This is a genomic window from Castellaniella sp. GW247-6E4, from assembly GCF_040276065.1.
GTDB lineage: Bacteria > Pseudomonadota > Gammaproteobacteria > Burkholderiales > Burkholderiaceae_B > Castellaniella.
Genome location: NZ_JBELOI010000007.1, coordinates 1 through 52371 on the forward strand (window position 1 = coordinate 1; position 52371 = coordinate 52371).

Here is a 52371-nt window from a genome sequence, read left to right on the forward strand (position 1 = left end):
GAGGACAAGGAGATGGTGTTGCCGGGCGACAACGTGTCGATGAAGGTGAGCCTGATTGCGCCGATCGCCATGGAGGAAGGGCTGCGCTTTGCCATCCGCGAGGGCGGCCGCACCGTGGGCGCCGGCGTCGTCGCCAAAATCATCAAGTAATTTTGATGACCCGGCGGGGGCGCGGCCCCCGCCAGAATTCGTTCTTTAGGGATTTCCCATGAAAAACCAGAAAATCCGCATCCGCCTCAAGGCGTTTGACTACAAGCTGATCGACCAGTCGGCTGCCGAGATCGTCGACACTGCCAAGCGCACGGGCGCCGTGGTGCGGGGCCCGGTGCCGCTACCCACGCGCATTCGCCGCTATGACGTGCTGCGCTCGCCGCACGTCAACAAGACTTCGCGCGACCAGTTCGAAATGCGCACGCACCAGCGCCTCATGGACATTGTCGATCCCACCGACAAGACCGTCGATGCGCTGATGCGCCTGGATCTGCCCGCCGGGGTGGATGTGGAAATCGCGCTGCAGTAATTGCCGCCATCGGCGCCGTCGGGCGCCGTGCCGGAACGAACGCCATACCCTTTGGGTATGGCGTTTTGCGTTGGATCAGCCTCCAGGGGCCGGAGAATATTAGTGCCTGGATGGCGTGGTGTCTTGGCGGAGATTGGCCGTTTGATGGGGACCATGAGCCGCAGAAGGTTCGTCCGCGCGCGAAACCGGTGAGGTCTGTTCGCCGCCGCCGGCTGTCCCGTGGCTCCAGACCCCTCGAGCAGATGTGTTGCCAACCAGATTTCGAGGTGTGATACACCCCGGGGAAACCATTGCTTTATTTATAATTAAGTTAGCGCTATCATAGCGGCCAGGTCTCTACTTGGATATTGCGGCGAACGCCGAGGGAAGAAAAATATGAAGGAAAAGTCCGCGCTCATCACAGGCTCGACGAGCGGGTTGGGGTTCGCGATAGCGAACGCTCTGGCGGGCGCAGGTTGCAATATCCTATTGCACGGACTCGAAGCGCCCTCGGAGATGGAATCTTGTCGGAAGGCCATCGAGGATGCACATGGCGTGTCCGCCCATTATCTGCGGGCGGACTTGAGGGACGCCGAAGCGATTGAGGACCTGATGGCCAAGGTGCAGACGCTGACTGGCGGTGCCGATATCCTCGTCAACAATGCAGTGGTCAGGCACTTCGCAAGCATCGAGGATTTTCCCACGAGTAAATGGGAGGAGGCACTGGCCATCAACCTCAGCGCGGCGTTCCATACCATACGCCTGGCCCTGCCCGGGATGCGCGCTCGCCAATGGGGCCGCATTTTCAACATGACTTCTGTCTATAGCCTGCGAGGGACTCCGAATCGCATCGACTATGTCACCACGAAATCCGCCCTGCTAGGCATGACGCGTTGCGTGGCGGCTGAAACCATTAACCAGGGCATTACCTGCAATACCGTGTGCCCTGGCACCGTCCACACGCCGTCGATCGAAAACCGTCTCGTCGCCTTGATGAGCAAAGAGGGCCTCGATCGCGATGCTGCCTTGAGGCGTTTTCTCGATCGCAAACAACCCACGGCCAGGTTCATCGATGCGTCGCAGGTCGGCTCTCTGATCGTGTTTCTATGCAGCCCGGCCGCATCGAGCATCAACGGCGCGATGCTGCCGATCGATGATGGCTGGCTGGCGGCTGGGTAGCCCGTCCAGCCCTTTACCTCATCTTCCAATCCTCAGGAGCAAACGATGCATTCGAATGAAATGCTGGGCTTTGTCGGTGTCGGTGTCATGGGGCGTCCGATGGCGGAACGATTGATGGCGCGCGGCCACGCGCTCATGGTCTATGACGCCAGCGCGCGCGCGCGTGAGCAGCTTTCGGCTGTCGGTGCCCAGGTGGCCGCGAGTGCCCAGGAGGTGGCGGACAATGCCAGCGTCCTGTTCACCAGTCTGCCGAGCCCCGCGATATTTCAGGACGTCGCGCTGGGCGAGCATGGGATCTCGCGGGGAAAGGCTGTGAAGATCCTGGTGGACCTGTCTACCGTGGGATCGCGCGCAACGAGAGCGGTCGCAGCCGGATTGGGTCGACATGATATCGAGGTGGTGGACGCGCCTGTGAGCGGTGGGGCGGCTGGGGCCAAGGCCGGGACATTGTCGGTGATGGCGGCGGGCAAGCCCGAGGCCATCGCGGCGGTACGCACCCTGCTGGAGATTTTTGGGAAGATCATCGTGGTCGGAGAGCAGCCGGGCCAGGGCCAGTTGATCAAGCTGCTCAACAACATGCTTTCGTCGACCGCGTTCGCCATCACGTCGGAAGCCTTCGTCGCCGGCGTGCGCGGCGGCCTGGATCCCGAGACCATGATGTCCGTCTTTAATGCTGGCAGCGGCAAAAACGGCGCGACTATGGACAAATTCCCTAAGTACGTCCTGCCCCGAAGCTTCGATTTCGGCTTTCCCATCAGCAGCGTGTGCAAGGACATCGGGCTCGCGGTGGACGAATGCCAGGCCATGGGCGTGCCGCTGTGGGTTGGGAATACAGTGCGCCAGCTCTGGCAATTCGCGGCACTGCAGGATGGCCGTGGCTGCGACATGACCGAGCTGGTGAAATATGTCGAACAGTGGTCCGATGCCGCGGATCAGGCCTAGCCGTCCGCAGATGTAGCATCCGTTGGGATACAAGGAGAAATACGATGAATGACGTAACCTTCGAGAAGGGATTCAACAACCGCAAGGCTGTCCTCGGAGACGCTCATGTCGAGAAATCGTGGGCGGCGGCCGATGATTTCAATCGCCCTATGCAGCGGCTCGTCACGGAATATTGCTGGGGCGAAATCTGGGGGGACGAGACTTTGCCTTTCAAGACGCGCAGTCTCGTCAACCTTGCCATGCTAACCGCAATGAGTCAGCACCACGAGTTGTCGGTGCATGTCAGGGGCGCCCTCAGGAATGGGGTCACCAAGGAAGAAATCAGGGCCGTGTTGATGCAGGCCGCCATCTACTGTGGCGTACCGGCGGCCTTGGCCGCCTTCCGTGTTGCTTCGGACGCCATCAAGGCGTATGAGGCGGGCCCGGCTTAGCGCGGCTGGCCGTCCAGCCGCACGATCCAGCCCTCGGTCTCTTTGCGATGGGCTGGGAATCGGCGCAGGACCTCAGGGTCGTGGCCAGGGATGACGTGCAAGGGCGAGTCCGCCAACTGGTATGCGCGGGCGTATCCATCGAGCATGTCGCCGATGTTGTACACCGCGGGAAACGGTCGTCCTTGCTCCATGTTGGCATAGAGATGCGAGGCGTCCGAGGCCAGTACCACCCAGCCGCGTGCGGTATGCACTCGTACGATCTGCAGGCCGTTCGTGTGCCCGCCGACCAGGTGCAGGCTTAGCCCAGGTGTGAGTTCCGCGGTGCCGTCATGGAAGCAGACCCGACCTTGGTAAACCTTGCGGACAAGCTCGGTGACGTCGTCGGGTTCGTAGGGGTGGTTGAGCGCGCCGTGGCACATGCACCGGCCGGTGCAGTAGCTCATCTCGCGTTCCTGGACGTGATAGCGAGCTCGCGGAAACAGTGTGCGGTTCCCGGCGTGATCGAAATGCATGTGCGTCAATATGATATCCTCGATCGCGTCCGGGTCAATGCCTATGGCCCCGAGACCCTCCTGGATCGGGCGCGTGATGGATCTACCTCGTTTTTCACCCATTGGTGCATCGAATCCAGTATCGACGAGGAATGTGCGGGATTGCCCCACGACAGCCCAGACGAAGTAGTCCAGCGGCATTTCCGTATCATGAATATCGCCTCCGATGAAGTTCGCGGATGAGCGTCGATTGTGGTGGGCATACTTGATGGCGTAGATCTTGTATTCTTCCGGCTGGGCTTGCTTCATAATATTCCTTTCAACGCGCGATGAGAGCGCTATCACCGTGAGCATGGTAGCAGATCAATTACCTGCCGGATAGGGGGCTTTCGCTCAGGGTTTTCCTTTGCCGGGCCACTGCCGAGGTCGCTCGGATATCACGCTGGGATACAATTTCAACATGAGCGTTCTGCAGTCGACGCGGCACGGGGCAGCGGGCGAAGGGCGCCAGGGAGCGATCCATTGAGCACCACCAGGGGCCGCACTGGCGGCAATGCAGTTCGAATGATTGATGTTGCGCGAGCGGCGAATGTTTCGCTCATGACAGTGTCTCGAGCGCTGCGCTGCCCCGACAAGGTGTCGCCAGAGACCCGCAAGCTGGTGCTCGATACTGTGTTGAAGGTGGGCTATGTGCCAAACCACATTGCCGCAAACCTCGCCTCCAATCGTTCGAATGTGGTGGGCCAGATTGTGCCCAGCATCAACAATTCGCTGTATTCGCATACCATCAAAGGCACTGCAGATGTGTTGCGTGCCGCTGGATTGCACTTGCTGCTGGCAGACAGCAGATACTCGATGGCTGAGGAGGAAGCATTGATCGATGCTTTCATCGCGCAGCGGGTTTGCGGTTTGCTGCTGCACAACACCTCTCACACCGCGCGCGTGCGACAGGTGATTCGCCGTGCGGGCATCCCGGTCATCGAGACCGGCGATCTGGTCCGGAATCCGCTCGATACGGTGATCAGTTATTCCAACTTCAACGCATCCCGTGAAATGACGCTATACCTCGCGGGCCGAGGGTATCAGCAGATTGGATTCGTTAGCCTCAATGTCAAGACCAATTTGCGTGCGCGCGAGCGCCTAAAGGGATACCGTGCTGCGATGCAATCCCTAGGCCGTCCCCACGATCCGCTGCTTTGCAGCGAGGTCGAGCCGGGCTTGACCTCGGGTGCGCACGCCATGATTGACATGATCATGCGGGCCCCCGCCGTCGATGCCATTTTCTTTGCCGGCGATGTGCTCGCGATTGGCGCGCTGTTCGAGGCTCAGCGTCGCGGCTGGAAAATCCCGCAGCGCATCGCGATCGCCGGATTTGATGACCTTGAACTGCTCGAGCATACCGTGCCTCGACTGACCTGCCTGAAGCTGCCTCGCCTGGAAATCGGCCGTCGGAGCGCTGAGCGTTTGCTAGCGCGGATTCGCGAGACCGATGCCGGTCTTTCCAGGCGGATCGACTTGGGTTTTGAGATTATCCAGCGAGAAAGCACTTGACGTTCCTTGCCTGTTGACAGCGCTTTCGAAAGTCCATAAAGTGCGTATGTTAGCGTTAACTTTTTGAGGCGATGGCCTGGGAGGGAATCTTGGAGGACTTGCGATTCGATGGCCAGCATGCGGTCGTCACGGGAGGCGGGCGCGGCATGGGGCGGGAAGTCGCTCTGGGCTTGGCACAGAGGGGGGCGCATGTCATCGTCGCCGACCTCAATGGGGACAACGCCCGGGCGGTCCGTCAGGAGATCCAGGATCTGGGTGGGACGGCCGAGGCCGCCCGGCTCGATGTTGGCGATGTTGCTGCCGTGCGTTCGTTCTTCCGCGGATTACGGCACCCTCTCGACATCGTCGTATGTGCAGCGGGTGTCATCCGGGTCAAGCCATTCTTTGACCACGAGGAGGAGGACTGGGACGCCTTGTGCCGCGTCAATCTCAAGGGCACGTTTTTTTCGATTCAGGAAGCAGGACGATCCATGGCGGCTCGCAACAAAGGCGTCATCGTCACGTTTGCATCGACCTCGGCCTATGTCGCTTCGCGAGTCCCCGAAATTGCGTATGACGTCACCAAGGGCGGCATACGCCAGTTGACTATTTCCGCCGCGATCGAGCTCGCGCCCCTCGGGGTGCGCGTCAATGGTGTGGCGCCGGGCACGATCCTGACTGATTTCAATCGAGCCACGCTGGACACTCCTGAAAAGCTGAAGACGGTCGAGAACAGCCTACCGATGGGGCGTGTCGGAACGCCAAACGATGTGGCCGGCGCGGTCCTGTTTCTGTGCTCGCCTTTGGCTGGTTACATCACCGGCCAGTTCATCGTAGTGGATGGTGGGCGTCTGGGGCGGGCTGGCTGAGCAATTCCCGCCAGGCTCGGGCAGGATCCGCCAGCAGTTCGGGGGCGATACGTCGCCTGCTTTGTATGGCGCGGCGCGCGGCCGAAATATCACGCCCGCTGTTGAAAGACACCACGCCGACGATGCGTTGTTCCCGGTCTAGGGCAAACCAGGAGTGGGCGGCGTCTTTAGGGCCTCGTAGGACCCAGTGGGCGTTTGCGGGCGTATGACCCAGCATCTGTATGTTCAGGTCCGACTGGTCGGACCAGAACCATGGCAAGGACTCGTAGGTCTTTGGCGCGCCGGCGGCCGTAGCGCCCGCCGCCTCGGCCTGGAGTTCGGCCACCTGCCAGGATTCGATGCGGTGCCTGCCTGCGCGCCCCGCGACGGGGTGGGCGGTGACCTCGCCCCCGGCCAGCACGTCTGGATCCGACGTGCGTCCACACGCATCGACCAGGATCCCATCGCCCACTTCTAGGCCTGCTTCCTGCGCCAGTTCCACGTTCGGAACGACGCCGATTCCGACCACTAGGATGTCAGCCTGCAGCGTGAGCGGCCGCTCATCGGCCTGGGTCAGAGTGATGCATAGCCCGCCGGTCGCATTGCGTGAGATCCGGTCCAATGCCGCGCCCAAATGCAGTCCGACCCCAGCGGTGCGATGGAAGGCCTGGACGGCCTGGCTCGCATGGGCTGGCAGAATGCGCGACAGGACGTGAGGCGCCCGATCGATGACGTCGACCTGACATTCGAGTGAACGGGCCGCGGCCGCGACTTCCAGGCCGATGAAACCAGCGCCCACCACGACGACGCGGGCGCCGGCGCGCAGCCGTGCGCCCAGGCGAACGGCATCGTCCTTCGTCCTCAGATAGAACACGTCGTGAGAAATCTCGTCGGGCAGTGGCAGGCGCCTGGGGCGCGAGCCGGTCGCCAGCACCAGCCTGTCATAATGGTACTGGTCGCCTGCACGCGTATGAACCAGATGCTGGTCGCGTTGCACACGGACGACCGCGTCTCCCAGCAGGAGGCGGATATTCGCCTGCGCATATGTGCCGGAATCGATAATCGTGCACGCCTCGATGCCATCGGCGCGCAGTAACGCCTGCTTCGACAGTGGAGGTCGGTCGTAAGGCGGATGCGGTTCTTCACCCAGGATGCCAATCGTTCCGTGCACAAGCGCGGTGTGGGCGGCGAACGCGGCGCGGCGGGCTGCCTGGCCGCCGCCGACGATCAGGATATTGAAGTGAGAGGCCATGAGTACCTGAATGGCAATAGTGGTGTATCGGGTTTATACGCATTTCGTCAATCTTAGTTAGCGCTATCATAGCACCTTACAAAAACTTGTAAGGAGACTATCATGAAGGCTCTATCGAACACCTTTTCCGGAACGGCCATCGCGGCGCTTCTCTTATCGGCGGCTCTTCCCGCATCTGCGCAGATCACAGGCGACACTGTCAAGCTCGGCTTCTTAACGGATATCACCGGCACGTATGCCGATAATGATGGACAGGGGGGTGTCGAAGCCATCAAGATGGCGATCGAGGACTTCGGCGGGAGCATCAACGGCAAGAAAGTCGAACTCTTGTATGCCGATCACTTGAACAAGGTGGACGTTGCGGTCGCCAAAGCCCATGAATGGTTTGACCGCGAAGGGCTGGACATGCTGATCGGCGGCGCGAACTCGAGTGTCGGGTTGGCCTTGTCCAAGCTTTCCGCCGACAAGAAAAAGCCATTCATCGCCGTGACGGCTGCGACGCCGCGGTTGACCAATGAGGAGTGCACGCCCTACACCATCGCGTACGCCTATGACACTGTGTCGGTTTCGCGCGGCACCGCTTCGGCCATCGTCGACGAAGGCGGGGATACTTGGTTCTTCATCACGGCGGATTACGCGTTCGGCACGTCTTTGCAAGAAGAAGCCACCAAAGTGCTGGAAGCGCACGGCGGCAAGGTGGTGGGGAGCGCGAGGCATCCGGTTGGCGCTTCGCCCGACTTTTCGTCACTCGTGCTGCAGGCGGCCGCCTCCAAGGCCAAGATTCTTGCCTTGGCCACCAGCGGATCGGATCTTCTCAATGTGATCAAGACGGCCAATCAGTTCGGCGTCAACAAGACCATGAAGCTCGCCGCCATCCTGACCCACATTACGGAGATCAATTCGATCGGGCTGGAGCAAGCCCAGGGCATGTACCTGACGGATGGTTGGTATTGGGATCAGAACGAGGCGTCGCGCGCTTGGTCCAAGCGCTTCTTCGAGAAGATGAAACGCATGCCCACCGCCATGCAGGCGGCCGACTATTCGGCTGCGTTGACTTACCTGAAGGCTGTCAAGGCCATCGACAGCGACGATGGGGACAAGGTCATGGCTCAGCTGAAATCGACCACGATCAGCGATATGCTGACACAGCATGGGGTGATTCGCCCGGACGGACGGATGGTATACGACATGTACCTGCGTCAAGTCAAAACGCCAGCCGAATCCAAGTATCCCTGGGACTACTACAAGACGCTCAAGACCATTCCTGGCGACGAAGCCTATACCAGGAAGTCGGAAACCAAGTGCGTGTTGTGGAAATAAGGCGACTCGCATCCTCAGGCTGACAACGCTATGGAAATCCTCGGCTACCCATTACCCGCCATTCTCGCACAGCTCGTCGTGGGTCTCGTCAATGGTTCGTTCTACGCCATGCTTTCGCTCGGCCTGGCCATCATTTTCGGCCTGCTGAACGTCATCAACATGTCTCATGGGGCCATGTACATGCTGGGCGCCTTCGCGACATGGATGGGGCTGGCGTACTTCGACATCAACTACTGGATCATGCTGTTGATCGCCCCTGTGATCATTGGGCTGATCGGCGTCGCGATCGAGAAGACGATGCTGCGGTGGCTGTACAAGCTGGATCATTTATATGGCCTGCTGCTGACCATCGGGGTCGCCAGTTTCCTCGAGGGGTTGATGCTGTCCTTCTTTGGTGTGTCCGGAGTCTCCTATTCGCCGCCGAGTGTCCTGGGCGGGGCGCTAGACCTCGGGTTCATGATGCTGCCGGCCTATCGAGCGTTCGTGGTGCTTGTGAGTGTGGTGGTCTGTCTGGGCACCTGGCTGGCGATCGAGAAGACCAAGCTGGGTGCATACCTGCGCGCCGGTACGGAAAACCCAGAGCTTGTTGGTGCTTTCGGTGTCAATGTGCCGCTATTGGTGACCTTGACCTATGGTTTCGGTGTCGGCCTGGCCGGGCTAGCGGGTGTCCTGGCCGCGCCCACCGTGCAGGTGTCTCCCCTGATGGGTGCGAATCTCATCGTGGTGGTGTTTGCCGTGGTCGTCATCGGTGGCTTGAACTCCATCCTGGGATCCATCGTCACCGGCCTGGCATTGGGGGTGGCGGAGGCTGTGGTCAGCATGTTCTATCCGGATGCCTCTGCCACCGTCGTCTTCGTCATCATGGCGATCGTCTTGGTCCTGCGGCCGGCAGGCTTGTTCGGGAAAGAAAAATGAAGGGGAGCATCATGTTGGACAAGCGGCTTGGGTATGGCTTAGCGCTCGTTTTCCTGCTTGTCGCGCCGCACTTCGCCTATCCTTTGTTCCTGATGACCGTGCTGTGCTTCGCTCTGTTTGCCTGCGCATTGAACCTGATCATGGGTTTTGCCGGGATGGTGTCGTTCGGCCATGCCGCTTTTTTCGGTGGCTCGGCCTACATCGCGGGCTATGTGCTGGCCAGCTACGGATGGCCTTTCGAAGTCGGGATGCTCGCGGGGACGGCCGCGGGGGCCCTGATGGGGATGATTGTGGGGGTGCTTGCGGCCCGCCGCACCGGCATCTATTTTGCAATGATCACGCTGGCGCTCGCACAGATGATGTATTTTATTTACCTCAAGGCGCCCTTCACCGGCGGCGAGGACGGGTTGCAGGCTATCCCCCGCGGGAAGCTGCTTGGCATATGGTCCCTGAAGGACGACATCACCTATTACTACGTCCTCTTGACGTATTGCCTGCTGGGCTGGGCGCTGATCGTGCGCACCGTCCACTCTCACTATGGACAGGTGCTGCGCGCCATCAAGGAAAACGAAGCCCGGGCGTTATCGCTCGGCTACGACGTGACCCGCTACAAGCTGCTGGCATTCGTGATTTCAGCCGCGCTTAGCGGACTGGCCGGGTCGTTGAAAGCCGTGGCCATTGGTGTCGCTACCTTGACGGACGTGCAGTGGACCATGTCGGGCCTCGTGCTCCTGATGGTCATGGTGGGTGGCATGAAAACCTTTGTCGGTCCTGCGGTAGGCGCTCTGGTGATCATCACCTTGCAGATTGAGCTGGACAACTTCGGCCATTACCTGGCAGACGTGACCCAGATCGACTGGTTTAGCCGAATCGGCGTTTCGATTCCCATGGTCACAGGGCTGATCTTCATCGCCAGCGTACTGCTGTTCAGGGAGGGTATCGTGGGCAGCCTCAAGGCGTCACGGCATCGGCTCCAACGGAAGGGGGCCCGGCATCATGGCTGATCTGATTCTGGAAACTCGGGGCCTATGCAAGGATTTCAAGGGGTTCAGGGCGGTTGACAACGTAGACCTGCGCATCGAGCGGGGATCCATTCACGCGATCATCGGCCCCAATGGTGCGGGCAAGACCACCTGCTTCAACCTGTTGACAAAATTCCTCATTCCTACCGCGGGGCAAATCTATTTCGATGGACGCGATATCACCACCGACAGGCCGGCCGAAGTGGCGCGCCGGGGCATCATCCGTTCCTTCCAAATTTCGGCGGTATTCCCCTACATGACGGTACTCGAGAACGTGCGTGTCGGCTTGCAGCGGCAATTGAGCACGACGTTCGATTTCTGGCGCAGCGAGCGCAGCCTGGCGTCTCTCAATGATCGAGCCATGGCCTTGCTCGAGGAGGTCGATCTGGCCTCGTTCGCCGATGCGATCACCGTCGGCCTGCCATACGGTCGGAAGCGAGCCCTCGAGATTGCGACCACGCTCGCTATGGAACCAGTGCTGTTGCTGCTGGACGAGCCGACGTCCGGCATGGGTCACGAGGACGTCGACCGGGTGGCTGCTTTGATTAAGAAGGTGGCCGCCGGGCGCACAGTCCTGATGGTCGAACACAATATGGCGATGGTGGCCGGCATTTCCGATCGCATCACCGTGCTGCAGCGGGGCGCTGTCCTCGCCGAAGGCCGATATGCAGAAGTATCCAGCAATCCACTTGTGGTGGAAGCCTACATGGGCAGTCAGGCGAACAGGGTGAACACATGAGTATGCAAGCCATCGAGGTGGATCAGTTGCACGCTTGGTATGGCGAATCCCATGTGCTTCATGGCGTCAGCTTATACGTCAAAGAGGGGGAGCTCGTCAGTCTGCTCGGGCGCAATGGCGCCGGACGTACCACTACCTTGCGCGCCATGCTAGGCCTGACGGGCCAGCGGCGGGGCTCCATCCGCATCGGCGGCACGGAAGTCATCGCGTTGCCGAGTCACAAGATCGCGCACCTGGGGGTAGGATATTGTCCGGAGGAGCGTGGCATCTTTTCCTCGCTGACGGTCGAAGAGAATCTGACCCTGCCGCCGGTGGTTTCGCGCACGGCGGAAAGCATGTCGGTCGCGGAGCTCTACGCACTGTTCCCGAATCTAAAGGAACGTCGCCATAGCCAAGGCACCCGGCTATCGGGCGGGGAACAGCAGATGCTCGCCATTGCGCGGATACTGCGCACGGGTGCGCGGATACTCTTGCTGGATGAGATTTCCGAAGGGCTCGCGCCGGTCATTGTGCAAGCGCTGGCGGACACCGCAAGAATGTTGAAATCGAAAGGCTACACCATCATTATGGTCGAGCAGAATTTCCACTTTGCGGCAGAGCTGGCGGATCGTTTCTATGTCATGGAGCACGGGGGAATCGTGGAATCCTTCAGCGCGTCCGAGCTGGAAAGCAAAACACCGCTGCTCAATCGGCTGTTGGGCGTATGAGCGCGGCGCAGCAAGCCAGGATGTCTTCTTGACAGCCCCGATGTTGTTCCATAAACTAACCTTAAGTTAGCGCTATCATTTGATAGGTGAAGGACGTTCCGGTTCTTGGGACATCCGTCAGGCGCTTCTTGGGGCGGACCCTTGGGTCCTCTATTCGGAGACGTTGAAATCATGGGCACACGCAGCGGCGCTCAAATACTGGTCGAACAACTCGCCGCGAGGAAGGTGAGGCGGATTTTTGGTGTTCCGGGGGGGGACTGCAGCCTGGACATCATCCAGGCCGCCAGCGAAGCGGGGATCGAATTTGTCGTCACGCGGACGGAGAACGCCGCCGCTATCATGGCGTCGGTCACCGCCGAACTCTCGGGAGGCATCGGGGTCGTGCTGACGACCCGCGGCCCGGGCTTCGCCAATGGCGTCAATGGCCTGTCGTACGCGGCGCTCGACCGTGCTCCGATCGTGATGATCAGTGATGGCTATGAGCCTACGCAGAACTACATCAGCCACCAGCGCATAGACCAGCTAGCCATCGCCGGCCCGCTCGTGAAGGCCGCCATGCGGCTCGAGGCGCCCATGAATCTGCCCGCCGTTGGTGCGTTTCTGGATACGGCGCTGAGCGAGCCTCAAGGCCCAGTCTATCTAGAGGTGACCGGAACGGGTATGCGCTGCAATCTGCCCGAAGACAGTATTCCCGTCACGCCGGCTGTTCTCCGGCATCAGCCGCTCGATCAGCGGTCTCTGGAGCTGGCGCGATCATGGCTGGGTCAGGCCAAGCGGCCCGTGATGATCGCTGGCCTGCAGGCGATCGAAGACCAGGCGTGCGCGGCTCTGCGTAGCCTGGCGTCGCGGTGGAACTGTCCCGTGCTCGCGACCTACAAGGCGAAAGGCGTGCTGTCGGATGCCAACCCTCTGATGCTGGGTTCATATATCGGCGGGGCGGCCGAGGCGCCGGTGCTGCGCGAGGCGGACCTCATCGTTCTGTTTGGTGCGGATCCGGTCGAATTTCCGCCACAGCCGTGGCCTTACGAGGCGCCGGTCGTGGAGATCGCGGCCCGACCGTTCGCTCGTCACTACATGGTGCCCACGGTATCCGTGATAGGCAGCCTTGCGGAGGCGGGCACCGCGCTCGAGGCCAGCCTCGGCTCGAGCGCTTGGACCTCGGCCCACCTGGAGGGCTACAAGTCGTCCATCCTCGCCTGTGCGGAGATGGAGGACGGTGGTCCGATCACGCCCCAGATGGCCGCCCGGGCGGCATGCGCGGCGCTGCCGCCCGACGCCCGTATTGCCGTCGATGCCGGCGCCCATATGATGCCGGTACTGGCCTGGTTTACCGCGAATCGGCCGCGCGACGTGCTGATTTCTCGTGGTTTGGCGACCATGGCCTTCGCCTTGCCGGCCGCGTTGGCAGCCGCGCTCGAGCAGCCTGACCGCCCTGTCGTCGCCTTCACGGGCGATGGCGGACTGATGATGTGTGCGGCTGAGCTGGCCACCGCCGTCCAAGCGCGCTGCAACTTGACTGTAGTGGTGTTGAATGACTCCAGCATGACGTTGATTGGGGTGAAACAGCGGCGGCGCAAGCTGCCGAACGCAGGCGTCGATTATTCGGCAAGCAACTTCGCGGATGTGGCGCGTGGATTTGGAGGACGTGGCTTTCGGGTGGAGGCGCCTGCCGACCTCGAGCACGCGCTTCGGGAAGCGATGGCGGGAGATACGCCCTCGCTGGTGGATGTGGTCGTTGACCCGGAACCGTATCACGCGCAAATCAAGGCCATCCGGGGATGACGGAAATCCGTGCGGCCGCGGTGCCGCGGACGAGATTATTTTTCAATGGAGTGAGGCAATGATGCCGATCCGAGCGGAACTCAGGGATCTGTACGACGATTACGCGATTGCGTTGGACGATTTCGATTTGTCGGCATGGGCGGGGTTTTTCACTGACGACTGCACTTACCGGATCGTCTCGATGGAGAATCACCGGGAAAACCTGCCGCTGTCGACCATGCTGTGCGAAGGCATCGGGATGGTGCGTGATCGGGCGGCCAGCATCCAGCATGCTTCGGTATTCGAGCCACGTGTGCTGCGGCACCTGGTCAGCGGCGTCCGTGTCGACGAGGTCGTCTCGGGCGATGCATGGAAGGCGCGAGCGAACTTCGCGATCCTCGAAAGCTTGTCCAACCGGGAGACGCATCTCTTGGTGGTCGGGCGCTATCTGGACCATGTGGTGAGGCGGGACGGGCAGCTCAAGCTGCGGGAACGGGTCTGTGTTTATGACAACTATCGTATCCCGACTTCACTGGTGTACCCCATTTAAAAGCAAGGACGCATGCATCATGAACGCAAGCCCTACCCCGACCCCGACCCCGACCGTCACGCCTCGCATTGGCTCACGCCGGTGGCCTGATTCACAGGGCGATGCCAGAATCCCCGCCTGGGTCTATTCTGACCCGGCGATTTTCAAGCGTGAGATGGAGGTCTTCTATAACGGGCCTACCTGGAATTTTGTCGGGCTGGAGTGCGAGATCCCCGCGGCGGGCAACTACAAGCGCAGCTGGGTCGGGACCCGCTCGGTCATCATGGTCCGGGACGAAGACGGGTCGGTCAATGTCGTCGAGAATCGTTGTGCTCATCGTGGCTCGTCGCTGTGCTGGACCGACAAGGGAACGGTCAGCAGCTTCACCTGCCCCTACCATCATTGGAACTACGATCTCAAGGGAAACCTGCAGGGACTGCCGTTCTTGCGGGGTGCCATGGGCAAGGGCGGCATGCCCCGCGATTTCAACAAATCAGAGCATGGCCTGCACAAGCTGCGCGTCACTGTGCACAACGGCATTGTGTGGGCGACCTATGGCGAAGACACGCCCGATTTGGAAACGTATCTGGGTGATGAGATCCTTGCCGTCTTGAATCGCGCCACGGGTCGTGCGCCGCTACGGCTGTTGGGATACAACAGGCAACTACTGCCATGCAACTGGAAGCTCTACACGGAAAACAGTCGTGATCCTTATCATGCCACGCTGTTGCACAGCTTCTTCGTGACATTCGGGTTGCTGCGCACCGATACCGCATTCAAGGCCATCCCCACGCTGGGGGGGCGCCACGGTATCATGGCGTCCACCTATTCGGCGGCCACTGCCTCGACGCACAACGAGGTCACGAAAGAGCTGGCCTCGCTCAAGAGCGATCTGGCCCTGGAGGACATGCAGGTCGTCAGGCCCGTCGATGAGTTCGGTGACAGTTCGATGATCAATTTCTCCGTCCTACCCTCGGTGTTCTTCCAGCAGCATGGCAATTCCCTGGCGATTCGCCATGTCATCCCCAAGACCGAATCGTCCACCGAACTCTCATGGACGCACTACGGATTCGCCGATGATGACGAGGTCATGCATAATCGCCGCCTCAAGCAGGCTAATCTGATGGGCCCATCGGGCTATGTGGCGATTGATGATAGCGAGATTCTGGCTCAGTTGCAGCCCATCACGGCCAGCGCTCCGGAAGCGGTGCAGGTTGTAGAAATGGGCGGTCGGGATTTCACACCGCAGGAAACCATGGTCACCGAAACCCTGATCCGGAATTTCTATCGCTATTATCGCGAGCAAATGGGCCTGTAGGCGCCCTCAGGAGACATGTGTATGGGCCAGTGGCATGCAGTGGCGGCGCCGAATGAAATCATCGAGGGCGTGCCCTTTCCAGTCGTGATCGAAGGAACACCCATTGCCTTGTATCGGCTCGGCGACGAAATCCATGCGATCGGCGATATCTGCACGCATGAGCACGTCAGGCTGTCGGAGGGGTTCGTCGACGGGGACGTGATCGAATGCCCGCTGCACCAATCCTGTTTCTCCATCCGTGGTGGACGAGTGCTGAATCCGCCGGCGCGCGAGGATCTCCCCTCGTATCAGGTGCGGATCGAGGATGATCAGGTATTCGTTAACATGCAGACCGCTTGAGCCATGGCCGGCGAACCGCGCCCACGACGGGCAGTCACCGCCGAGCTCACGCGGTTCGTTGCGGAATCGCGCTGGGAGGATCTTCCCGCCGAGGTCCGGCGGGTTGCCCGGCGCTCGCTGCTGAATTTTTTCGCTGTGGCGCTTGCCGGCTGCGGGGACGGCACCCTCGATGTGGCGGTCCGGGCGTACCAGCCGTTTTTCTCGAGCCGCGAGGCGACGCTGATCGGACGCGCCGAATGCGCCGACATGCTTAATGCCGCGGCGCTCAACGCGATGAGCGCCAACGTGTTCGACTACGACGATACGCACTTGCCGACGGTGATTCACCCCACTGCGCCGGTGGCGGCTGCCATCCTGGCGTGGGCCGAGACGCAAAAGGTTCCGGGTCCCCAGTTCCTGCATGCTTTAACCTTGGGGATGGAGGTCGAATGCCGGATCGGGTTGGCTATTTCGCCCGGACATTACGCCCGCGGCTGGCACATCACGTCGACCTGCGGCGTGTTTGGTGCGGCGATTGCGGCTGGCCTGCTCATGCGGCTGGATGCGCGCCGGATGTGTTGGGCATTGGGCAGCGCGGCCGCGCAGTCCGCTGGCCTGGTGGAAACTCTGGGGACCATGTCCAAGAGCGTCAGTGTGGGAAATGCCGCACGCAATGGCTTGCTGTCCGCCTGGCTCGCGAGCCGCGGCTTTGCGGGCCCTGATCAGCCACTCGAAGGCCGCCATGGGTTTCTGGCCGTGGCGTGCGATGCTCCCGACGAAAACCGGATTCTGCAGAATCTCGGCGCGCGTTGGGAAGTCCTGGACAATACCTTCAAGCCTTACCCTTGCGGTGTCGTGCTCAATCCTGTCATCGAGGCTTGCCTGGAATTGCGCCGGCGCCTCCTGCCCTTGCGCGCCGAGATTCCTGCTAGCGTCGAATGGGTCGAACTGCGGGGACATTCGCTATTGCGTCAGCGCACCGATCGTCCGCTAGCGCGAACGGGCCGGGAGTCCCAGGTCAGTGCCCAGCACGCCGTTGCTGTCGTCCTCATGCGTGGCAGCGCGGAGCTGGCTGACTTCAGCGACGAGGCGGTCGCAGATCCTGGGTTGCGCGCGCTTGGCAGTACGGTTCGATTCCAGACGGACGACAGTATGCCCCTCAGCGCCGCGAGCGTCACGGTCAAGCTGCGCGGGGCGCCCGCCATGCATCAGGCCATCGAGGTCGCGCGCGGATCGGTCGAGCGTCCCCTGAGCGACCAGGACCTGAGAGCGAAGCTTGTGGCGATATGTCGCGCGAGGCATCCTGCTTACGACCCGGCGCCGCTCATTGCCGCCATCGAGGGGATCGAGCAGTCGGACGACGTGGGCGGCATGATGCGCATGGCGCGTCTGTCGCCCACGTGATGGTGTCGGCAGTCGCGGGGTACCGTGCCAAGGGGATGATCAAAAGGGCGATCCCCCGATGGGCGGACGCCATCGGGCTGCTGATGGGCTGCCACAGGCCCAGGCTCGTCTGATATTGGACAGGGTTGGTGCTTGTTCTAGTCCGACCGTCGTGCTAAAATCAAGGGCTTCGCCGTGTTTTAGTTGTTTTGGCGAACAGGATATAGCAGCACCCTAGCCCCGGCCAATCGTAGTCGGGAATGAAAACTGTGGGGGAAACACCCCCCGGAGAAAACAATGTCGAATCCGACACCTACGCCCGCGGCCTGGCGCCTTGGGCTCGTGGGACGCAAGGTTGGCATGACCCGCATCTTTACCGAGGAAGGCGAGTCCATCCCGGTGACCGTGCTGGATGTGTCCAACAATCGCGTCACCCAGGTCAAGACGCCTGAAATCGACGGCTATGCGGCGATCCAGCTCGCCTACGGCGAGCGGCGCGCATCGCGCGTGACCAAGGCCGAGGCCGGGCATTACGCCAAGGCCGGCGTCGAAGCCGGCAGCATCCTCAGGGAATTCCGTCTCGATCCCGCGCGCGCGACCGAGTTCACCGCCGGTTCGGTGGTGGCCGTCGAGTCCGTGTTCGAGGTCGGCCAACTGGTCGATGTCACCGGCACCACGATCGGCAAGGGGTTTGCCGGTACGATCAAGCGCCACCATTTCGGTGCCCAGCGCGCGTCGCATGGCAACTCGCGCTCGCACCGTGTGCCGGGTTCCATCGGTCAGGCCCAGGATCCGGGCCGCGTCTTCCCTGGCAAGAAAATGTCCGGCCATCTGGGCGACGTCACCCGCACCGTCCAGAACCTGGACGTGGTGCGCGTGGATGTCGAGCGTGGCCTGCTGATGGTCCGGGGCGCTGTTCCGGGCCACAAGAACGCCGACATTGTCGTGCGTCCCGCCGTCAAGGCCATGCCCAAGAAAGGAGCCTAATCATGGAACTCAAGCTCCTGAACGATCAGGGTCAGTCGACGGCGACCATCGCCGCTCCGGAAACGGTGTTTGGCCGCGACTTCAACGAGGCGCTGGTCCACCAGGTCGTCGTCGCTTTCCAGGCCAATGCCCGCATGGGCAACCGCGCCCAGAAGGACCGCGGCACCGTCAAGCACTCCACCAAAAAACCCTGGCGCCAGAAAGGCACGGGCCGCGCCCGTTCGGGCATGACCTCCTCGCCGATCTGGCGTGGGGGTGGCCGTGCTTTCCCGAATTCGCCTGACGAGAATTTCAGCCACAAGGTCAACAAGAAAATGTACCGCGCCGGTCTGCGCGCCATTTTCTCGCAGTTGGCCCGCGAGGACCGCATCGCCGTCGTCGAGGCGTTCGCGCTCGAGGCGCCCAAGACCAAGCTGGCCGCAGCCAAGCTCAAGGATCTGGGCGTGAGCGATTCCGTCCTGATCATCACCGATGCCCTGGATGAGAACGTCTATCTGGCCACGCGCAACCTGCCCAATGTGGCCGTCATCGAGACGCGCTATGCCGATCCGCTGTCCCTGATCCACTACAAGAACGTGTTGATCACCAAGCCGGCGATGGCCCAACTCGAGGAGATGCTGGGATGAATGCCGAACGTCTGATGCAAGTCATTCTGGCGCCCGTGGTCACCGAAAAGTCCACGCAGGTCGCTGAAAAGAACAACCAGGTCGCTTTCCGCGTCGTCGCGGACGCCACCAAGCCCGAGATCAAGGCCGCCGTCGAACTGTTGTTCAAGGTCGAGGTCGATTCCGTGCAGGTGGCCAATCGCAAGGGCAAGGAAAAGCGCTTCGGCCGTTTCATCGGCCGTCGCCGCAACGAACGTAAAGCCTACGTCTGCCTCAAGGCCGGCCAGGAAATCGACTTTACGGAGGTGAACTAAATGGCACTCGTCAAAGTCAAGCCGACGTCCGCCGGCCGCCGGGGCATGATCAAGGTCGTGCACCCCGAGCTGCACAAAGGTCCGGGCCATGCCCCTCTGCTGGAAAAGCAATCGCGCAACTCGGGCCGCAACCATAACGGCCACATCACGGTTCGCCACAGGGGCGGCGGTCATAAGCAGCACTACCGCATCGTCGATTTCCGTCGCAACAAGGACGGCATCGCAGCCAAGGTCGAGCGCCTGGAATACGACCCCAACCGCACCGCGCACATCGCGCTGCTGTGCTATGCCGATGGCGAGCGCCGCTACATCATCGCTCCGCGCGGCCTCGAGGTCGGCGCCAAGGTGGTTTCTGGCTCCGACGCCCCCATCCGCACCGGCAACACCCTGCCGATCCGTGCCATTCCGGTTGGGGCCACGATCCACTGCATCGAGATGCAGCCGGGCAAGGGCGCTCAAATGGCCCGTTCGGCCGGTGCCTCGGCCGTCCTGCTGGCCCGTGAGGGTGTCTACGCTCAGGTCCGTCTGCGCTCCGGCGAGGTTCGTCGCGTGCACATCGATTGCCGTGCGACCATCGGCGAAGTCGGCAATGGCGACCACAGCCTGCGTCAGATCGGCAAGGCCGGCGCGATGCGCTGGCGCGGCGTGCGTCCGACGGTGCGTGGCGTAGCCATGAACCCGGTGGATCACCCGCATGGTGGCGGCGAAGGCCGCACCGGCGAAGGCCGCGAACCCGTCAGCCCGTGGGGTACTCCCGCCAAGGGCTATCGGACCCGTCGTAACAAGCGCACAGATAATATGATTGTCTCGCGCCGCAAGCGCAAGTAAGGGGCGAACACTATGTCACGTTCGATCAAAAAAGGCCCGTTCGTCGACGCGCATCTGATCAAGAAGGTCGATGCCGCCGTCGGAGGCAAAGAGAAAAAGCCGATCAAAACCTGGTCGCGCCGTTCCACCATCCTGCCCGAGTTCATTGGGCTGACGATTGCCGTGCACAACGGCCGCCAGCACGTTCCCGTGTACATCAACGAGAACATGGTCGGCCACAAGCTCGGCGAGTTCGCCCTGACCCGGACGTTCAAGGGTCACGCGGCTGACAAAAAGTCCAAGAGGTAAGTGATGGAAACTACAGCAGTCATCCGTGGTGTCCACATTTCCGCGCAAAAGACCCGCCTGGTGGCGGACCTGATCCGTGGAAAGTCGGTCGCGCACGCGCTGAACATCCTGACGTTCAGCCCCAAGAAGGCGGCGGGCATCCTCAAGAAAGCCCTTGAGTCGGCCATCGCCAACGCCGAGCACAACGACGGCGCCGACATCGACGAACTCAAGGTCACCACGATCTACGTGGACAAGGCCCAGTCGATGAAGCGCTTTTCCGCGCGCGCCAAGGGCCGCGGCAATCGCATCGAAAAGCAGACCTGCCACATCGTGGTCAAGGTCGGGGCGTAAGGAGTCACAATGGGACAGAAAATTCACCCGATTGGGTTCCGCCTCGCGGTCAACCGTAACTGGACTTCGCGCTGGTACGCCAACGACAAAACCTATGGCAGCATGCTCGCCGAGGACATCCGCGTTCGTGAATACCTGAAAAAGAAGCTCAAGAGCGCCTCGGTCGGGCGCGTCGTCATCGAACGCCCGGCCAAGAACGCCCGCATCACCGTGTACTCGGCCCGCCCTGGCGTGGTCATCGGTAAGCGCGGCGAGGACATCGAGAACCTGAAGATCGACCTGCAGCGCCTGATGGGCGTGCCGGTGCACGTCAATATCGAGGAAATCCGCAAGCCTGAGACCGATGCGCAACTGATCGCCGATTCGATCGCCCAGCAGCTCGAAAAGCGCATCATGTTCCGCCGCGCGATGAAGCGCGCGATGCAGAACGCCATGCGCCTGGGCGCTCAGGGCATCAAGATCATGAGCGCCGGCCGTCTGAACGGCATCGAGATCGCCCGTACCGAGTGGTATCGCGAAGGTCGGGTGCCCCTGCACACCTTGCGCGCCAACATCGATTACGGCACGTCCGAGGCGCAGACGACCTACGGGATCATCGGAATCAAGGTCTGGGTCTACAAGGGCGACATGCTGCCCAACGGCGAAATGCCGCCGGAAACGGCCGCGCCGCGCGACGAGGAACGTCGTCCGCGCCGTGCCCCGCGCAGCGATCGTCCCGGCCGCCCCGGCGGCCGTGGTCGTGGCCCGCGCAAGGATGCCGCCTCGGCGGCCCCGGCGCCTGAAGGAGAATAAACATGTTGTCACCCTCTCGCAGGAAATACCGCAAAGAGCAAAAGGGCCGCAATACCGGCCTGGCCACGCGCGGAGCTCAGGTTTCCTTTGGCGAGTTCGGTCTGAAGGCCACCGGTCGTGGCCGTTTGACCGCCCGCCAGATCGAGGCTGCCCGTCGCGCCATCAACCGCCACATCAAGCGTGGTGGCCGCATCTGGATCCGCATTTTCCCGGACAAGCCCATTTCGCAGAAGCCCGCCGAAGTCCGTATGGGTAAAGGCAAGGGTAATCCGGAATTCTGGGTCGCCGAAATTCAGCCGGGCAAGGTGCTCTACGAGATGGAGGGCGTCAGCGAGGACCTCGCGCGCGAAGCCTTCCGCCTGGCCGCTGCCAAGCTGCCGATCGCCACGACCTTCGTGTCGCGTCGCGTCGGCGCCTAAGGAACCATCATGAAAGCCAGTGAACTTCGTACCAAGGACGCCGCCGGGCTGCAGGCTGAGCTCGAAAGCCTGCTGAAGGCGCAATTCAACCTGCGCATGCAGCGTGCCACCCAGCAGCTTTCCAACACCAGTCAATTGGGCAAGGTGCGCCGCGACATCGCGCGCATCCGCACCGTCATGGCCCAGAACGCAGGAAAGTAAAATGACCGAAACTCAAAAAGACACGAGCAAGCGTCAGCGCACGCTGGTCGGCAAGGTCGTCAGCAACAAGATGGACAAGACCGTCGTGGTCAGCGTCCAGACCCGCGTCAAGCACCCTGTGCTGGGCAAGTTCGTCAACCGCTCTGCCAAGTACAAGGCGCACGACGAGACCAATCAGTACAACGAGGGCGATACCGTGGAAATCGCCGAAGGCCGTCCCATCAGCAAGTCCAAGTCCTGGACCGTGGTGCGCCTGCTCGAGGCCGCGCGCATCATCTGAAGCACGCCGCTCCGCATACAGCCCCGTCGGCAATGCCTACGGGGCTGTTTTTTTGGTGGCCCGCTCCGGGAACGCGGGATAAAGCGTCCTCTGTTCCTTTGCTACACTGGGCCGCATCTCTCCTGGCGCCGAGGGCCACATCATGGACATTACCTGTTTCGACGACTTGCTCGTGGCCGCGCGCGGGCAGCCCGACCCCCAGCGGCTGTTGTTCGTGTTCGTGGACAGCGCCTTGCCAGCCGATGCCAGCGCGGCTCAGAAAGCGGCCCATGCGCGTGGCGAGGGCGGCGAGCTCACCCCGGTGCTGTGCGTGGACAAGACCCCGGCAGAATTGAGTGACTTTGCCGCGCTGGCGGCGGAGTCCGCCCATACCGGCAAGGGCTGGCGCCTGGTCTTCGTGGCGGCCATGGCCGATGCCGGCGTACCCGGGACCGCCGAGGGGCGCCGGCGGGTGGACGAGGCTTTGCAGCGGATGGTCCAGATGGTGAAATACGGTACGATCAGCAGCTTGCTCGCCTTCGATCACGCGGGCGATCCAGTGACGTTTTCACCCGTCTGATTCCCTTTCACGGATCAGGCCTTTGGCGGCGCGGCCTCCTCCTTGAGCGCGCGTCGCAGGATCTTGCCGACGTTGCTGCGCGGCAGGCTTTCGCGGAACTCCACGTGCCGGGGCACCTTGTAGCCTGCCAGCAGCGTGCGGCAATGGGCGATCACCTCGGCCTCGGTCAGGGCGGGATTCTTGCGCACCACATAGAGCCTGACCTCCTCGCCGGAGGTCGCGCTGGGCATGCCGATGGCGGCGGCCTCGAGAATGCCCGGGTGCTCCATGGCGGCGGCCTCGACCTCGTTGGGATAGACGTTGAAACCGGACACCAGGATCATGTCCTTTTTGCGATCGAGGATGAAGACATAGCCCTGCTCGTTCATGGATCCAATGTCGCCCGTCATGAGGAAACCGTCGGTGTCGAATGTCTTGGCGGTCTCTTCGGGCCGGTTCCAGTATCCGGCAGTGACTTGTGGGCCCTTGACGCAAATCTCGCCCGGCTGGCCGATGGGGACGTCCTGGCCGTTCTCGCGTATCCTCAGGTCGGTCGAGGGCACCGGCAGGCCAATCGATCCATTGAAGACGATCCGGTCCAGGGGGTTGATCGTCACGGCTGGCGAGGTCTCGGTCAGGCCGTAGGCCTGGGCGATGGGCCGGCCGGTGACCTTGAGCCAGTGTTGTGCGACCGCATCCTGCACCGCCATGCCTCCGCCCAGCGAGATGCGCAGGTGGCTGAAGTCCAGGCGCGCGAAATCGGGATGGTTGGCCAGGGCGTTGAACAGGGTGTTGACCCCGGTGAACGCGGTGAAGCGCACCGTGCCCATGGCCTTGATCAGCGACCGGATGTCGCGCGCGTCGACGATCAGCAGGTTGCTGGCCCCCAGCTTGAAGAACGTCAGACAATTCGCGGTCAGCGCAAAGATATGGTAGAGGGGGAGCGCGGTGACGATGCACTCGTGCTCGCCCTCGCAATAGGGCTGTACCCAGGCATGGGCCTGGCAGACGTTGGACACCAGATTGCCGTGGCTGAGCATGGCGCCCTTGGCCACGCCGGTGGTGCCCCCGGTATATTGCAGCGCCGCCAGGTCCTCGTGGGTCAGATCGGGGCGGGTGTAGGTCTGGCGGGCCCCCTCGGCCAGGACCTCGGGCAGGCGCTGCGCGCCCGGGATGCGCCAAGGCGGCACCAGGCGCTTGAGGTGGCGCACGACCAGATTCGTGAGCGGGCCGCGCGGCCAGCCCAGGAGGTCGCCCAGCGCGGTGACCACCACGCGCCGGACCGCCGTGCCATCCATGGCGGCCTGCAGCGTGTGCGCGAAATTCTCGGCCACGATCACGGTTTCCGCACCCGAATCGACGAGTTGGTGGTTCAGCTCGCGGGCGGTGTACATGGGGTTGGTGTTGACGATCGCGGCGCCCGCCATCAGGGTGCCGAACAGGCAGACGGGGTATTGCAACAGATTGGGCATCATGAGGGCCACCCGATCGCCCTTGCCGACCCCCTGGGATTGCAGCCAGGCGGCAAAGCGCTGGGCGAGCGCGTGGGTCTCGGCGTAGCTCAGGGATGCACCCAGGCTGAGGTAGGCCGTGTTGCCGGCGTAGCGCCGGCAACAGTCCTCGAACAGGTGGACCAGGGAGGCATGGGCCCGGGCCTGGTCGGTGATGTCGGCCGGGACTCCCTTGGGGTAATGTGGCAGCCAGATGCGCTCCATATCCTTCATTCAGACCTCTTTAGTGTGCGGGGCCGCTCAGGTCCCTGGGGAAATCGTCCACGGCGATGACCCGGTCGCGCAGCGCGTTGCGCTCGGCGATGCGGCGGTGGTCCTCGTCGGAAATGCCGCCGGCCGCATGGACGGCATCGGCGATGTCGCGCACGTTGGCGCGCGGATCGGCGGGATCGATGCGGCCGGATTTCTCGAACGCGCGGATGCGCTTGTCGATCTCGAGCGTATCGTGGGTGGCGAGGAAGGCGGCCTCGATGGCGCCCAGGGGCTCGTCGGTGTCCCGGGGTGCGTAGACGCCGCCGGTCAGGCGGTCTCGCGTGCCGCCGGGATGGATCAGGGTATCAGTCACGGCCCGCGCCAGGGCGTCGGACGGCGCCCGGAAGGGCCGGCCCCACGGAAAGAGGGCGATGCGCAACGCGCAGGCGAGCGCGCGGTGGGGGAAGTTGTCGAGCAGGGCCAAGGCGGCGTCCTGCATGCGGCAGAATGCATCCTGAATCGCCCAGTGCGCCAGCGGCGCGTCCGCCGCTTGGCGGCCCTCGTCCTGGTAGCGTTTGAGCGTGGCTGACACCAGGACCATCTGCGACAGTATGTCGCCCAGCCGCGCGGACAGACTCTCGCGGCGTTTGAGCGTGCCGCCCAGCGTCAGCATGGCCGCTTCCGCGAGCGTGGCAAAGGCCTCCGAGAACCGTGTGAGCTGCCGGTAATAGCGGACCATTTCGGGGGCTACCGCCGCATCCGGCCCCGCCAGCCGGGCCCCGGTCAGGCCATGGCCGATCGCGCGCAGGGCGTTGCGCAGGCCGTGGCGTGTGTGAGCCCAGAACGCCTGGTCGAAATCCCGCAGGCCCTGCTCGGCGTCCTCGGCCTGCGCCGCGTGCATCTCGGCCAGCACGTAGGGGTGGCAGCGGATGGCGCCCTGCCCGAAGATGATCAAGCTGCGGGTCAGGATGTTGGCGCCCTCGACCGTGATGCCGACCGGCAGTTGCTGGTAGGCGCGCCCCAGGAAGTTCGCGGGGCCCAGGCAGATGCCTTTGCCCCCGATCACATCCATGCCGTCATTGACGACGATGCGGCCCCGCTCGGTCACATGGTATTTCACGATGCCCGACAGGACCGCGGGCTTTTCGCCCAGGTCGACCCCGCCCGCGGTCATGACGCGCGCCGCGTCCATCATGTAAGTGTGGCCGCCGATGCGCGCCAGCGCCTCGGTGACCCCTTCGAAGTGATGGATGCGTGTGCGGAATTGATCGCGCACCATGCTGTAGGCCCCCACCGCGCGCGCGGTGAGCTGGGCCATGCCGGCGTAGGACGAGGGCAGCGAGATCGAGCGCCCGGCGGCGAGGCACTCCATCAGCATGCGCCAGCCCTGGCCGACCATCGCCGGGCCGCCGATGATGAACTCGAGCGGCATGAACACGTCGTGGCCGCGTGTCGGGCCGTTCATGAACATGGCATCCAGTGGCAGGTGCCGGCGGCCGGTCTCCACCCCCGGGTGATCGGCGGGCACCAGCGCGCATGTGATGCCGATATCGCGCGGCCCGCCCAGCAGGCCGTCGGGATCGGTCAGGCGAAAGGCCAGTCCCAGGATCGTGCAGACCGGGCCAAGCGTGATGTAGCGTTTGTCCCAGGTGACGCGCATGCCGATGACTTCCCGGCCCTGCCATTGCCCTTTGCAGACGACGCCGTGGTCGGGGATGGCGGCCGCGTCCGATCCCGCCCAGGGACTGGTCAGCGCAAAGGCGGGGACGTCCTCGCCGGCGGCCAGGCGCGGCAGATAGCGGTTCTTTTGTTCCTCGGTGCCGTAGTGCAATAACAGTTCCGCCGGCCCCAGCGAGTTGGGTACCATCACGCTCACCGACAGGGCCGAACTGCGCGTCGACAGCTTCAGAACCACGGCCGAGTGCGCCAGGGCCGAGAATCCCAGGCCACCATAGGCTTTGGGAATGATCATGCCGAGGAACCCATGGGCCTTGATGTACTCCCAGGCCTCCGGCGGCAAGTCGTAGTCCTTGCGGGTGATGCGCCAGTCGTCGACCATGGCGCACAGAACCTCGACCTCGTGGTCGAGGAAGGATTGCTCCTCCTGGCTGAGCCTCGGCGCGGGGATGGCGTGCAGCGCCCGCGCGCTGGGGCGGCCCCGGAACAGCTCGCCCTCCCACCATACTGTGCCCGCCTCCAGCGCCTCGCGTTCGGTATCGGACATGCGCGGCAGGATTCGGCGGAACACGCCGTAGAGCGGGCGGCTGACGTAGCGGATGCGCAGGTCCTCGCGGCCCAGAACGAGGGCGGCTGCGGCGAGGACCAGCAGAAGCAGGATGAGCAACGCAGTCATGATCGGGTCTCCTTGGCGGCGCGTGGGCGGCCGGCGGGTTTCTAGTCTCGTGTTTTATCAAACACGAGACTAGAGTTGGGTGACGAACTTGGTGACGAGGTAGCCGTCAAAGGTTTCGCTGCCGCCTTCGCTGCCGATGCCGCTGTCCTTGACGCCGCCAAAGGGGGTCTCGGGCAGGGCGGAGCCGAAATGGTTGATGTTGACCATGCCCGATTCCAGTTCCTGCGATGCGCGGTGCGCCATGTGCAGGCTGCGGGTGAACACGTACGCCGACAGGCCGAAGGGCAGCGAATTGGCCCGCCGCAGGGCGTCGTCCGGATCGCTGAAACGGCTGATGGGCGCGATCGGGCCGAAGGGCTCCTCGGTCATCAGCAGGGCGTCGTCGGGCAGCCCGCCGATCACCGTGGGTTCGAAAAAGAACCCCGGCCTGTCCAGTCGCGAGCCGCCCAGCAGCACCTCGCCGCCGCGCGCGCGGGCATCCTCGATGAAACGTTCCATGGCTGGAATGCGCCGCTCGTGCGCGAGAGGGCCCATGTCGGTGTCCGGCGCCAAGCCGTCGCCCACGCGCACACCGCGCAGTTCATCGAGGAAGGCCTCGACGAAGGCGTCGTAGGCGCCGTCCTGGACGTAGAACCTGGTCGGCGAGACGCACACCTGCCCGGCATTGCGGACCTTGAAGCGCGCGAGCTGGCGCGCCGCGCGCGGCGCGTCGGCATCGTCGAACACCAGCACTGGCGAGTGGCCGCCGAGCTCCATGGTGACGCGCTTCATGTGCGCGCCGGCCAGCGCAGCGAGCTGTTTACCCACCGGCACCGAGCCGGTGAACGAGACCTTGCGTACGATGGGCGAGCGGATCAGGGTGTCCGACACCTCGGCGGGCACCCCCCAGACCACGTTGAGCACCCCTGGGGGCAGCCCGGCGTCGTGGAACATGCGGGCGATGGCCATGACGGCGCTGGGCGCGTCCTCCGGCCCCTTGAGGATGATGGTGCAGCCCGCGCCGACGGCCGCGCAAATCTTGCGGATGGCCTGGTTGTAGGGGAAGTTCCAGGGGGTGAATGCCGCGCACACGCCCACCGGTTCGCGCAGCACCATCTGGCGCACCTCGGGCTTGCGCGCCGGGATGACGCGCCCATAGATGCGCCGGCATTCCTCGGCGTGCCAGTCGGCATGGTCGGCGCAGGCGATGATCTCGCCGCGCGACTCGGCCAGCGGCTTGCCCTGGTCCAGCGTCAGGGCCTGGGCGATGTCCTCGGCGCGTTCGCGGGTCAGTTGCCCGACTCGGCGCAGGATGGCCGAGCGTTCCATCGGCGAGCTGTGGCGCCACTGGCCAAAGGCGCGCTGAGCGGCCGCGAGGGCGCGCTGCAGGTCCTCGGGGCGGGCGTGGGGGAGGTGTCCCAGGACCTCGCCGGTGGCGGGGTTGACGACGTCCTGCTCGTGGCGGCCTTCACCACCCAGGAATTCGCCGTCGATGTAAAGGGCGAGGGGGGCATACATGCGATTGTTCTCCTGAATATCCGATGATAGCTCGCAGCCCCGGCCGCACGGGACCCCGGCGCGGACGCTTTGTCTGGAACCACAGGTAACGCGCGCGCCTCGATACTGTCAAGCTTGGGGGGATTTTCTTGGGGTTTTGGGTCGCAGAGGATACACTGCTGGGCAGTTCATTCAGGCACGGCATCTGGACAGTATGGCTTCCTTGCGGCAACTCCTGGTGATTTCCTCGATCGTCATCGCCTGCATCCTGGTGGGCATGCTCGCCATGGGCCTGAGCATGATGAGCCGCAGCCTGCAGATTCAGTCTCAGGCCGATAGCGAAAACGCGGTGGCGACCCTGGCCTTGGCTCTGCAGGGCCAGCCCGATGCCGCTGCGCGCGCCCGGGTGCTGGATGCGGCGTTCCAGCAAGGCCGCTTCCAGACGCTGCGTCTGGAATCCGCCGATGGCGGTCCGGTGTACGAGGGTACGCACAGCGGCGGCACCGTGGGCGATGCGCCGGCCTGGTTCGCCGGCCTGGCCGCGGCCAAGCCGCACGTCGCGCAGCGGCGCCTCGCGGATGGCGCCTCCCTCGGCCTGGTCATGGATCCCCGCCCCGGGCTCGACGCACTGTGGGCCCATGCGGTCCAGTGGGCCTTGTTGGCCCTGGGCATCGCCGCCTTCTGGGCACTGTTCGCGGCGGCCCTGATCGCGCGCCTGCACCGCGAGTTCGGCGAACTGGCGGGAGGCGCGCCCGAGATCAAGGTCACGGATTCCGCGCCTGCCGATGCGGCCGAACTCATCGATGTGGTGGACGATCGCGTCCCGCCTACCGTCGACGAGCAGCTCGCACGCATCGAGATCCTGGAAATCGAGCTCAATCGCGACCCGGTCACGGGCTTGGCCAACCGCGCCTACTTCCTCAATGCGCTCAAGCGCCTGCTGCGCGACGACACGCGCCAGGGCGCGGTCAGCGGCTATATCCTGCTGATGCGCCAGCGCGACATGGCCCGCATCCAGAACCAGACCCCGCGCGGCGAGGTCGACGACTGGCTGCGCCTGCTGGGCCAGCGCCTGACCGCAACCATCGATGAGTATCCCGCCACGCAATCCCTTGTGGCGCGCCTGAACGGCGCGGACTTCGTGGTGCTGTTCCCGGTGGGCGGCGGCCCCGAGGTCATGCGTCCGATCCAGCGGCTGCGCCAGGTACTCGACACGCTGCGCCTGCCGCTCGACAGCCACAACCTGTCGCGCTGGGCGCTGGCCCTGACCGACTACACTGCCCAGTGCACCACCAAAGAGGTCCTGACCCGCTTGGATCTGGCCCTGATGTGCGCCGAGAGTGCCGGCCATGCCGAGGTCGAGTTCATGTCCCATGCCGACCGCCAGGACGACGTTCCGCTGTTCGGCGAAGCCTCCTGGCGCGCACTGATCGGCCAGGCCTTGGCGCACGACCGCTTCAAGCTGGACGCCCGGCCGGTCCTCTATGAGGGCGACGAGATCGGGGCTCGTTATGAGGCCACCCTCAGTCTGCACGAGGACGATCCGGGGCAGCCCGCGATTTCGGGCTTCCTGTTCATGCCCGCCGCCCAGCGTCTGGGCCTGTCCGCCGCCTGCGACCTGCGTGCCATTGCCTTGGGGCTGGGATGGCTGGGCGCCCATGAGGGCGCCCTGGTGGTGCGGGCCTCGGTCGCTTCCCTGCTCGACGGTCATTTCCGCGACGAGGCCGCGCAGTTGCTGCGGCGCGGGGACGAGGACCTCGCGCCGCGCCTGGCGATCGAGCTCGACGCCTACGGTCTGGTGCATCATCCCGAGGTGTTCAAGGCCTTCGCCCAGGCCGTGATGGCGGCGGGCAGCCACGTCGGCCTGCGAGGCCTGGACATGCAGACCGAGGCCCTGCAGCATATCCATGAGGTCGATTTCACCTATGTGAAGCTGGGTGGCAGCCTGGTGCGCAACCTCGTGTCCAGCCCCGGCGGTGCCCAGATCCTGATTGCGGTCACCGAGACTGCCATCGGGATGGGGATGAAGGTCTATGTGGACGACGTCGAGGACGCGCGCGCGCGCCGCATGGTCGAGGAATATGGGGCTTTGCCCCGGGCCGTCCAGCCAGCCTGACCCCGCCCGCGGATTCGTCGGCACCCCTGGTCGGCACGACTCTGGAGTTTTATGACCACTTCATCTTCGGCTCGGCCGCCTTGCTGCGCCGCTCCAGCGCCCGCAGGAATATCTGATGCACGTCCACGCGGCCGGCGCGCTGCGGCGGTCCTTGCAGCCGGGTTTCGATCAACGACAGGTGGGACATCATGGCGTGGTGGGCCTCGTACATATCGCGTTTGGCCAGGGCCGACAGGATGACGCGATGCTCGTGGCACGAACAGAACGCCGCATTGCTGGGATCGAGAAAGGCCGAGAACAGGTTGGACTTGGACAGCAAGGCATCCAACTGCTGAGTGATCAAGGGATTACCGATGAACTGCGCCAGCATCCTGTGAAAATGAGAGGTCTCCAGAATGAAATCGGAGCGGCTGCCTGTTTCGGCCAGTTGCTGCTCGATCCGCATGTGATCTTCGAGCATGCGCAGCTCGTGGTCGTTGATGCGCTCGCACAGCGTCACGCAGATGCCCGACTCGAGCACCCGGCGCGCACCGAACAGTTCGCGGGCGTTCTCGAGGGTTGGTTTCGGGACGATGGTGCCGATATATGGGACGATCTCGAGGACATTCTCGTAGCCCAGGCGCCTGAGGACCTTGCGCAGGCGCTCGCGCGTCACGCCGAACAGCGGGGCGAGGCGGGCCTCCGGCAGCCGCGTGCCGGCCGGGACTTGCCCCGAGAGGATCGTCTCCTTGATGATGCTGTAGATGTCTTCCTCAGAGTATGAAGACCCATCCGGATGCGCTGCCCTGGTTTGCTCCTCGCCTGTTTTCATATTCACGACTGACTGAATGACGATGCATATACAGATACTGAATCCGAATGCGCAGACCGACATCGCGCCCCGCTTGGCCGACCTCGTGCGTGCGCGCTGCGAGGGCGATGCCACGGTCGCGTGGCAGACGCTGGAACACGCCCCCGCTTATCTGGACCACCCCGGCGCGCTTGCCGCCCTGGTGCCCGACATGCGTCGGGCGCTGCAGTGCGCCGTGCCACGACCGGATCTGGCCCTGGTGGCGTGTTTCAGTGATGCGCGGCGCGAACTGGCGGAGGGGTCTGCGCCTTTTCCGGTATTCACGATCGCTGACTACAGTATCATAGCCCTGGGCTTGCGCGGCCAGCCGTTTTCCATTGTCACCGGCGGGACCGCATGGGTCGGACCTATACGCGACCATGTCCATGCGCTGGGCTTCGCGGATTTGCTCTCGAGCGTGCGCGCCAGCCCGGGCAATGCCCTGCAGATCATGAGGCCCGGCAGCGACGCCCGCCGCGCGTTCGACGCCTTGCTGGATGCCTGTGTCGCCGAGGACGGCGCCGCTGGCGTGCTGCTGGCGGGCGGGGGATTCATCGGTGCCGGGCCCGTGTTCAGGATGCAGCGAAGCACGGACGGGCTCTTCGATTGCGGCGAGCTTGCAGCCGAGGTGGCCGGTCGAATCGTTGCCGGGCGCCTCGACTGCACAAGCCCCGCCGCCCTGATCGATGGCCTGCGGCCCTGAGGCGGCTACACGCTCCGCAGGTCCGTCCGATGTCGGTGCCACACGGTCTGTTTCGGCACCTCTGATATTGGGCTAGGCTTTGGCTTGCATGCGCCTAATCTTTATTCTATAATTTCTGTCTTGTCTGTGTTGTAGTTGCGAGACTATTGGTTGCGGGTCCTCTTTTGATTTGGGGAAATGTGGCTGATTGGGCTTTTGCCGATCACGCGGGCGATGGCAGTAACCTTATTTTTGTAGTGCCTTGCAAAGCCCCTTGGGATTTGCGCGTGCTACGAATGGCAAGATTTCAACCCAGGGCCGACGCGGCTTTTCGTGCCGGCTTGACGGGACCAAAACTGGCTGCGTTGCCTTACAGGGGCTTCGTCGTTAAGTTGGAACAGGAAAAATCATGATCCAAATGCAGACCACGCTGGACGTGGCCGACAACACCGGTGCGCGGACCATTATGTGCATCAAGGTGCTGGGCGGCTCCAAGCGCCGTTATGCCGCTATCGGTGACATCATCAAGGTCACCGTAAAAGAAGCGGCGCCCCGCGGGCGCGTCAAGAAAGGCGAAATTTACAATGCCGTGGTGGTGCGTACCGCCAAGGGTGTGCGCCGCAAGGACGGTTCGCTGATCCGCTTCGGCGGCAACGCCGCCGTGTTGCTCAACGCCAAGCTCGAGCCCATCGGCACGCGCATCTTCGGACCGGTCACGCGCGAACTGCGGACTGAAAAGTTCATGAAGATCGTGTCCCTGGCGCCCGAAGTGCTGTAAGGAGCAGATCATGCAAAACATTCGCAAAGGCGACGAAGTCATTGTCCTCAGCGGGCGCGACCGCAGCCGCCGCGGCACCGTGCTGCGGCGCGTGGGTCCCGACCATGTCCTGGTCGAAGGCATCAACGTCGTCAAGAAGCACACCCGTGGCAATCCCATGGCCGGCACCCAGGGTGGCATCGTCGACAAGACCATGCCCATCCATGTCTCGAACGTTGCGATCTACAACCCCGAGACCGGCAAGGCCGATCGCGTGGGCGTCAAGGTCGTGGACGGCGCCAAGGTCCGTATTTTCCGTTCCAGCGGCGCTGTCGTTGGCGCGAAGGCTTAAGGGGCAATCATGGCTCGTTTACAAGACTTCTACCGCAGCAAGGTTGCGACCGACTTGCAGGCCAAGTTCGGCTATAAGTCCATCATGCAGGTGCCGCGCATCACCAAGATCACCCTGAACATGGGGGTGTCCGAGGCTGTGGCCGACAAGAAAATCATCGAGAACGCGGTCTCCGACCTGACCAAGATCTCTGGTCAGAAGCCCGTGGTCACCAAGACCCGCAAGGCCATTGCCGGGTTCAAGATTCGCGAAGACTATCCGATCGGCTGCATGGTCACCCTGCGCGGACAGCGCATGTACGAATTCCTGGATCGCCTGGTCGCCGTGGCCCTGCCGCGCGTGCGTGACTTCCGGGGTGTTTCGGGCCGGGCCTTCGATGGGCGTGGCAACTACAACATCGGTGTCAAGGAACAGATCATTTTCCCTGAAATCGAATACGACAAGATCGACGCAGTGCGCGGGATGAACATCAGCATCACCACCACCGCCAAGACCGACGAGGAAGCCAAGGCGCTGCTGAGCGCATTCAGCTTCCCTTTCCGCAACTAAGGGGCTGACGTGGCAAAACTTTCCCTCATCAATCGCGATATCAAGCGCGCCAAGCTGGCCGAGAAGTTCGCGGCCAAGCGCGCGGCCCTCAAGGCGATCATCGACGATCAGTCCAGGTCCGACGAGGACCGCTACCAGGCTCGCCTGCAGCTGCAACAGTTGCCGCGCAATTCCAGCCCGTCGCGCCAGCGCAACCGCTGCGTCGTGACCGGCCGTTCTCGTGGCGTCTTCAGCAAATTCGGCCTGACGCGCCACAAACTGCGCGAGATGGCCATGCGCGGCGAAATCCCCGGCATGACCAAGGCCAGCTGGTAAGAGGAATAACACCATGAGCATGAGCGATCCCATCGCCGATATGCTGACCCGCGTGCGCAACGCGCAGCAGGTCAACAAGACGTCGGTTTCCATGCCCTCCTCCAAGCTGAAGGCGGCCATTGCCGCCGTGCTCAAGGACGAAGGCTACATCGAGGACTTCCATATCGGCGGCGAACAGGCCAAGCCGGTGCTGGAAATCACCCTTAAATACTATGCCGGCCGCCCGGTGATCGAGCGCATCGACCGCGTCTCGCGCCCCGGCCTGCGCATCTACAAGAGCAGCGCCACGATTCCCCACGTCATGAACGGCCTGGGCGTGGCGATCGTCTCGACCCCGCGTGGCGTGATGACGGACCGCAAGGCCCGCGCCAACGGCGTGGGCGGCGAAGTGCTCTGCTACGTGGCATAAGGAGGACGACATGTCGCGTATCGCTAAATATCCCGTTGCGCTGCCCAAGGGCGTGGACGCCACGATCAGCGCCGGGCAAATCGTCGTCAAGGGCCCGTTGGGCACCCTGACTCAAGGCCTGACCGGCGAGGTCCGCATCGGCCAAGAGGACGGTCAATTGACGTTTGTCGCCGCCAACGAGTCCCGCCAGGCCAATGCCATGTCGGGCACCGTGCGTGCGCTGGTGGCCAATATGGTCACGGGCGTGAGCGCCGGCTTCGAGCGCAAGCTGAACCTGGTGGGCGTGGGATTCCGCGCCCAGGTCCAGGGCAATGCCCTCAAACTCCAGCTTGGTTTCTCGCACGACATCCTCCACGAGATCCCCGCGGGGATCAAGATCGAGTGCCCGACCCAGACAGAAATCGTCGTCAAGGGCTCCGACAAGCAGGTTGTCGGTCAGGTGGCCGCCGAAATTCGCGCCTATCGCGAACCCGAGCCCTACAAGGGCAAGGGTGTGCGCTATGCCGACGAGCGGGTCATCATCAAAGAAACGAAAAAGAAATAAACGCGCAGGCAAGGACGAATCATGGACAAGAAACTCTCGCGTTTGCGTCGTGCCGTGGCCACCCGCCGCAAGATTCACGAATTGCGCGTGCATCGCCTATCGGTACACCGCACGAATCTGCACATCTACGCCAACATCATTTCGCCGGAAGGCGATCGTGTGCTCGTCAGCGCCTCGACGCTCGAGCCCGAGGTCCGCAAGGAACTCGCCAGCCAGAAAGCCAACGGCGGCAACACCGCCGCGGCGGGTCTGGTCGGCAAGCGCGTGGCTGAGAAAGCCAAGGCTGCCGGCATCGAACTCGTCGCCTTCGACCGCTCCGGCTTCCGTTACCATGGCCGCGTCAAGGCGCTGGCCGATGCCGCGCGTGAAGCCGGCTTGAAGTTCTAAGGGAATCAAATGGCTAAAGCACAAGGCAAGCACGCCCCGGAGCAGGAACGCGACGATGGCATGCGTGAAAAGATGATTGCGGTCAACCGCGTCAGCAAGGTCGTCAAGGGCGGCCGCACGATGAGCTTCGCCGCCCTGACCGTCGTCGGCGACGGCGACGGCCGTATCGGCATGGGCAAGGGCAAGGCGCGCGAGGTTCCCGTTGCCGTTCAAAAGGCCATGGAACAGGCCCGTCGCGGTCTGGTCAAGGTTGCCCTCAAGAACGGTACGCTGCATCACACCGTGGTCGGCAAGCACGGCGCCTCGACGGTGCTGATCTCGCCGGCCGCCGAGGGAACCGGCGTGATCGCCGGCGGCCCGATGCGCGCGATCTTCGAGGTGATGGGCGTGCGCAACGTGGTGGCCAAGAGCCTGGGCTCGAGCAACCCGTACAACATGGTCCGCGCCACCCTCAATGGCTTGCGCGCGTGCTCCACCCCGGCGGAGATCGCTGCCAAGCGCGGCAAGTCCGTCGAAGAGATCCTGGGGTAAATCATGGCTGAAAAGCAAATCAAGGTTACGCTCGTGCGCTCTGTCATCGGCACCCACAAGTCCCATCGCGCCACCGTGCGCGGTCTGGGCCTGGGCCGTGTGAACAGCAGCCGCGTACTGGTCGATACGCCCGAGGTGCGAGGGATGATCCGCAAGGTGGATTATCTGGTCACCGTCTCGGACGTCTGATAAGGAATCGAGATGTCTGTCACTCAACTGAACACGCTCAAGCCCGCCGAGGGCTCCAAGCGCGCCCGTCGCCGCTTGGGCCGCGGCATCGGCTCTGGACTGGGCAAGACCGGGGGCCGCGGCCACAAGGGCCAAAAGTCCCGCGCGGGCGGCTTTCACAAGGTTGGCTTCGAGGGCGGTCAGATGCCGCTGCAGCGTCGCCTGCCCAAGCGCGGCTTCACGCCGCTGGGGCGCCACCTGTACGCCGAGGTCCGCCTGTCTGATCTTCAGGCCCTGCCCGTCGACGAGATCGACGTCCAGGTCCTAAAGGCCGCCGGCGTGATCGGCGAGCTGGTGCGCTATGCCAAGGTCATCAAGACCGGCGAGCTCACCCGCAAGGTTTCCCTCAAGGGCATCACGGCCACGGCCGGCGCACGCGCCGTGATCGAGGCGGCCGGCGGCACGCTGGCGTAAAGGGGCGGCCGTGGCCAAAGCTCAGGCACAAAAGACCAGCGCGGGATACGGCGACCTCAAGCGCCGCATCCTGTTCCTCGTCCTCGCCCTGATCGTCTATCGCTTCGGGACGCACATCCCTGTGCCAGGCATCAATCCGGATGCGCTGGCGGACATGTTTCAGCAGAACTCAGGCGGGATCCTGGGCCTGTTCAACATGTTCTCGGGCGGTGCACTCGAGCGCTTCTCCGTGCTCGCGCTGGGGATCATGCCGTACATCTCGGCGGCCATCATCATGCAGCTCCTGGCTGTGGTGGTGCCCACGCTCGAGGCCATCAAGAAAGAAGGCCAGTCGGGCCAGCGCAAGATCACCCAGTACACTCGCTACGGCACCGTGTTCCTCGCGCTGTTTCAGGCCATCGGGATCTCGGTCGCCCTGGAATCCCAGCCCGGCCTGGTCATCGATCCGGGCATTCTGTTTCGCTTCGTCACCGTCGTCACCCTGGTGACCGGCGCCCTGTTCCTCATGTGGCTGGGCGAGCAGATCACCGAACGCGGCCTGGGCAATGGCATCTCGCTGCTGATCTTCGCCGGTATCGTGGCGGGTCTGCCCGGTGCGCTGGGCGGCATGCTCGACCTGGTGCGCACGGATTCGATGTCCATCCTCTCGGCCCTGTTCATCCTGGCCCTGGTGGTGGCGGTCACGTACTTCGTGGTCTACGTCGAGCGCGGCCAGCGTCGCATCACGGTGAACTACGCCAAGCGCCAGGTGGGCAACAAGCTCTACGGCGGACAGAGCTCGCACCTGCCGCTCAAGCTCAATATGTCGGGTGTGATCCCGCCGATCTTTGCGTCGTCGATCATCCTGCTGCCCGCGACCGTGACGAGCTGGTTCTCGAACAGTCCCAACATGCGGTGGCTGGGCGACCTGGCGGCGGCGCTCTCGCCCCAGCAGCCCTTGTACGTGACCCTGTATTCCGGGCTGATCATTTTCTTCTGCTTCTTCTACACGGCTCTGGTGTTCAACAGCCGCGAGACGGCCGACAACCTGAAAAAGAGCGGCGCGTTCGTCCCCGGGATCCGTCCCGGCGAGCAGACGGCCCGCTACATCGACAAGATCCTCATGCGCCTGACGCTGGCCGGCGCGGTCTATGTCACGCTGGTTTGTTTGCTGCCTGAGTTGATGCAGATGCGCTGGAACGTGCCGTTCTATTTCGGCGGCACGTCCCTGCTGATCATCGTCGTGGTCGCCATGGATTTCATGGCTCAGGCGCAAGCCTACATGATGTCCCAACAGTACGATTCGCTGCTCCGGAAAGCCAATTTCAAGGGTGCGGGTCTGCCCATGCGCTAGAGATCATGTCCAAGGACGACGTCATACAGATGCAAGGGGAAGTCCTCGAGAACCTTCCCAACGCAACGTTTCGTGTCAAGCTTGAAAACGGCCATGTGGTATTGGGCCATATTTCCGGCAAGATGCGCATGCATTACATCCGGATCCTGCCGGGTGACAAGGTCACGGTGGAGCTCACGCCCTATGACCTGTCGCGCGCCAGGATAGTTTTCCGCTCCAAATAAGCGGCCGGCTATAGAAACCAGGAGATCACCATGAAGGTAATGGCATCGGTAAAGCGGATCTGCCGCCACTGCAAGATCATCAAACGTCACGGCGTGGTGCGCGTCATCTGCACCGACCCGCGCCACAAGCAACGCCAAGGCTAAGGCCGGGCGTAACGGAATCAACAAGGAACAGTCATGGCCCGTATCGCTGGCATCAATATTCCGCCGCATCAGCACACCGAAATCGGCTTGACCGCCATTTTCGGGATCGGACGCACTCGTGCCCGCAAGATCTGCGACGCTTCCGGCATCGAGTACTTCAAGAAGGTCAAGGACCTGACCGATGCGGAACTCGAGCGTATCCGCGAGCAGGTCGGCGTGTTCACCGTCGAGGGTGACCTGCGCCGCGAGGTCCAGCTCTCCATCAAGCGACTGATCGACTTGGGCACCTATCGCGGCATGCGGCATAAACGCGGCCTGCCCGTTCGCGGTCAGCGCACGCGCACGAACGCGCGTACCCGCAAGGGTCCGCGTCGCGCCGCAGCGTCCCTGAAGAAATAATCGAGGAACCAGAACATGGCGAAAGCTCAGAGCGGCGCCGCGCGCGTCCGCAAAAAAGTCAAGAAGAGCGTTTCGGACGGCATTGCGCATGTCCACGCGTCCTTCAACAACACCATCATCACGATCACCGACCGCCAGGGCAACACCCTGTCGTGGGCGACGTCGGGCGGCGCGGGCTTCAAGGGCTCACGCAAGTCCACGCCGTTCGCTGCGCAGGTCGCCGCCGAGTCGGCCGGACGCCTCGCGCAGGAATACGGCATCAAGACGCTGGAAGTCCGCATCAAGGGCCCCGGACCGGGACGCGAATCCTCGGTGCGTGCCCTCAATGCCCTGGGGATCAAGATCTCCAGCATTTCGGACATCACGCCTGTGCCGCATAACGGCTGCCGTCCGCCCAAGCGTCGTCGTATCTAAGGGGATCACTGTGGCACGTTATATCGGACCTAAATGCAAGCTTTCGCGCCGCGAAGGCACCGACCTGTTCCTCAAGAGCGCCCGCCGCTCGCTGGACTCCAAGTGCAAGCTCGAATCCAAGCCCGGCCAGCATGGCCGCATCTCGGGTTCCCGCACCTCCGACTTCGGCTTGCAGCTTCGCGAAAAACAGAAGCTCAAGCGCATGTACGGCGTTCTGGAAAAACAGTTCCGCAAGTACTTCTCCGAGGCCGACCGCCGCCGCGGCAACACCGGCGAGACCTTGATCCAGCTGCTGGAATCACGCCTGGACAACGTCGTCTACCGCATGGGCTTCGGCTCGACGCGCGCCGAGGCTCGCCAGTTGGTGAACCACCGCGCCATCGAACTGAACGGCCGCACGGCCGACATCGCCTCGATGCTGGTCAAGGCCGGCGACGTGATCGCGGTGCGTGAAAAGGCCAAGGGCCAGTCCCGTATCAAAGAATCTCTGGACCTGGCGACCGGCAACGGTCTGCCTCAGTGGGTCGAGGTCGACGCGAACAAGCTCTCGGGCGTGTTCAAGCAGGTCCCGGATCGTCAGGACGTCGCCCGCGATGTCAACGAATCCATGGTCGTGGAACTTTATTCCCGTTGATCGGACGGCTTCGCGCATTTTCGCAGCCCACCGCGCCCCGGAAGGCGTGGTGGGCTGCGTGGTTGTCTTCACCGGCCTCGCCGGTCTTTCCATCAGCCTTATCGGTGTAACGAGCCGAGGGTATTGAAAAGGGAACACATATGTCTTCACAAGGTTTTCTCAAGCCGCGCAACATTGCCGTCGAGGCGTTGGGCCCCAATCACGCCAAGGTCGTCATGGAGCCCTTCGAGCGCGGCTACGGCCATACGCTGGGCAATGCCCTGCGCCGCATCCTGCTGTCCTCGATGACGGGCTATGCGCCCACCGAGGTGCAGATCACGGGAGTGGTGCACGAGTACTCCACGATCGCCGGCGTGCGCGAGGACGTGGTCGACATCCTGCTGAACCTCAAAGGCGTGGTGTTCAAGCTGCACAACCGCGACGAAGTCACCCTGCAACTGAACAAGCGCGGCCCCGGCCCCGTGCGCGCCAGCGACATCGAGCTGCCGCATGACGTCGAGGTCGTCAATCCGGACCATCTCATCGCCACGCTGACCGACGACGGCAAGCTCGAAATGCAGATCAAGGTCGAACAGGGCCGCGGCTATGTGCCCGGCAACGTCCGTGCCTTGGTCGACGACCGGTCCGCCACCATCGGCCAGATCGTGCTTGATGCCTCCTTCAGCCCGGTGCGCCGCGTCAGCTACGCGGTCGAGAACGCCCGCGTCGAGCAGCGCACCGACCTGGACAAGCTGGTCCTGGACGTCCAGACCAACGGCGTGATCTCGCCCGAGGAAGCCGTGCGCCAGTCGGCACGCATCCTGATGGACCAGATTTCCGTATTCGTCTCCTTGGCTGACAAGGACGCCGGTCAGGCATCCATGGGTGTTGGTCTGGGCCAGAGCGGCGGCGGTGCGCAGATCGATCCGGTGCTGCTGCGTCCGGTCGACGATCTCGAACTGACCGTGCGCTCGGCCAACTGCCTCAAGGCCGAGAACATCTACTACATTGGCGACCTGATCCAGCGCAGCGAGAACGAGCTGCTGAAGACGCCCAACCTGGGCCGCAAGTCGCTCAACGAGATCAAGGAAGTCCTGGCCGCGCGCGGCTTGACCCTGGGCATGAAGCTCGAGAACTGGCCGCCCGTCGGCCTCGAGCGCCCCTGATCCGATGATGCCCCGGCGCGGTCTTCGGGCAACGCCGGGAAACACCCTCCCGGACCGCGGCATCGCCGATAGAAGATCCGGATAACGCGGGATATCCCGCCCATAGATTCATAAGGAAACTGAAATGCGCCATCGTAGCGGCCTACGCAAGCTCAACCGTACCAGCAGCCACCGCCTCGCCATGTTCCGCAACATGGCCGTGTCCCTGCTGACCCACGAAGCCATCAAGACCACGCTGCCCAAGGCCAAGGAACTGCGCCGGGTGGTCGAACCCCTGATCACCCTGGGCAAGAACCCGACCCTGGCCAATCGTCGCCTGGCCTTTGCCCGCCTGCGCGACCGCGATGCCGTGACCAAGCTTTTCAGCGAGATCGGCCCGCGCTACCAGGCCCGCAACGGTGGCTACACCCGCGTGCTCAAGATGGGTTTCCGCCAAGGCGACAATGCTCCGATGGCCTATATGGAGCTGGTTGATCGTCCCGAGGTCGAGGCGCCCGCGGCGGCTGAATAATACCGTTCCGGCCCGTGGCTTTGCCGTCGTGGGCCAAGGACTCGGGGTTGAAAAGCACCCTGGCGCCGGACCTGGTTCCGCGCCAGGGTGTTTTTCATGGGCGCCGTGCGCGGCCGCCAGGCGGCCACACTCGGGTTTTCCCTCGCTCTAGTACAATAATCGTCAGATTGACAAGGGCTTGCGGTATGACGGACGATCGACACGGCGCACCGGATGCGGCGGAAAAGGCGGACTTGCGCACCCAGGGCGGCGGCGCGGCGGATACGGTGGTGGTGCTGAGCACTGCACCGGATGTCCTGCTGGCCAAGCGCATCGCGCACATCCTCGTTGAGGAGTCGCTGGCCGCCTGCGTGCATGTGGGTGCGCCCGGGGTGTCGATGTATCTCTGGCAGGGCAAGCTCGAGGGAGGCGAGGAAATCCCCCTGACCCTCAAGACCACGGCCGCGCGTCTGACCGCCCTGCATGATCGCCTGCGTGCGCTGCATCCCTACGAGGTACCCGAATTTCTAGTGCTGGACGTGCGTGCGGGCGCCGCGGATTATCTCGACTGGGTGGCCGGGATGACGATGCAATGAGGGCAATGCCGAACTCGAACCTCTCGCGTGCCTCCTGGACGGTGGGTGGCGGGCGCCGGATGCGCGCCTGGCGGCGTGCCTCGACGCTGCTGGCGGCGCTGCTGCTGGGCCTGTTGACGTTGCTCTCGGGTGGCCGTGCGCAGGCCGAGCCCGAATTTCTGGACCCGGCCGTTGCCTTCATGCCCTCGGCCGCGATGCACGATCCCCTCACCCTGGACGTGCATTACCGAGTTGCGCCCGCCTATTACATGTACCGCGAGCGCTTCGAGGTGCGCATCCAGGCCGCCGACGGCCGCTTGTTGATGTTCATGCCCTCGACGCTGACTGTGCCCGAGGACGTTGCGGCCGCCGGCACGCCGGCTTGGTCGGCGGGCCCACAGTTGCCTCGCGGCACCGTCAAGTACGATCCCACCTTCGATCGCGACATGGAGGTCTACCATGAGGGGGTGACCCTGCGGCTGCCCTTGCAGGCGGGTGCGGGCGCTCCATTGTCGGTCGAGATCACCGGACAGGGCTGCGCGGATGCCGGCCTGTGCTACCCACCCATGACTCAGAGCCTCGTTCTACAAGCGGCGGCTGGCGGATATCGCGTGGTGGGCGAGCGGGTGGTGGACCAGGTGCCGCCGCCGCGTGACGAGGGCGTGGCGAGCCTGGAAAGAGGCGCCGGTTCCACCGCCATCTCCGGCCGGGCGTCGGGCAGCGTGTTCGATCTGGGCGACACCGGCATGGCGGCCTGGCTCGCGCAGGCGGGCTTGGGCAGCATCCTGCTGTTCAGCCTGCTGTTTGGCGCCCTGCTGTCCTTCACCCCCTGCGTGCTGCCCATGGTGCCGATCCTGTTGGCCATGATCGCGGGTGCGGGCGAGGCGCCTTCGCGCCTGCGCGGCCTCGGACTGGCGGCCTGCTACGTTCTGGGCATGTCGCTGGTCTATACGGCGCTGGGCGTCGCGGCGGGCCTGCTGGGCGCCGGCCTGGCCGCCTGGCTGCAATCCCCCTGGGTACTGGGCACCTTCGCCGTGCTGCTCGCGCTGTTCGGGCTGGCGATGCTCGATGTCTTTACCCTGCAGGCGCCCGTCGGCCTGCAGTCGGCGCTGCAGGCGCGGGCGGCGCGCGTGCCGGGCGGTCATGCGGGTGGCGTGTTCCTCACGGGCATGGTCTCGGCCCTGATCGTCGGCCCCTGTGTTGCCGCCCCGTTGGCCGGCATCCTCTTGTTCATTTCCCAGACCGGCGACGTGGTGGTGGGCGGCGCGTCCCTGTTCGCCATGGCATGGGGCGAGGGGCTGCTGCTGCTGGCGGTGGGAGCGGGCGCGGGGGCGATGCTCCCGCGGGCGGGCACCTGGATGGCCCAGGTCAAGGCGGCCTTTGGCGTGCTGCTGCTGGCGACGGCCTGGTGGATGGCGCGGCCCCTGGTGCCCGGGGCGCTGTATATGGCCGGCTGGGCCCTGCTGGCCCTGTGGGCGGCTATGATGCTGTGGCGCGTGGGCCGGGGCGACGGCATGGGCCTGCGCCTCGCCGTCCGCGCCCTGGGGGCCCTGTTGGCCTTGTGGGCTGCCGCCCAGTTCGTGGGCCTGCTGGCTGGTGGGCGGGATATGCTGCGGCCTCTGGCGCCTTTCGCGGGGCAGGGTTTGGCTATCGGGGGCGCCGCGGTCGACCTCGAGGCCGTGCGTGCGCGTTTCACTCGCGTGGCATCGGCTGCCGATCTGGACGCCCGCCTGGCGGTGGTCGACCGGCCGGTGATGTTGGATTTCTATGCCGACTGGTGCGTGTCCTGCATCGAGATGGAGAAATTCACCTTCAGCGATCCCGAGGTCGCGCGCCGCATGTCCGGCATGCTGTTGCTGCAGGCCGACGTGACCCGCATGACGGCGCAGGACCGCGAGCTGCTGGCGCGTTTCGACCTGTTCGGACCGCCGGGGATTATTTTCTTTGATGCGCACGGCAATGTGCTGCCGGACGCCCGGGTGATTGGCTTCAAGAAAGCAGCCGATTTCGGCACCGTGCTGGATCGCGTGCTGGTGATAGCATCTGTTCGCTGAGATTAGGCGCCGAACACCTCGTCCAGAGTCGTGGCGTCTACGAAGTTCAGCGACCAGGTCTCGAGTTGTTCGGCAGTCGCCGCGCGGACGCGTTCGGTCGCAGTATCGGGGATGGCGCCGAACCGGCGGGCCAATAGCCGCAGCAGCAGTTCGGCCTGCCCTTCAACGCGTCCCCGCCGCAAACCAACCCGCTCAGGTGTCGTGATGTATGTCATTGCATGCTCCTGTTCCAGGGCTTCCAATGCCCGCATATAGTCTGGTTCCAGCGCCTCGGGCAGGGCGATCATCCAGTCGACCAGCCGGGCCAGGGCGTCGATGTCGCCGCGGGCGTATCCGTAGCCGGCCAGGCGGCGCATGAGGTCGACCTTGGGGTCAAGCCTTGCCGCCTTGCGGCGAAACCGCAGGGCGGTCAACTGCGCCATGACGACCACGGCAAACGGATTGGAGGGTGCCAGGGCCTCGAGGGCGTCCCAGCGGTCCAGCCATTGTGCCATGTGCACCACTGGAAAGGTGAACCGCACCCCCTGGCCGAGGAACTCGTCGTGGTGAACCAGGTGTGAATCGCCGCCGCGGCTGGCGGTGAGGATGCCCAGGCTGTAGAGGGCGTGATTGCCGGATCCGCCGTAGCGGTCCTCGAGGCGGTAGCGATACTGATACATGCGCCGGGCAAAGAGGCGCCTGGACTTGGGGCCGCTGGTGCCGCCCTGGACCTCGACGTGGATCAGCAGCCTGGCGAACCGGCCATCGCGGCAACGCACGAGGATGAGCTTGTCGGTGTAGAGGCGGCCGGGGCTGAGGGGGCCGGGAAGCGCTCGGAGGCGGCCCTGGTCGGGTGCCGGGTCCTGTCCGTCGGGCGACCCGGGCGCAAGCCGCCGAGGCCCGGCGAGGGCCTGTAATTCTTTATCCAGGAATTCGGGCGGGCGGGCCCAGTCGATGCTGGCATGCAGCGTCGGGGCGAACAGGGCCAGGCACTGGGGCAGGAAGACCTCGAGCGCCTCTTTCCAGGGGCTGTCGTGATCGTCGGCCCTGCCGGCGGTATCGTGGCCCATGGGGGCGCCCTCGCATGAATGGGGAGTGCCCATCATGGCCGAGGACGCTATTCAAAAGGCGCCGAAACGGATCCAATGATCACTGTGGGAAATACGCCAGGTGGTCGTGGTGCCGTTGCTGGTTTGCGGGTATTGTGTGGTGCGTCAGGAATCCGCCGGATCGTCCGTCACCCGGGCCGGCACGTCCTCTGGGGATTCGGTGGCGTCTTGCGTCTGCGCGGCTTTCTTGCGCTCGAGCGCGGCAGCCACCAGGACGCCCACCTCATAGAGCAGGCACAAGGGCGCGGCGAGCAGGACCTGGCTGAGGACGTCCGGCGGCGTGACCACCGCCGCGACCACGAAGGCGCCGACAATGACATAGCCCCGGATCTCGCGCAGCTTGCGGACGGTGACGACCCCGGTCTTGACCAGCAGGATCACCGCGATCGGGACCTCGAAAGTGACACCGAAGGCGATGAACATCGTCAGCACGAAACCGACGTAGGCCTCGATGTCGGGGGCTGGAGTGATCGACTGCGGCGCGAAATTCGCGATGAAGCTGAACACCGTGTGGAACACCACGAAATAACAGAAGGCCATGCCCAGCAGGAACAGCAGCGTGCTGGACAGGATCAGCGGCAGGGCCAGGCGCTGCTCGTGGCGGTACAGGCCCGGGGCGACGAAGGCCCAGGCCTGGTACAGGACCACGGGCAGGGCGAGCACGAAGGCCGCCAGCAGCGTGACCTTGATCGGCACCATGAAGGGTGTGATCACGCCGGTGGCGATCATCCGTGTGCCCTGCGGCAGGGACGCCAGCATGGGCTGGGCCAGCACGTCGTAGATCGCCGAGGGACCGGGAAAGATGAACAGCACGACGAACACGCCCAGCACCGCCATGACGGCGCGCAGCAGGCGTGTGCGCAACTCGACCAGATGCGAGATGAAAGTGTCCTGGGAAGATTCGTCGCTGGCGTCGCTCATGCCTGTTTTTCACTGCTGGGGACCGTGTGGGTGGCGGTCTGTGGCGCCGCCGGCGCCTCGGGCGCCGGGAGGGGGGTGGCCGCCGCATCCGCCGGCGCGTCGCCGGACGCGGCCGGCGGCGGCGCGGGTGCGAGCGCCTCGCGGGCCTCGTCCAGGGCCTGGCGCAGGTGGTCCGTGGGCTCGGTGACGGCGGCCTTGAGATCGCTCACCGAGCTCTGCATCGACGATTCCACCGAGCGTGCGGCATCCTGCATCTGGTTCTTGATATCGCCGATTTCCTTGAGATCGATCTCGCGTTCGATGTCGGACTTGACCTCGTTGACGTAGCGCTGGGCCCGGCCCAGCAGGTGGCCGACCGTGCGCGCGACCTTGGGCAGGCGTTCGGGACCGATCACGATCAGCGCAATCACGCCGATCAGCATCAGCTCGCTGAAACTGACATCGAACATGGTGGATCCGGACGATGGACGCTTTTAGGCGTCCGTCTTTTCCTTGGCCTGCACGTCGATCGTGGAGGAATCCTGGACCTGCTGGGTGACCGAGGGCTTGGCCTCGTCCTTGGCTTCGTTCATGCCTTTCTTGAAGCCCTTGACCGCGCCGCCGAGGTCCTCGCCGATATTGCGCAGCTTTTTGGTGCCGAATATCAGCGCCACGATCACCAGAACGATCAGCCAGTGCCAAATGCTGAAACTACCCATGATTGCTCCTAGGCGGCTGGTGCCGCGCGTTTGTCCCAGGGGCGCGCGCCCCCGAGGATGTGGAAATGCAGGTGGGCGATTTCCTGCCCACCCTCGATACCAGTGTTGGCCACCAGCCGGAAACCGCCTTCGGGACCGGGATTGCAGCCGTTATCGTAGGCGATTCGTGGGGCGAGGCGCATCATGCGGCCCAGCCAGTCGACGTCCCCCGCCTGGACCGCCGCGAGCGATTCGATGTGATGCTTGGGCACCAGCAGCAAGTGCACCGGCGCGGCCGGGTTGATGTCCTTGAAGGCCATGAACTCGTCGTCCTCGTAGACGATGGACGATGGAATCTGATGCTGGGTGATCTTGCAAAACAGGCAGTCGTGACTCATAGGGACTCGAACGAATATCGGAGGGCCTGATGGACCCGTACAACACACTATGTTGCCACATTTCATGGCCTCGCTGTGGCGTGCGGCCCTGTTTTTGGCCCGTGTCGGGGTATGCCCCGATGGGGCGCGGGGGGCTGCCGGGCCTGTCCGATGCGCGGCGCGGGCCGGTCGGGGCGCGCTAGGTGGGTTTTCTCGAGGCCTTTTCCTCGAGGCCGGACAGGCCCTCGCGGCGGGCCAGCTCGCCCAGCACGGCCTCGGGACGCAGCCCGTGGTAGGTGAGCGCGACGAGGCAGTGATACCAGAGATCGGCGGTTTCGGACACGATCCGTTCGGGGACGCCGTCCTTGGAGGCCATGACGAGTTCAGTGGCCTCCTCGCCGATTTTTTTGAGGAAGGCATCCGGCCCCTTGGCCAGCAGCCGGGCTGTGTACGAGGTGGCTGGGTCGCCGCCCCGGGCGGGCAGGCGGGCGGCCAGGGTGTCGGCCAGGCGGGCCAGCACGTCCTCGGTAGAGTCCTTGGAATGGGTCATGCGTGTGTACCGATTGGATTCAGGTGGCGTCGGGTTTGCCGTAGATCTCGTCCGGGTCCTTGAGGACCGGGTCCTCGACGACCCAGGCGGACTCCGGGGCCGTGGTGTCGAGGCGGCGGTAGAAGCAGCGCTCGCGGCCCGTGTGGCATGCGATGCCGCCGTGCTGGGTGACGCGCAGCAGGATGACATCGCCATCGCAGTCCAAGCGCATGTCGTGGACCGTCTGGATGTGGCCCGAGTCCTCGCCCTTGCGCCACAGGCGCCGGCGCGAGCGCGAGAAATAGACGGCCCGTCCGCTGCGGGCGGTCTCGGCGACCGCCTCGGCGTTCATCCAGGCCATCATCAACACCTTGCCGGTGTGTGCGTCCTGCGCGATCGCGGGGATCAGGCCGTCGCGGTCGAAGGCGAGCGCATCGAGCCACGCGGGGGTGCGCATGGGGTTTGCCTCGGGGGGCGCGGCGTGGTTCACGTGCGGACCTTGATGCCTTGCGCGGCCATGAAGGCCTTGGCCTCGGCCAGGGTGTGCTGGCCGAAATGGAAGATGCTGGCGGCCAGCACCGCGCTGGCGTGGCCGATCTTGACGCCGTCGACCAGGTGCTGCAGGGTGCCCACGCCGCCCGAGGCGATCACCGGAATGGGGACCGCATCAGCGACGGCGCGTGTCAATTCCAGGTCGAAGCCGGACTTGGTGCCGTCGCGGTCCATGCTGGTCAGCAGCAGTTCACCGGCGCCGTAGCCGGCCATGCGTTGCGCCCACTCGATGGCGTCCAGGCCCGTGGCCTTGCGGCCGCCATGGGTGTAGATCTCCCAGCGCGGCGCCTCGCCAGGGTTCGAGACGCGGCGGGCATCCAGGGCCACCACGATGCATTGTGAGCCATGGTGGCGGGCGGCCTCGCCCACCAGCTCGGGGCGGGCCACCGCGGCGCTGTTGATGGAGACCTTGTCGGCACCCGCGTCGAGCAGGCGTTGCACGTCGGAGACCTCGCGCACGCCGCCGCCCACGGTCAGGGGGATGAAGACCTGGCGCGCCACCGCCTCGATGATCGGCAGGATCAGGTCGCGCGCGTCGCTGGTGGCGGTAATGTCCAGAAAGGTGAGCTCGTCGGCGCCCTGCTCATCGTAGCGGCGGGCGATCTCGACCGGGTCGCCGGCATCGGCCAGATTGACGAAGTTCACGCCCTTGACCACCCGACCGGCATTGACGTCCAGGCAGGGGATGATCCGGCAGGCGAGCTCGGTGTCGTGGTCGGCACCCGGCGGCGTGCGCGGTGTGTCGCTCGTCATGTCGAAGCATCCTCGGCGCCCGCCGCGTCGGCCAGGGTTTGCGCCGTGGCGAAGTCCAGGGTGCCTTCGTAGAGGCTGCGGCCCAGGATGGCGCCCTCGACGCCGTCTTCCTCGACGGCGCACAGGGCGCGGATGTCGTCCAGTGTGGCCACGCCGCCCGACGCGATCACCGGGATGCGTACATGACGCGCCAGGCGCACCGTGGCCTCGATGTTGACCCCGCTCAGCATGCCGTCGCGCCCGATGTCGGTGTAGATGATGGATTCGCAGCCATAGTCCTCGAACTTGCGCGCGAGGTCGAAGACATCGTGGCGGGTGAGCTTGGACCAGCCGTCGGTCGCGACCTTGCCGTCGCGCGCGTCCAGGCCGACGATGATGTGGCCGGGGAAGGCGCTGCAGGCGTCGCTGAGGAATCCGGGGTCCTTGACGGCGGCGGTGCCGATGATGACGTATGACACGCCGTTGTCCAGGTAGTACTCGACCGTGTCCAGGTCGCGGATGCCGCCGCCGATCTGGATCGGGATCTCCTCGTCGATGGCGGCGACGATGGACTCGATGGCCGCGCGGTTCCGGGGCTTGCCGGCGACCGCGCCGTTCAGGTCCACCAAGTGTAGGCGGCGTGCGCCCTGGTCGAGCCACTGCGTGGCCATGGCCGCAGGGTCTTCGGAGAACACGGTGACATCGTCCAGGTCGCCTTGGCGCAGGCGCACGCAGCGCCCGTCTTTGAGATCAATGGCGGGAATGAGGAGCATGGTGGTCCGTCGTCTTCAGTGCAAGGAGGTGAAAGGGTGTCATCACAATAAGTGCGGCGCGGTTTCAGGGCCGCCAACGGGCAAAATTGCGGTACATCCGCAGGCCTGGCTCCGCGCTCTTCTCTGGGTGGAACTGTACGGCAAAAATATTGCCCGCGGCAATCGCACAGCAGAATTCCGTGCCGTGGCGGCTGGTGCCCGCCACTAGCGCGGGGTCCTCGGGCACAGCATAGTAACTATGCACGAAATAGAACGGCGTGTCCTGGGCGATACCCTCCCAGAGCGGATGGGCGCGCGTCTGGCGGACCGGGTTCCAGCCCATGTGGGGAATTTTGAGGCGCGCCGCGCCCGCCTCGGCGGCCTCGAAGGCCGGTCCGGCAAACCGCCGCACCGTCCCCGGGAAAATGTCGAGGCTGGGGGTGTCGCCCTCATCGCTGCGCGTGAACAACATCTGTTCGCCGACGCACACGCCCAGCAGGGGTTTGTCGCGCGCGGCCCGCAGCACGGCTTCGCGCAGGCCCGATGCGTCCAGCGTGCGCATGCAGTCGGGCATGGCGCCCTGTCCCGGGAACACCACGCGCTCGGCCGTGTCGATGACGCGGGTGTCGCTGGCGATGCGGATGTCGTGCTCCGGGGCGGCCGCCTGCAGGGCGCGTGCGACGGAATGGAAGTTGCCCATCCCGTAATCGACGATGGCAATGGTGTTCACGAGAGTCGTCGCGAAGGGTTCAGAGGGAGCCTTTGGTCGAGGGGATGGCGCCGCCGCTGCGGGGATCGACCTCGACGGCCGCGCGCAGCGCGCGGCCGAAGGCCTTGAACACGGTCTCGCACTGGTGGTGCGCGTTGTCGCCGCGCAGATTGTCGATGTGCACGGTGGCCTGGGCGTGGTTGACGAAGCCCTGGAAGAATTCCCGTGCGAGATCGACATCGAAGGTGCCGATCCGCGCCCGGGTGTAGGGCACGAAATAGTGCAGCCCGGGCCGCCCGGACAGATCGATCACTACGCGCGTCAGTGCCTCGTCCAAGGGCACGTACGAGTGGCCGTAGCGGCGCAGGCCGGCTTTGTCGCCCACGGCCGCGGCAAAGGCCTGGCCCAGGGTGATGCCGACGTCCTCGACTGTGTGATGGTCGTCGATGTGGGTGTCCCCGTCGCAATGGATGTCCAGGTCGAACAGGCCGTGGCGGGCGATCTGATCGAGCATGTGGTCCAGGAAGGGCACGCCGGTTTCGAGCGTGCGTCGGCCCGTACCATCGAGGTTCAGGACGACGTGGATGCGGGTTTCGTTGGTGTTGCGATGGATGTCTGCGGTGCGCATGGTGCTTCCGTAGGCGAGGGTCGGAGGGGGAGCCGCTAGGATTGGTCGGCGGATTCCAGGCGCAGCCCGGCGCTGGCGGCGTGTGCGTGCAGCCCCTCGCCGGTGGCCAGCGTCGCGGCGATCCGTCCCAGAGTCTGGGCGCCGGCGCGCGATACCTGGATCAGGCTGCTGCGCTTTTGGAAATCATACACGCCTAGCGGCGACGAAAAGCGCGCGGTGCGCGCCGTGGGCAGCACGTGGTTCGGGCCTGCGCAGTAGTCGCCCAGGGATTCCGAACTGTAGGCACCCAGGAAAATGGCGCCGGCATGGCGGATCAAGGGCAGCAGGGCCTGGGGGTCGCGGGTCGAGACCTCGAGGTGCTCGGGCGCGATGTGGTTGGCGATCCGGCAGGCGTGGGCCAGGTCCTCGACGCGGATCAGCGCGCCGCGCCCGCCCAGGCTGGCGCGCAGGATGCCGGCGCGCGGCTGCGTGGGCAGCAGGCGGGCGATGGCCGCCTCGACGGCGTCCAGGTAGTCCGCGTCGGGGCTCAGCAGGATCGCCTGGGCCAGCTCGTCGTGCTCGGCCTGCGAGAACAAGTCCATGGCGATCCAGTCGGCCGGCGTGCTGCCATCGGCGATGATGAGGATCTCGGAGGGGCCCGCGATCATGTCGATGCCCACCGTGCCGAACACGCGGCGTTTGGCGGCGGCCACGTACGCGTTGCCCGGCCCGACGATCTTGTCGACCGCGATGAGGGTCTCGGTGCCGTAGGCCAGGCCGCCCACGGCCTGCGCGCCGCCGATGGCAAATGCGCGGTCGACCCCGCCGAGGGCCGCGGCGGCCAGCACCATGGGGTTGCGCACGCCGCCCGGGGTGGGCGTGACCATGACGACCTCGGGCACGCCGGCGACCTTGGCCGGGATGGCGTTCATCAGCACCGACGAGGGATAGGCGGCCTTGCCGCCGGGCACGTACAGGCCCACGCGATCCAGCGGCGTGATCTGTTGGCCCAGCATCGTGCCGTCCGGCTCGGTGTAGGTCCACGTTTCGGCGCGCTGGCGCAGGTGGTAGGCGCGCACGCGCTCGGCGGCGGCCTCGAGTGCGGCGCGCTGGTCCGCCGGCAGGGATTCCAGCGCCGACTGCCAGTCGGCGCGCGGGATTTCGAGCGCTTCGACCGAGTCGGCCTCGACCCGGTCGAAGCGCCGCGTGTAGTCCAGGACGGCCGCGTCGCCCCGGGTCTGCACGTCGTGCAGAATTGCGCGCACGGCCTCCTCGATCGCCCCGTCCTGGGACGCCTCGTAGGCGAGCAGCCGGGCGAGGGCCGCATCGAAGTCGTGGGAACGGGCGTCTAGGCGCTGGATCAGTGGCATGGCGGAAAACGACGGCGTAAAGAATGTATGTTAGCGCGCATTCAGTCCATATCGGCGGAGGCGCGCGCAAAGGCATCGAGGAAGGGCTGCATCCGCGCGCCGCGCATCTTGAGCGAGGCCTGGTTAACGATCAGGCGCGAGGAGATTTCGCGGATCTCCTCGACCTCGACCAGGCGGTTCGCGCGCAGCGTGCCGCCCGTGGAGACCAGGTCGACGATGGCATCGGCCAGG

General features: G+C 64.2%; 69 protein-coding genes (1 of these 69 only partly in view). 50 read left to right on the forward strand and 19 right to left on the reverse strand.

The features are described 5' to 3' along the window. From ABS761_RS09725 to ABS761_RS09745, 5 genes are all read left to right on the forward strand, one after another. On the forward strand, positions 1–150 hold a 150-nt coding region (locus ABS761_RS09725; protein ID WP_502881410.1), incomplete at its 5' end, for an EF-Tu C-terminal domain-related protein. Between the two features lie 58 nt (positions 151–208). Next, the gene (gene rpsJ / locus ABS761_RS09730; RefSeq protein WP_132477883.1) at positions 209–520 is read left to right on the forward strand and encodes a 30S ribosomal protein S10; all 312 of its coding nucleotides are present in this window, start codon (positions 209–211) and stop codon (positions 518–520) included. 375 nt (positions 521–895) lie between these two features. Continuing rightward, positions 896–1678 carry an SDR family oxidoreductase gene (locus ABS761_RS09735; RefSeq protein ID WP_350408120.1) on the forward strand — a complete coding sequence of 261 codons (783 nt, stop codon included), beginning with the start codon at positions 896–898 and terminating at the stop codon, positions 1676–1678. 45 nt (positions 1679–1723) lie between these two features. Next, positions 1724–2620 (forward strand): NAD(P)-dependent oxidoreductase, encoded by an 897-nt coding sequence (locus tag ABS761_RS09740; protein ID WP_350408121.1) that lies wholly within the window; start codon positions 1724–1726, stop codon positions 2618–2620. A gap of 44 nt (positions 2621–2664) precedes the next feature. Continuing rightward, positions 2665–3051 carry a carboxymuconolactone decarboxylase family protein gene (locus tag ABS761_RS09745; RefSeq protein ID WP_350408122.1) on the forward strand — a complete coding sequence of 129 codons (387 nt, stop codon included), beginning with the start codon at positions 2665–2667 and terminating at the stop codon, positions 3049–3051. Here the strand turns inward: ABS761_RS09745 and ABS761_RS09750 are convergent. After that, positions 3048–3851, reverse strand: coding sequence for an N-acyl homoserine lactonase family protein (locus tag ABS761_RS09750; RefSeq protein ID WP_350408123.1), 804 nt, complete (start codon positions 3849–3851; stop codon positions 3048–3050). The two genes, ABS761_RS09745 and ABS761_RS09750, sit on opposite strands and share 4 nt — an antisense overlap. Positions 3852–4064: 213 nt before the next feature. Between ABS761_RS09750 and ABS761_RS09755 the strand changes: the two genes are divergently transcribed. Next, on the forward strand, positions 4065–5093 hold the full coding sequence (locus ABS761_RS09755; RefSeq protein WP_350408124.1) for a LacI family DNA-binding transcriptional regulator: 1029 nt from the start codon (positions 4065–4067) through the stop codon (positions 5091–5093). A 71-nt stretch (positions 5094–5164) separates the two neighbouring features. Further along, positions 5165–5941 carry an SDR family NAD(P)-dependent oxidoreductase gene (locus ABS761_RS09760; RefSeq protein WP_350408125.1) on the forward strand — a complete coding sequence of 259 codons (777 nt, stop codon included), beginning with the start codon at positions 5165–5167 and terminating at the stop codon, positions 5939–5941. Here ABS761_RS09760 and ABS761_RS09765 read toward each other — a convergent pair. Further along, positions 5901–7172 (reverse strand): NAD(P)/FAD-dependent oxidoreductase, encoded by a 1272-nt coding sequence (locus ABS761_RS09765; RefSeq protein WP_350408126.1) that lies wholly within the window; start codon positions 7170–7172, stop codon positions 5901–5903. The genes ABS761_RS09760 and ABS761_RS09765 overlap by 41 nt on opposite strands. A gap of 102 nt (positions 7173–7274) precedes the next feature. Between ABS761_RS09765 and ABS761_RS09770 the strand changes: the two genes are divergently transcribed. From ABS761_RS09770 to ABS761_RS09870, 21 genes are all read left to right on the forward strand, one after another. Beyond that, positions 7275–8492 (forward strand): ABC transporter substrate-binding protein, encoded by a 1218-nt coding sequence (locus tag ABS761_RS09770; protein WP_350408127.1) that lies wholly within the window; start codon positions 7275–7277, stop codon positions 8490–8492. 30 nt (positions 8493–8522) lie between these two features. After that, positions 8523–9407: a branched-chain amino acid ABC transporter permease gene (locus ABS761_RS09775; protein WP_350408128.1), complete on the forward strand. Its 885-nt coding sequence runs from the start codon at positions 8523–8525 to the stop codon at positions 9405–9407. Beyond that, the gene (locus ABS761_RS09780; RefSeq protein ID WP_350408129.1) at positions 9404–10411 is read left to right on the forward strand and encodes a branched-chain amino acid ABC transporter permease; all 1008 of its coding nucleotides are present in this window, start codon (positions 9404–9406) and stop codon (positions 10409–10411) included. Before ABS761_RS09775 ends, ABS761_RS09780 begins: the two co-directional genes overlap by 4 nt. Beyond that, positions 10404–11168 carry an ABC transporter ATP-binding protein gene (locus ABS761_RS09785; RefSeq protein WP_350408130.1) on the forward strand — a complete coding sequence of 255 codons (765 nt, stop codon included), beginning with the start codon at positions 10404–10406 and terminating at the stop codon, positions 11166–11168. The genes ABS761_RS09780 and ABS761_RS09785 overlap by 8 nt, the downstream gene beginning before the upstream one ends. After that, the gene (locus tag ABS761_RS09790; RefSeq protein ID WP_350408131.1) at positions 11165–11875 is read left to right on the forward strand and encodes an ABC transporter ATP-binding protein; all 711 of its coding nucleotides are present in this window, start codon (positions 11165–11167) and stop codon (positions 11873–11875) included. The genes ABS761_RS09785 and ABS761_RS09790 overlap by 4 nt, the downstream gene beginning before the upstream one ends. A gap of 171 nt (positions 11876–12046) precedes the next feature. Beyond that, positions 12047–13657: a thiamine pyrophosphate-binding protein gene (locus ABS761_RS09795; RefSeq protein ID WP_350408132.1), complete on the forward strand. Its 1611-nt coding sequence runs from the start codon at positions 12047–12049 to the stop codon at positions 13655–13657. A gap of 58 nt (positions 13658–13715) precedes the next feature. Next, the gene (locus tag ABS761_RS09800; RefSeq protein WP_350408133.1) at positions 13716–14186 is read left to right on the forward strand and encodes an aromatic-ring-hydroxylating dioxygenase subunit beta; all 471 of its coding nucleotides are present in this window, start codon (positions 13716–13718) and stop codon (positions 14184–14186) included. A gap of 19 nt (positions 14187–14205) precedes the next feature. Continuing rightward, on the forward strand, positions 14206–15483 hold the full coding sequence (locus ABS761_RS09805; RefSeq protein WP_350408134.1) for an aromatic ring-hydroxylating oxygenase subunit alpha: 1278 nt from the start codon (positions 14206–14208) through the stop codon (positions 15481–15483). 21 nt (positions 15484–15504) lie between these two features. Further along, a complete protein-coding gene (locus ABS761_RS09810; RefSeq protein ID WP_350408135.1) occupies positions 15505–15822 on the forward strand; it encodes a non-heme iron oxygenase ferredoxin subunit in 318 nt (105 codons plus the stop codon). Between the two features lie 3 nt (positions 15823–15825). Continuing rightward, a complete protein-coding gene (locus ABS761_RS09815) occupies positions 15826–17205 on the forward strand; it encodes an MmgE/PrpD family protein (RefSeq protein WP_350408136.1) in 1380 nt (459 codons plus the stop codon). 276 nt (positions 17206–17481) lie between these two features. Continuing rightward, complete coding sequence (gene rplC / locus ABS761_RS09820; RefSeq protein WP_350408137.1) at positions 17482–18171, forward strand: 50S ribosomal protein L3; 690 nt, start codon at positions 17482–17484, stop codon at positions 18169–18171. 2 nt (positions 18172–18173) lie between these two features. Beyond that, positions 18174–18797: a 50S ribosomal protein L4 gene (gene rplD / locus ABS761_RS09825; protein WP_350408138.1), complete on the forward strand. Its 624-nt coding sequence runs from the start codon at positions 18174–18176 to the stop codon at positions 18795–18797. Next, positions 18794–19090, forward strand: a complete 297-nt coding sequence (gene rplW, locus ABS761_RS09830; RefSeq protein ID WP_350408139.1) for a 50S ribosomal protein L23 — start codon at positions 18794–18796, stop codon at positions 19088–19090. Before rplD ends, rplW begins: the two co-directional genes overlap by 4 nt. Continuing rightward, positions 19091–19918, forward strand: a complete 828-nt coding sequence (rplB, locus tag ABS761_RS09835; protein WP_350408140.1) for a 50S ribosomal protein L2 — start codon at positions 19091–19093, stop codon at positions 19916–19918. It begins immediately after the preceding gene. A gap of 12 nt (positions 19919–19930) precedes the next feature. Continuing rightward, positions 19931–20206 (forward strand): 30S ribosomal protein S19, encoded by a 276-nt coding sequence (gene rpsS / locus ABS761_RS09840; protein ID WP_350408141.1) that lies wholly within the window; start codon positions 19931–19933, stop codon positions 20204–20206. A 3-nt stretch (positions 20207–20209) separates the two neighbouring features. After that, positions 20210–20539, forward strand: coding sequence for a 50S ribosomal protein L22 (gene rplV / locus ABS761_RS09845; protein ID WP_043678994.1), 330 nt, complete (start codon positions 20210–20212; stop codon positions 20537–20539). A gap of 9 nt (positions 20540–20548) precedes the next feature. Further along, positions 20549–21331 (forward strand): 30S ribosomal protein S3, encoded by a 783-nt coding sequence (gene rpsC / locus ABS761_RS09850; RefSeq protein WP_350408142.1) that lies wholly within the window; start codon positions 20549–20551, stop codon positions 21329–21331. Positions 21332–21333: 2 nt separating this feature from the next. Further along, positions 21334–21750, forward strand: a complete 417-nt coding sequence (gene rplP, locus ABS761_RS09855) for a 50S ribosomal protein L16 (RefSeq protein WP_350408143.1) — start codon at positions 21334–21336, stop codon at positions 21748–21750. A 9-nt stretch (positions 21751–21759) separates the two neighbouring features. Next, positions 21760–21951 (forward strand): 50S ribosomal protein L29, encoded by a 192-nt coding sequence (gene rpmC / locus ABS761_RS09860; RefSeq protein WP_350408144.1) that lies wholly within the window; start codon positions 21760–21762, stop codon positions 21949–21951. 1 nt (position 21952) lies between these two features. Continuing rightward, a complete protein-coding gene (rpsQ, locus tag ABS761_RS09865) occupies positions 21953–22231 on the forward strand; it encodes a 30S ribosomal protein S17 (protein WP_350408145.1) in 279 nt (92 codons plus the stop codon). A 142-nt stretch (positions 22232–22373) separates the two neighbouring features. Further along, entirely contained in the window at positions 22374–22790 is a 417-nt protein-coding gene (locus ABS761_RS09870) for a ribonucleotide reductase subunit alpha (RefSeq protein ID WP_350408146.1), read from the forward strand. A 14-nt stretch (positions 22791–22804) separates the two neighbouring features. Here the strand turns inward: ABS761_RS09870 and ABS761_RS09875 are convergent, their stop codons facing one another. From ABS761_RS09875 to ABS761_RS09885, 3 genes are all read right to left on the reverse strand, one after another. After that, positions 22805–24484: an AMP-binding protein gene (locus ABS761_RS09875; protein ID WP_350408323.1), complete on the reverse strand. Its 1680-nt coding sequence runs from the start codon at positions 24482–24484 to the stop codon at positions 22805–22807. 19 nt (positions 24485–24503) lie between these two features. Further along, positions 24504–26825, reverse strand: a complete 2322-nt coding sequence (locus ABS761_RS09880) for an acyl-CoA dehydrogenase (RefSeq protein ID WP_350408147.1) — start codon at positions 26823–26825, stop codon at positions 24504–24506. 69 nt (positions 26826–26894) lie between these two features. Continuing rightward, positions 26895–28322 (reverse strand): NAD-dependent succinate-semialdehyde dehydrogenase, encoded by a 1428-nt coding sequence (locus ABS761_RS09885; RefSeq protein WP_350408148.1) that lies wholly within the window; start codon positions 28320–28322, stop codon positions 26895–26897. A 193-nt stretch (positions 28323–28515) separates the two neighbouring features. On the opposite strand from ABS761_RS09885, the gene ABS761_RS09890 reads away from it, so the two are divergent. Then, positions 28516–30417, forward strand: coding sequence for an EAL domain-containing protein (locus ABS761_RS09890; RefSeq protein ID WP_350408149.1), 1902 nt, complete (start codon positions 28516–28518; stop codon positions 30415–30417). A 49-nt stretch (positions 30418–30466) separates the two neighbouring features. Here ABS761_RS09890 and ABS761_RS09895 read toward each other — a convergent pair whose 3' ends face one another. Then, positions 30467–31228, reverse strand: coding sequence for a GntR family transcriptional regulator (locus ABS761_RS09895; protein ID WP_350408324.1), 762 nt, complete (start codon positions 31226–31228; stop codon positions 30467–30469). A gap of 16 nt (positions 31229–31244) precedes the next feature. On the opposite strand from ABS761_RS09895, the gene ABS761_RS09900 reads away from it, so the two are divergent. The 21 genes from ABS761_RS09900 (at position 31245) to dsbD (ending at position 43826) form a co-directional block, all read left to right on the forward strand. Continuing rightward, the gene (locus tag ABS761_RS09900) at positions 31245–31949 is read left to right on the forward strand and encodes an aspartate/glutamate racemase family protein (protein ID WP_350408150.1); all 705 of its coding nucleotides are present in this window, start codon (positions 31245–31247) and stop codon (positions 31947–31949) included. Positions 31950–32337: 388 nt separating this feature from the next. Further along, a complete protein-coding gene (gene rplN / locus ABS761_RS09905) occupies positions 32338–32706 on the forward strand; it encodes a 50S ribosomal protein L14 (protein ID WP_350408151.1) in 369 nt (122 codons plus the stop codon). Between the two features lie 10 nt (positions 32707–32716). After that, on the forward strand, positions 32717–33037 hold the full coding sequence (gene rplX / locus ABS761_RS09910; RefSeq protein WP_350408152.1) for a 50S ribosomal protein L24: 321 nt from the start codon (positions 32717–32719) through the stop codon (positions 33035–33037). A 9-nt stretch (positions 33038–33046) separates the two neighbouring features. Next, positions 33047–33586 carry a 50S ribosomal protein L5 gene (rplE, locus tag ABS761_RS09915; protein WP_350408153.1) on the forward strand — a complete coding sequence of 180 codons (540 nt, stop codon included), beginning with the start codon at positions 33047–33049 and terminating at the stop codon, positions 33584–33586. Between the two features lie 9 nt (positions 33587–33595). Then, positions 33596–33901, forward strand: a complete 306-nt coding sequence (gene rpsN / locus ABS761_RS09920) for a 30S ribosomal protein S14 (protein ID WP_350408154.1) — start codon at positions 33596–33598, stop codon at positions 33899–33901. A gap of 13 nt (positions 33902–33914) precedes the next feature. Next, a complete protein-coding gene (rpsH, locus tag ABS761_RS09925; RefSeq protein WP_350408155.1) occupies positions 33915–34310 on the forward strand; it encodes a 30S ribosomal protein S8 in 396 nt (131 codons plus the stop codon). 10 nt (positions 34311–34320) lie between these two features. Then, positions 34321–34854 (forward strand): 50S ribosomal protein L6, encoded by a 534-nt coding sequence (rplF, locus tag ABS761_RS09930; protein ID WP_350408156.1) that lies wholly within the window; start codon positions 34321–34323, stop codon positions 34852–34854. Between the two features lie 21 nt (positions 34855–34875). Then, entirely contained in the window at positions 34876–35241 is a 366-nt protein-coding gene (rplR, locus tag ABS761_RS09935) for a 50S ribosomal protein L18 (protein WP_350408157.1), read from the forward strand. A 9-nt stretch (positions 35242–35250) separates the two neighbouring features. After that, entirely contained in the window at positions 35251–35772 is a 522-nt protein-coding gene (gene rpsE / locus ABS761_RS09940) for a 30S ribosomal protein S5 (RefSeq protein WP_350408158.1), read from the forward strand. Positions 35773–35775: 3 nt separating this feature from the next. Next, complete coding sequence (rpmD, locus tag ABS761_RS09945) at positions 35776–35961, forward strand: 50S ribosomal protein L30 (RefSeq protein WP_269499966.1); 186 nt, start codon at positions 35776–35778, stop codon at positions 35959–35961. Between the two features lie 12 nt (positions 35962–35973). After that, the gene (rplO, locus tag ABS761_RS09950) at positions 35974–36414 is read left to right on the forward strand and encodes a 50S ribosomal protein L15 (RefSeq protein WP_350408159.1); all 441 of its coding nucleotides are present in this window, start codon (positions 35974–35976) and stop codon (positions 36412–36414) included. Positions 36415–36424: 10 nt separating this feature from the next. Continuing rightward, positions 36425–37747 (forward strand): preprotein translocase subunit SecY, encoded by a 1323-nt coding sequence (gene secY / locus ABS761_RS09955; RefSeq protein WP_350408160.1) that lies wholly within the window; start codon positions 36425–36427, stop codon positions 37745–37747. Between the two features lie 5 nt (positions 37748–37752). Then, entirely contained in the window at positions 37753–37971 is a 219-nt protein-coding gene (gene infA / locus ABS761_RS09960) for a translation initiation factor IF-1 (protein ID WP_165023363.1), read from the forward strand. Between the two features lie 30 nt (positions 37972–38001). Then, entirely contained in the window at positions 38002–38115 is a 114-nt protein-coding gene (gene rpmJ / locus ABS761_RS09965) for a 50S ribosomal protein L36 (RefSeq protein ID WP_026349781.1), read from the forward strand. A 33-nt stretch (positions 38116–38148) separates the two neighbouring features. Continuing rightward, positions 38149–38514 carry a 30S ribosomal protein S13 gene (rpsM, locus tag ABS761_RS09970; RefSeq protein WP_350408161.1) on the forward strand — a complete coding sequence of 122 codons (366 nt, stop codon included), beginning with the start codon at positions 38149–38151 and terminating at the stop codon, positions 38512–38514. A gap of 15 nt (positions 38515–38529) precedes the next feature. Further along, on the forward strand, positions 38530–38928 hold the full coding sequence (gene rpsK, locus ABS761_RS09975; protein ID WP_350408162.1) for a 30S ribosomal protein S11: 399 nt from the start codon (positions 38530–38532) through the stop codon (positions 38926–38928). 10 nt (positions 38929–38938) lie between these two features. Then, on the forward strand, positions 38939–39562 hold the full coding sequence (gene rpsD / locus ABS761_RS09980) for a 30S ribosomal protein S4 (protein WP_350408163.1): 624 nt from the start codon (positions 38939–38941) through the stop codon (positions 39560–39562). A 140-nt stretch (positions 39563–39702) separates the two neighbouring features. Continuing rightward, the gene (locus ABS761_RS09985) at positions 39703–40707 is read left to right on the forward strand and encodes a DNA-directed RNA polymerase subunit alpha (RefSeq protein WP_350408164.1); all 1005 of its coding nucleotides are present in this window, start codon (positions 39703–39705) and stop codon (positions 40705–40707) included. Between the two features lie 124 nt (positions 40708–40831). Next, positions 40832–41218: a 50S ribosomal protein L17 gene (gene rplQ, locus ABS761_RS09990; RefSeq protein ID WP_350408165.1), complete on the forward strand. Its 387-nt coding sequence runs from the start codon at positions 40832–40834 to the stop codon at positions 41216–41218. Between the two features lie 185 nt (positions 41219–41403). Next, entirely contained in the window at positions 41404–41793 is a 390-nt protein-coding gene (cutA, locus tag ABS761_RS09995; RefSeq protein ID WP_350408166.1) for a divalent-cation tolerance protein CutA, read from the forward strand. 5 nt (positions 41794–41798) lie between these two features. After that, positions 41799–43826: a protein-disulfide reductase DsbD gene (dsbD, locus tag ABS761_RS10000; RefSeq protein ID WP_350408167.1), complete on the forward strand. Its 2028-nt coding sequence runs from the start codon at positions 41799–41801 to the stop codon at positions 43824–43826. 2 nt (positions 43827–43828) lie between these two features. Here dsbD and ABS761_RS10005 read toward each other — a convergent pair whose 3' ends face one another. From ABS761_RS10005 to hisG, 13 genes are all read right to left on the reverse strand, one after another. Further along, on the reverse strand, positions 43829–44875 hold the full coding sequence (locus tag ABS761_RS10005; protein ID WP_350408168.1) for a DUF4351 domain-containing protein: 1047 nt from the start codon (positions 44873–44875) through the stop codon (positions 43829–43831). A 144-nt stretch (positions 44876–45019) separates the two neighbouring features. Then, complete coding sequence (gene tatC, locus ABS761_RS10010) at positions 45020–45835, reverse strand: twin-arginine translocase subunit TatC (protein WP_350408169.1); 816 nt, start codon at positions 45833–45835, stop codon at positions 45020–45022. Then, a complete protein-coding gene (gene tatB / locus ABS761_RS10015) occupies positions 45832–46284 on the reverse strand; it encodes a Sec-independent protein translocase protein TatB (protein WP_350408170.1) in 453 nt (150 codons plus the stop codon). Before tatB ends, tatC begins: the two co-directional genes overlap by 4 nt. Positions 46285–46308: 24 nt before the next feature. Further along, the gene (gene tatA / locus ABS761_RS10020) at positions 46309–46533 is read right to left on the reverse strand and encodes a Sec-independent protein translocase subunit TatA (protein ID WP_350408171.1); all 225 of its coding nucleotides are present in this window, start codon (positions 46531–46533) and stop codon (positions 46309–46311) included. 8 nt (positions 46534–46541) lie between these two features. Then, on the reverse strand, positions 46542–46910 hold the full coding sequence (locus tag ABS761_RS10025; protein WP_350408172.1) for a histidine triad nucleotide-binding protein: 369 nt from the start codon (positions 46908–46910) through the stop codon (positions 46542–46544). 178 nt (positions 46911–47088) lie between these two features. Next, complete coding sequence (locus tag ABS761_RS10030; RefSeq protein ID WP_350408173.1) at positions 47089–47439, reverse strand: phosphoribosyl-ATP diphosphatase; 351 nt, start codon at positions 47437–47439, stop codon at positions 47089–47091. Positions 47440–47458: 19 nt separating this feature from the next. Continuing rightward, positions 47459–47875 (reverse strand): phosphoribosyl-AMP cyclohydrolase, encoded by a 417-nt coding sequence (gene hisI, locus ABS761_RS10035; RefSeq protein ID WP_350408174.1) that lies wholly within the window; start codon positions 47873–47875, stop codon positions 47459–47461. Between the two features lie 29 nt (positions 47876–47904). After that, the gene (hisF, locus tag ABS761_RS10040) at positions 47905–48723 is read right to left on the reverse strand and encodes an imidazole glycerol phosphate synthase subunit HisF (RefSeq protein ID WP_350408175.1); all 819 of its coding nucleotides are present in this window, start codon (positions 48721–48723) and stop codon (positions 47905–47907) included. Continuing rightward, on the reverse strand, positions 48720–49475 hold the full coding sequence (gene hisA, locus ABS761_RS10045) for a 1-(5-phosphoribosyl)-5-[(5-phosphoribosylamino)methylideneamino]imidazole-4-carboxamide isomerase (protein ID WP_350408176.1): 756 nt from the start codon (positions 49473–49475) through the stop codon (positions 48720–48722). Before hisA ends, hisF begins: the two co-directional genes overlap by 4 nt. 64 nt (positions 49476–49539) lie before the next feature. Further along, complete coding sequence (gene hisH / locus ABS761_RS10050; RefSeq protein ID WP_350408177.1) at positions 49540–50184, reverse strand: imidazole glycerol phosphate synthase subunit HisH; 645 nt, start codon at positions 50182–50184, stop codon at positions 49540–49542. A 19-nt stretch (positions 50185–50203) separates the two neighbouring features. Next, complete coding sequence (gene hisB, locus ABS761_RS10055; protein ID WP_350408178.1) at positions 50204–50791, reverse strand: imidazoleglycerol-phosphate dehydratase HisB; 588 nt, start codon at positions 50789–50791, stop codon at positions 50204–50206. A gap of 35 nt (positions 50792–50826) precedes the next feature. After that, on the reverse strand, positions 50827–52140 hold the full coding sequence (gene hisD / locus ABS761_RS10060; RefSeq protein WP_350408179.1) for a histidinol dehydrogenase: 1314 nt from the start codon (positions 52138–52140) through the stop codon (positions 50827–50829). 41 nt (positions 52141–52181) lie between these two features. Continuing rightward, a protein-coding gene (gene hisG / locus ABS761_RS10065) for an ATP phosphoribosyltransferase (protein ID WP_350408180.1) crosses the window boundary here: on the reverse strand, positions 52182–52371 show its 3' portion. 485 nt of this gene lie beyond the right edge of the window; 190 of the gene's 675 nt are visible here — the last part of the coding sequence; the start codon falls outside the window, past its right edge; its stop codon occupies positions 52182–52184.

Excerpts from the sequence above, each read along its gene's own strand:
- rpmC (WP_350408144.1), top strand. The coding sequence starts at position 21,760 with ATGAAAGCCAGTGAACTTCGTACCAAGGACGCCGCCGGGCTGCAGGCT.
- ABS761_RS09875 (WP_350408323.1), bottom strand. The coding sequence starts at position 24,484 with ATGGAGCGCATCTGGCTGCCACATTACCCCAAGGGAGTCCCGGCCGAC.
- ABS761_RS10030 (WP_350408173.1), bottom strand. The coding sequence starts at position 47,439 with ATGACCCATTCCAAGGACTCTACCGAGGACGTGCTGGCCCGCCTGGCC.
- hisI (WP_350408174.1), bottom strand. The coding sequence starts at position 47,875 with ATGCGCACCCCCGCGTGGCTCGATGCGCTCGCCTTCGACCGCGACGGC.
- ABS761_RS09900 (WP_350408150.1), top strand. The coding sequence starts at position 31,245 with ATGACGATGCATATACAGATACTGAATCCGAATGCGCAGACCGACATC.
- rplQ (WP_350408165.1), top strand. The coding sequence starts at position 40,832 with ATGCGCCATCGTAGCGGCCTACGCAAGCTCAACCGTACCAGCAGCCAC.
- tatC (WP_350408169.1), bottom strand. The coding sequence starts at position 45,835 with ATGAGCGACGCCAGCGACGAATCTTCCCAGGACACTTTCATCTCGCAT.
- rplB (WP_350408140.1), top strand. The coding sequence starts at position 19,091 with ATGGCACTCGTCAAAGTCAAGCCGACGTCCGCCGGCCGCCGGGGCATG.
- ABS761_RS09780 (WP_350408129.1), top strand. The coding sequence starts at position 9,404 with ATGAAGGGGAGCATCATGTTGGACAAGCGGCTTGGGTATGGCTTAGCG.
- tatB (WP_350408170.1), bottom strand. The coding sequence starts at position 46,284 with ATGTTCGATGTCAGTTTCAGCGAGCTGATGCTGATCGGCGTGATTGCG.
- tatA (WP_350408171.1), bottom strand. The coding sequence starts at position 46,533 with ATGGGTAGTTTCAGCATTTGGCACTGGCTGATCGTTCTGGTGATCGTG.
- ABS761_RS09885 (WP_350408148.1), bottom strand. The coding sequence starts at position 28,322 with ATGTATGCCCCCCTCGCCCTTTACATCGACGGCGAATTCCTGGGTGGT.
- rplE (WP_350408153.1), top strand. The coding sequence starts at position 33,047 with ATGGCTCGTTTACAAGACTTCTACCGCAGCAAGGTTGCGACCGACTTG.
- rplW (WP_350408139.1), top strand. The coding sequence starts at position 18,794 with ATGAATGCCGAACGTCTGATGCAAGTCATTCTGGCGCCCGTGGTCACC.
- ABS761_RS09815 (WP_350408136.1), top strand. The coding sequence starts at position 15,826 with ATGGCCGGCGAACCGCGCCCACGACGGGCAGTCACCGCCGAGCTCACG.
- rplP (WP_350408143.1), top strand. The coding sequence starts at position 21,334 with ATGTTGTCACCCTCTCGCAGGAAATACCGCAAAGAGCAAAAGGGCCGC.
- ABS761_RS09890 (WP_350408149.1), top strand. The coding sequence starts at position 28,516 with ATGGCTTCCTTGCGGCAACTCCTGGTGATTTCCTCGATCGTCATCGCC.
- ABS761_RS09800 (WP_350408133.1), top strand. The coding sequence starts at position 13,716 with ATGATGCCGATCCGAGCGGAACTCAGGGATCTGTACGACGATTACGCG.
- rpsJ (WP_132477883.1), top strand. The coding sequence starts at position 209 with ATGAAAAACCAGAAAATCCGCATCCGCCTCAAGGCGTTTGACTACAAG.
- ABS761_RS09770 (WP_350408127.1), top strand. The coding sequence starts at position 7,275 with ATGAAGGCTCTATCGAACACCTTTTCCGGAACGGCCATCGCGGCGCTT.
- rplN (WP_350408151.1), top strand. The coding sequence starts at position 32,338 with ATGATCCAAATGCAGACCACGCTGGACGTGGCCGACAACACCGGTGCG.
- ABS761_RS09795 (WP_350408132.1), top strand. The coding sequence starts at position 12,047 with ATGGGCACACGCAGCGGCGCTCAAATACTGGTCGAACAACTCGCCGCG.
- rplR (WP_350408157.1), top strand. The coding sequence starts at position 34,876 with ATGGACAAGAAACTCTCGCGTTTGCGTCGTGCCGTGGCCACCCGCCGC.
- ABS761_RS10025 (WP_350408172.1), bottom strand. The coding sequence starts at position 46,910 with ATGAGTCACGACTGCCTGTTTTGCAAGATCACCCAGCATCAGATTCCA.
- rplC (WP_350408137.1), top strand. The coding sequence starts at position 17,482 with ATGTCGAATCCGACACCTACGCCCGCGGCCTGGCGCCTTGGGCTCGTG.
- rpsE (WP_350408158.1), top strand. The coding sequence starts at position 35,251 with ATGGCTAAAGCACAAGGCAAGCACGCCCCGGAGCAGGAACGCGACGAT.
- ABS761_RS10005 (WP_350408168.1), bottom strand. The coding sequence starts at position 44,875 with ATGGGCCACGATACCGCCGGCAGGGCCGACGATCACGACAGCCCCTGG.
- hisF (WP_350408175.1), bottom strand. The coding sequence starts at position 48,723 with ATGACGAGCGACACACCGCGCACGCCGCCGGGTGCCGACCACGACACC.
- rpsC (WP_350408142.1), top strand. The coding sequence starts at position 20,549 with ATGGGACAGAAAATTCACCCGATTGGGTTCCGCCTCGCGGTCAACCGT.
- rpsQ (WP_350408145.1), top strand. The coding sequence starts at position 21,953 with ATGACCGAAACTCAAAAAGACACGAGCAAGCGTCAGCGCACGCTGGTC.
- ABS761_RS09750 (WP_350408123.1), bottom strand. The coding sequence starts at position 3,851 with ATGAAGCAAGCCCAGCCGGAAGAATACAAGATCTACGCCATCAAGTAT.
- dsbD (WP_350408167.1), top strand. The coding sequence starts at position 41,799 with ATGCCGAACTCGAACCTCTCGCGTGCCTCCTGGACGGTGGGTGGCGGG.
- ABS761_RS09745 (WP_350408122.1), top strand. The coding sequence starts at position 2,665 with ATGAATGACGTAACCTTCGAGAAGGGATTCAACAACCGCAAGGCTGTC.
- hisA (WP_350408176.1), bottom strand. The coding sequence starts at position 49,475 with ATGCTCCTCATTCCCGCCATTGATCTCAAAGACGGGCGCTGCGTGCGC.
- rpsS (WP_350408141.1), top strand. The coding sequence starts at position 19,931 with ATGTCACGTTCGATCAAAAAAGGCCCGTTCGTCGACGCGCATCTGATC.
- ABS761_RS09735 (WP_350408120.1), top strand. The coding sequence starts at position 896 with ATGAAGGAAAAGTCCGCGCTCATCACAGGCTCGACGAGCGGGTTGGGG.
- rplD (WP_350408138.1), top strand. The coding sequence starts at position 18,174 with ATGGAACTCAAGCTCCTGAACGATCAGGGTCAGTCGACGGCGACCATC.
- rplO (WP_350408159.1), top strand. The coding sequence starts at position 35,974 with ATGTCTGTCACTCAACTGAACACGCTCAAGCCCGCCGAGGGCTCCAAG.
- rpsM (WP_350408161.1), top strand. The coding sequence starts at position 38,149 with ATGGCCCGTATCGCTGGCATCAATATTCCGCCGCATCAGCACACCGAA.
- ABS761_RS09895 (WP_350408324.1), bottom strand. The coding sequence starts at position 31,228 with ATGAAAACAGGCGAGGAGCAAACCAGGGCAGCGCATCCGGATGGGTCT.
- ABS761_RS09775 (WP_350408128.1), top strand. The coding sequence starts at position 8,523 with ATGGAAATCCTCGGCTACCCATTACCCGCCATTCTCGCACAGCTCGTC.
- rplX (WP_350408152.1), top strand. The coding sequence starts at position 32,717 with ATGCAAAACATTCGCAAAGGCGACGAAGTCATTGTCCTCAGCGGGCGC.
- ABS761_RS09790 (WP_350408131.1), top strand. The coding sequence starts at position 11,165 with ATGAGTATGCAAGCCATCGAGGTGGATCAGTTGCACGCTTGGTATGGC.
- ABS761_RS09760 (WP_350408125.1), top strand. The coding sequence starts at position 5,165 with ATGGCCTGGGAGGGAATCTTGGAGGACTTGCGATTCGATGGCCAGCAT.
- rpmJ (WP_026349781.1), top strand. The coding sequence starts at position 38,002 with ATGAAGGTAATGGCATCGGTAAAGCGGATCTGCCGCCACTGCAAGATC.
- ABS761_RS09870 (WP_350408146.1), top strand. The coding sequence starts at position 22,374 with ATGGACATTACCTGTTTCGACGACTTGCTCGTGGCCGCGCGCGGGCAG.
- ABS761_RS09805 (WP_350408134.1), top strand. The coding sequence starts at position 14,206 with ATGAACGCAAGCCCTACCCCGACCCCGACCCCGACCGTCACGCCTCGC.
- rpsH (WP_350408155.1), top strand. The coding sequence starts at position 33,915 with ATGAGCATGAGCGATCCCATCGCCGATATGCTGACCCGCGTGCGCAAC.
- rpsK (WP_350408162.1), top strand. The coding sequence starts at position 38,530 with ATGGCGAAAGCTCAGAGCGGCGCCGCGCGCGTCCGCAAAAAAGTCAAG.
- ABS761_RS09765 (WP_350408126.1), bottom strand. The coding sequence starts at position 7,172 with ATGGCCTCTCACTTCAATATCCTGATCGTCGGCGGCGGCCAGGCAGCC.
- ABS761_RS09740 (WP_350408121.1), top strand. The coding sequence starts at position 1,724 with ATGCATTCGAATGAAATGCTGGGCTTTGTCGGTGTCGGTGTCATGGGG.
- ABS761_RS09785 (WP_350408130.1), top strand. The coding sequence starts at position 10,404 with ATGGCTGATCTGATTCTGGAAACTCGGGGCCTATGCAAGGATTTCAAG.
- ABS761_RS09985 (WP_350408164.1), top strand. The coding sequence starts at position 39,703 with ATGTCTTCACAAGGTTTTCTCAAGCCGCGCAACATTGCCGTCGAGGCG.
- cutA (WP_350408166.1), top strand. The coding sequence starts at position 41,404 with ATGACGGACGATCGACACGGCGCACCGGATGCGGCGGAAAAGGCGGAC.
- ABS761_RS09810 (WP_350408135.1), top strand. The coding sequence starts at position 15,505 with ATGGGCCAGTGGCATGCAGTGGCGGCGCCGAATGAAATCATCGAGGGC.
- rpmD (WP_269499966.1), top strand. The coding sequence starts at position 35,776 with ATGGCTGAAAAGCAAATCAAGGTTACGCTCGTGCGCTCTGTCATCGGC.
- infA (WP_165023363.1), top strand. The coding sequence starts at position 37,753 with ATGTCCAAGGACGACGTCATACAGATGCAAGGGGAAGTCCTCGAGAAC.
- hisD (WP_350408179.1), bottom strand. The coding sequence starts at position 52,140 with ATGCCACTGATCCAGCGCCTAGACGCCCGTTCCCACGACTTCGATGCG.
- hisB (WP_350408178.1), bottom strand. The coding sequence starts at position 50,791 with ATGCGCACCGCAGACATCCATCGCAACACCAACGAAACCCGCATCCAC.
- rplV (WP_043678994.1), top strand. The coding sequence starts at position 20,210 with ATGGAAACTACAGCAGTCATCCGTGGTGTCCACATTTCCGCGCAAAAG.
- rplF (WP_350408156.1), top strand. The coding sequence starts at position 34,321 with ATGTCGCGTATCGCTAAATATCCCGTTGCGCTGCCCAAGGGCGTGGAC.
- ABS761_RS09880 (WP_350408147.1), bottom strand. The coding sequence starts at position 26,825 with ATGACTGCGTTGCTCATCCTGCTTCTGCTGGTCCTCGCCGCAGCCGCC.